Origin of the sequence: Actinomadura montaniterrae (assembly GCF_008923365.1) — a bacterium.
GTDB classification, from domain to species: Bacteria; Actinomycetota; Actinomycetes; order Streptosporangiales; family Streptosporangiaceae; genus Spirillospora; species Spirillospora montaniterrae.
In genome coordinates this window covers 55,904-111,803 of the sequence record NZ_WBMR01000003.1, presented here as the reverse complement: position 1 = coordinate 111,803, position 55,900 = coordinate 55,904, and the positions used below count along the sequence as shown (strand labels likewise).

Sequence of the window (55,900 nt, the reverse complement as noted above, 5' to 3'; positions counted from 1 at the left end):
TGCTGTCCACGCTGCTCGGACTCACCTCCCCGCTCGGCCTGGACGCGCCGCGAACCGCCGCCGTGTACACCCTGGTGAGGTTGTTCCCCTGGTGGCGGTAGCCCGGTAGTGGTCGGGACCTCCGGCACGTTCGAACGCCTGCTCGGCACTTTCTGAAGGGGAACGGAGATTGGATCACAACTGGGCCGAATCGGAGCGGACAGTCGAACTCGCACCGATTTCGTCGTCTCCTCGGCTGATGGCGCCGGATGGTCTCGCTCTGAAGAACGTGCACGGCGAATCACTGCTGCGGCGGCTCGGACGGGGGGTTGCCAAGCCGTTCCTGGCGGTCGGGGACGCGCAACGGCTTGCCGAGCACGTGAGCTACGTCCAGCAACCGGTCATCGCGGGGCTGCGGATCGCGGTAACCGGGATCCACGGCGGAGCCGGCAAGAGCACCATCGCCGCTCTCCTCGCGGTGGCGTTCGCCCGCTACCGGCAGGACCGCGTGCTCGCCCTGGATCTCGATCCGGAGTTCGGATCGCTGCCGTTCAGGCTGGGTGTCTCCGGCGGCCGGTCCCTCAGGGACCTGGCGCGGGCGGGCCTCGGAACGGCGCCGTTCGAGGAGCTTGAGCCCTATTTGGCGCGGCTGGGCGAGCGGCTGTGGACGCTAACCGGTTCGCCGGGCTGGAGGCGGGGATCGGACGGCGACGCCGCCGTCGTCTACGGTTCCGCGGGACTGCCGCTCAGCCGGTTCTTCGGCGTCACTGTCATCGACTGCGGCGGGGGCCTGCGGTCGGACCTCCACCGCGCCATCCTCGCGAGCGCTCACGCCCAGGTGTTCGTCACTCCCGCCACGGCGCTGGGGGCGGCCAGCGCGAGCCGCGCCCTCACCTGGCTGCAGGCGGCCGGTTTCAGTGACCTGGTGGGGCGCACCCTCGTGGTCTTCACCGAGCGGACGCCGCACGGTGGTTCCCCAGTGAACATCGCCCATGTGCGCGCGAGCCTGAGCAAGGTCGGGTCTGACGCGTTCCTGTTCGGTTTCGACCGTCATCTCGCCGTCGAAACGATCGTGGATTCCCGGCACCTCGGCCACTCGGCCCGTGTCACCACCACAGCGATCGCTGCGGCCTCCATCGACCGTGCACTGCTCACGCCACCGTCTCCGCCGGAGGAGAGCCTGCACAGGCCCGCCGGAAAACACGGCAGCCCTCAAGCGTGAAGGCGACACTGCGGCGACACCGCCGACGCATCGGTCCACACGGACCGTTCACAAGCTGCCCGAGCGGCCGGTCCGGCCGATCGAGGCGCCGCCCGCGTTCCCGGGAGTGGGCGGGCCAGGAACCTGCTGTTTGCTGGTGTCGCGGCGCGGGCAGACGTCGCGGAAGTGGCGGGGACAGCGCGAGCGGTACCTGGAGAGGCTGCAGGAGATGTTCGCGGCCGGGACGAGGCCAGAGTGCTAGCGTGGCCCGCCATGCGCCGCCACGCGACACTGCTGACGCCGAACGGCACGGCAGGCCTGATCCTGCGCAATGGACGCGCCCCCGCAGGACGGCACATGCTCGATCCCGACCAGCAGACAAGTCTTCCCCTTGATCGTGGACACCTTCAGACGTGGATCATGAGTGGTCCAGGGGAAGGGAGTCGTGGTTGGGGACCTACAGGTATCCGGCGGAGTTTCGGGCTGACGCGGTGGCGTTGGCCCGGTCGTCGGGCCGGCCGATCGCGCAGGTGGCCAAGGAGTTGGGCGTCGATCACGAGACGCTGCGGACCTGGGTGCGCAAGGCCGAGGAGGCCGAGCGGCCCGGCGCGGCCGTCGAGACGGCCAAGGACGCCGAGCAGGCGCGGCTGCGCAAGGAGGTCGCTGAGCTGAAGCTGGAACGGGAGATCCTGCGCAAGGCGGCTGCCTATTTCGCCAAAGAGACGAGCTGGTGAGCCGCTTCGGCTTCGCCCGTGGATCATCGCGGCGCGTTCGGCGTCCAGCGGCTGTGCCGGGTGCTGGGCCTGTCACGTTCGGGCTATGACCGCTGGCGCGGCTCGGCTCTGGCGCGGGCTGCGCGGGTCGCCGGCGATGCGCGGCTGGCCGGACGGATCCGCGGCGTGCTTGCCGCTTGGGGCGGCGTCTACGGGGCGCCGCGGGTGCATGCCGAACTGCGGGAGGCGGGCACGATGGTCAACCGCAAACGGGTGGAGCGGGTGATGCGCGAACACGGCATCGTCGGCCGTCACCAACGACGCCGCTACCGCACTACGGTGCCCGCTCCGGCTGCAGCGGCGGTGCCGGACCTGCTGCGCCGCGACTTCAGCATCGGCCGGGCCGATGAGCGCTGGTGCGGGGATGTGACCTATCTTCCGGTCGCCGGTCGGTGGATGTTCCGGGCCACTGTGATCGACATCGGCACCCGCCGGGTGGTGGGCTATTCGATGGCCGAGCACATGCGCGCCGAACTGGTCGTCGATGCTTTGAACGCGGCGCTGCGGACCCGCGGCGGCGAGGTCCCGGGCGTGATCTCCAACTCCGATCACGGCGGGCAGTACGCATCAGCCGCGTTCGCCGGCGCGCGCGGCGGCCGGGATACGCCAGTCGATGGGCACGGTCGGTTCCAGCGCCGACAACGCCCTGGCCGAGGCGTTCTTCGCCAGCCTCAAACGCGAGATCCTGCCCGCCGGCGGCTGGTCCACCATCACCCAGGCCCGTCTGGCGGTCTTTGGCTGGCTGGCCTTGTCCTGCGAGCGGTCCTCATGACCGCAGCCGAGGAAGACGGTAGGTAGGCGCGGCCCTGTCACGGATCGACGCGCGAGCCTCAACAGTCGAAACGGAACTGTCCGGAGGGTGCTCCCGCGCGAACGGTGCTCAGCCCCGTGACAGACAGATTCGCGCGGGAGTGCCCTTCGGCTCCAGGAGGGTCTGGGGAACCACGGGCTCCCCAGTAGCGCACCCGCAACCGATCTTCCGGCAACCTCCCATGCGGATTTAAATGGCGTTCGACCACGGTCACGCTCTGCTACTCGTTATCTGAGCCTAGAGGTTCCGGCGTCGACTCGTCAGGGCGGCGGCGTGCCCCTGCGGTGAGCGGTCGGGGCGGGCCGGCGGACGTGGCGCGGTGCGCGGCCCGGTGCGGCCGCCCGATGACCGGCGCCCACGCCGCACGCGCCGGGCGGTCTGGCGCGGGGCCGCGCAGCAGCCCGAGCGCCGCCGCCCCTCGATCTCAAACGGGCGGAATTCGGCAATAGTCGCTGGTTGCTTCTGTCCTGTCCCGGGAGATGCTTGACACCTCTGTCCCATCACATGCTTGACGGGTGCCTGTTCGGCTTGGCTGTCGCGTGTTCGTTTGCGGGCGCCGCGTGTCAGGGAGGCCGGGATTGGCCCTGGCGGAGTTGTCGGTTGTCGAGCAGCGGTATCGGGCGGTGTGTCTGGCGTTCGCTGCGGCGTTGCGCGAGTTCGGGGTGCCGGGTGAGGTGCTGACCGACAATGGCAAGCAGTTCACCGACCGGTTCGGGCATGGCGGTGAGGTGTTGTTCGATCGGATCTGCCGCGACAACGGGATCGTGCATCGGTTGACGCAGCCTCGGTCGCCGACCACGACGGGCAAGGTCGAGCGGTTCCATCAGAGTCTGCGGCGGGAGCTGCTGGATGATGCGGTGCCGTTCGATGACCTGGACGCGGCCCGGGCGGCGGTGGCGGGCTGGGGGGTCGAATACAACACCCGCCGCCCTCACCAGTCGCTGGGCATGGCGTGTCCGGTCGACCGGTTCGACACCCGCACCGCCCAGGACGAGCAGGAGTTGTTTGCCGTTGCGGCTGCCCGCCGCGGTCCGTCTGGCCGCCGTCCCACCCGCCCGCGAGCCCGAATTGGCCGAGCCACCCTCGCCGGACCAAGCCGCAGCGATCACGGAAGGCGTCACAGAGGGCAGGGTGCGGCATGGCGGGGCGGTGGAGTTCGAGCGGACCGTGCCGGCCAGCGGGAACATGTTCGTGGCCGGTCGCCAGTTCTGGCTCGGCCCCGCTCAAGCGGGTGTGACGGTGACGTTCTGGGCTGACACCGACGTCATTCACCTGCTGAAGGCCGGGGCGCGGATCAAGTCGGTGCGATCGCACCTGCCGACCGCGGACCTGACCGCGCTGGCCGCCCGCGGCGCCCGCAAGGCCGGACCGCCGCCGCTGCCGCCCGCCGAGGACGGCGACGCCGTTGAGGTCGACCGGACCGTCAACAAGGGACGGCAACGTCGGCCTGGGCGGCCGGATGGTCCTGGCCGCGGAGATCCTGCGAGGCCGCCGGATCGGCATCCGCATCGAACCCGCCACGCTGATGTTCCTCGACTTGCAGACCCGTGAGCCGCTGCGCACCCGACCCAACACGTTCACACCCGAGCAGGTCCGGGCACTGCGCGGTCCGCGCTGGGCCGGGCCGCCGCCACGCCCCCGAACCGAACCGGTCACTGTGCAACGCCGGGCCAGCAACACCGGCGTCGTCATGGTCGCCGGACCGAAGATCTCCCTCGGCCGCCTGCACGCTGGCCAGGTCATCACCACCCACGTCGCCGACACCACGCTGTCGATCGAGCTGGGCGGCGATGACGTGCGGGACGGTCCGGCGGACCAGCACCCAGCCCGTCCGCAGTATCAAAGCCCACCGGCCCCGCAAGGCCACCCCGTGAAACCTAGGACATCCGTCAAGCATGTCCTGGGACTAGAACGTCAAGCATCTCGTGGGACTAGACATCGCTTGCTGCTTCTGCTGGCGGGCGTCCAGGGCGCGAGGGCGAGCTTGGGAGCGTCGTCGCGGCGGATCACGGGGCCCGAGTCCGAGTTGGGTGAGGAAGTGGTTTAGGGCGGTGAGGTGGGCGTTGACGGTGCTCGAGGCCCGGGCGCAAGACGGTCTTCAAGTGGGTCTTGTAGTCGCGGACGGCGAAGTCGCGGTCGTGGGCGTCGTCCAGAGCGCTGGTCTCCAGCCAGGCTAGGAAGGTCCGCACCCGGGGAGTCGTAGGCGCGGCGAGTGTCGCCGTCCAGCGGCGCTCGCTTCAGCGCCGCGGCGTAGTCGGCGATCCGATCGTGACTTTCTGGCAGGTCCGTACCGCGTCGGACTGTTCGCCTGGCGGGTGGTCAGGTGCCCCAGAAGGGGCCGGTGAGTCCGACGGAGCGCAGATAGTCGGCGGCGGCGGCGGGTTCACGGCGGATGTAGCCGTGGTCGAGGCGGCCCTCGTACCAGCGTGAGGCGAGCCGCCACAGGGTGGGGAGGTCAAGGACGTAGCCGGGTGGGTTGCCTGTTCGTTTCAGCCAGGCGTCGACGCAGGATTGCGAGCAGAAGATGCGCTGGTGTCCGCAGGTGTGGACGACGTCGTCCCACATGTGGGCGGCGGGGACCAGGAAGTGTGCCACCTGGTCTCCGGGCGGAGGTGCTTGCCGGGTGACATTCCAGACGTGCGGGGTGTCGCAGGCCGGGCAGCGTGTGGCTACCAGTGCGGGGTTGGCGTCGTCGAGCAGGTGGGGGAGGGCGAAGGAGTCCCATGCGCAGCCGCCCCACCACAGAGTGGTCGCTCCCATGACGGAGAATCCGAGGGGCACCGCTGAGAACGGGTGGGCCATGGTGATCGAGCCGTGTGCGTCCAGAGCCAGATGGCGGGCGGCGGCCAACGCGCAGGCCCTCATCCACCTGTGACCGCGGCGCATCCAGCTCTCGGATGAGGTCCTCGGTGCTCGGCGCACGCCCCGTACCCGCGAAGATCCGGTACACCGTGACCCGGAGCCGTTCGACGTCCATACCGGCCAGCTTGTCACACGGGAGGTGAGGGAATCTCGACAGGAAGTTGGGGCCGCTCTCTCGTCCTGACGGGCTTTTGTGGGGACTGTTGTCGCCGATGATCTGTTGATGCGGCATCTGGTGATGTGACTAAGAACTCGCGCAGATTGGCTATCGGGTCGGGAGTGGAAGTAACGCAGGCACGGAGCCGCGTGATCACCAAGTTGCCTACGCTTCGTGATCAAGGAAGAGGTCATCCGCGCCTGTCCTCCGATCCTGGCTCGGCGAACCGCTGTGGGTCGAGCTCGAGGTCCTGCTGCCCAAGCGTGCGATCTATGATCCCGCCCACCGCTGGGCTGTCACCGGCGGCGGATCAACGACCGGGTCGTGTTCGACAGGCTGATTCAGGTGCTGCGGTTCGGCTGCTCGTATGAGGCCACCGCCGATGACACCTGCTCGGCCACACCATCCGCAACCGCCGCGACGAGTGGATCACCCTGGGCATATTCGCCCAGCTCAAGCAGATCGCCCTGGCCGCTTACGACCGGGTCATCGGGCTCGTTTGGATCAGATCGCCGTTGACGGAACCATCACCAAGGCACCCGGCGGAGGCGAAGCCGCCGACCGGTCCCCGGCCGACCGTGGCAAGCTGGGTGTGAAGCGTTCTAACATGACCGACGTGTACGGCGTTCCGCTTGGACGGGTCCTGGCAGGAGCCAACCGCCACGATTCTCCTTTGCTGGAACCCACCCTCGACCTGCTTGACGACCTCGGTCCGCTCCCCGAGGAGGTCACTGTGCACCTGGACGCCGGCTATGACTCCGGCAAGACCCGCACCACGCTCGGTGAGCGTGGCCTGCGCGGGCAGATAGCCTGCAAAGGCGACAAAGTCCCCATCCAACCCGGCCGGAGGTGGCACGTCGAGCGCACCTACGCCTGGCAGCGCCTTCACCCGCCTGCCCCCGCTGCTACGAACGCCACGCGATCGTCATCGACACGTTCTTCGACCTCGCTGACACGATCATCACCGTTCGTAGCCTGATTGGACGGGCATGGACCCACTACCGCTGGGACACCCGCCCCGAACGCCGCCGGTAACGGCCCCCAGCTGCGTGACTCCAAAGGCTGCATGACGCTGCTACGGCATCTGGAGTCCGAACCCCTCGCACATCGGCTGGCCCAGCCTGGCAGTGATCTCGGCCGACTCGAGATGTGTGAGGACCACAGCGCCGATGAGCACGAGCACGGCCAACCCGCCCAACATCGCGAATCCGCTGGCCAGTCGGCCCTGCCACGTGGCGTCTTGATCCCAGCCGCGTGCCCGCGCATACCACCACAGGGCAATCCACAGCACCACGGCCCCCAGCGCCGCCAAGAGCCCGCCATAGCTGGTGGCCCAAATGGTCCACGGCAGCGGCATCCAATGGCATGCCTGCGATTCGTGGTGGGTGTAGCTATTCGACAGCGAAATGATCGCACCGAACAGTGCACATGCGAGCACCGCAAGTGGCGGAACCGCCAACGCGGTACGCCGCCAGCAGCGCGAGGGGGCTGTTCGGGCGCGATGGTGCAACCGGTCAGTTGCCGTATCCGTATCTTCCATGTCCTTCGGGTGAATGCCCATCGGTAGCGGGGCCGGCTCGTCGATATGCGGCCGCATCGTGCACGCTACCAATCAGGGTGCGTACACATTTCACGTAGGTTCTACCGGTACCCGAACGATTACAGAGCGTCACATTTTCGTGATCGACAGGCCTAAGCCCGTGCTGTATCCGGGGTACGGCTATGCACGCCTATTTGCGCTGGTTCTAATGAGCCGGCGCTGATCGAGCCGTGGCTGCCGAGGGCAAGCAGAGCACGGGTCGCCCTTAGGCTCTCTTCTGCGGGCGGGCGTGCCAGCAGGCGCCTACCGTCGGCGCTCCACCACGTAGCCGGACGCCGATGATGGGGTGGGCAGTTCGGTGATGTCCAGGCGGCGGTCGGTGCGGAGCTGGATCTCCCCGTAGGCGGTCATGTTGGTGTGGAACAGCGGGTGAGGGCGTGCCGGTCGACGTCGGTGAGGACGTCCTCCACTCCGGCAGGACGAGGGTGTCTTGGATCATCAGGGTGTTGATGAAGCCGAGGCAGGACTGGAGGATGTGCAGGCACAGCATCCTGAGCTCCTCGCGCCGGTTGGAGGCGAGCCCGCCGCGCTCGCCGAACTTGATGCAGTCGTCGACGCCGTTGTAGTTCTCCGCCACGTTCAGCCCGGACTCGGTCTCCCGCTGGAGATCGCGGTGTCGGAGCCGAGCGAGCCAGGAAGATCGTGCGTTGGGCGCGGCCGACCTCCATCATCGCCGCGTAGGCCGGTTGGGTGGGCCCGGAGGTGAACCGGCGCAGCAGGGCCTCGGTGGACGATTCGGTAGCCTGGAAGTGTTCGAGCTAGTCGACATGCCCGATCCGGAACCGGGCGCTGGAGAGGCCCCGATCGGTGTCGAGGTGATCGACACGCTGTGGCGGGAGACGATGGTGCGTGGTCGACGCCGAGGCGGTCGTGACGGTGCCCGACAGCATCCTGTGCGTGAGCGGAGCCCGGAAAGGGTGGTCGTGATGTCATAGTGCGGGCCAGGGCTCCTCTTCATCCGAGGGGGTCGTGTCGGCAGCGGTAGCGGCCGGATGGCTCGTCGCGTGCTCGCGGATCATTGCCTCCAGAGCCTGTCTGCCCCTGGCGATGTCGTCACGGTCAACACGTTTCCACCATGGGGTGAGCCGTATCTCGACGGAACGAGCCGTGCCTGCGATGACGGCTGCGCGACCGAAGGGCATGGTCCGAAGCTCCTCGGGTTCCAGCGCACGCTTTCCATTGTGCCTGCCCATGAGGTCGGAAAGTTCGGCGAGATCCTTGGCGGTTCCGGTACCTCCCGAAATGACACGGACTGTGGCGTTGTCCCACAAGCGCGCCGCCCCGTCCGAGCCCCATTTGGCACGGGCGTCCGCCAAGGACGCCAGGTAGCCGTGCACGGTGATGCCATAACCACCCGATTCGCCCATGTACGTGGGCAGGCTGTCCAACGGGCAGATGTTGGTCACGTGGTTCAACTCGAAGGTGAGGGGCGGGTCGAGGCGTCCAGTCGGTTGCTTCATCGCGCTTCCACGCGCGGACCGGAAGAACTGCTCGATCATCGTGGTGACGATCGGCGCGATCCCGCCATGCTCCTTCTGCTGCCTACCGACGATGTACAGGGTATTGCGGCCCTTGAGGAACTCCTGAAAATTGAAGCCCGTGCCGGGCGGCGGTGAAAGATCGGACAGTACCCGCTCGTTCGAGAAACAGCTCATGACCTGCATCACACCGGACCAGAGCCGCTCATTTCGCGCGTTGAACTCTAGTTGCGACGAATATCCAGGGGCGGCCCTGCCTTCGCGTTCCCCCCATCGCAAGATACCCACCGGCTCGTCACCGCTCGCCTCGTAGACCCAGCCCATCACGTCGCGAATGGTGAGCCCGCCGATCGCGCCCGCGTGCAGCAGGCAGCGGATGATGGTCGTAACGCCGGCGAGCGCATTGGCGCCCTCCATTCCCATCTGCAGACCGCTCGCAGCGACGAGCGTGCCGGATCTGACCGCGCATACATTCGGGTCCTCGCATCCCCCCAGGAAGGACCAGCGCAGACGATTCGGCCATCCGGTGAGGTCGCTCGGGTCGAAGACATGCACTTCGCCGTACTGCGCCCGCACCATGGCGGTGTTGAGGAACGTGTCTCGCCGGGTGGAGGTGACGATGCAGGGACCTGGCGCGTCAATTGTGAGAGGCGTGACGAAGTGCAAGTCCTTTCCCTGCCGCGGCGCCGCGACGACGATCATCACGTCTTCCAAGGACATATACAGTTTCCGCCGGGATCTGATGTCCCTGCCGATGTAGAAGCCGACTTCCTCCGGTCTCACCGTATTCGCCGGTCGGTTCGCGGTGGACGGCCGGACCTTTGCGGCCTTGCCCAGGACGGTCCGGGTGCTCAGCAGCCTGCGGACCTCCCAGCCGGACGCGAAGCCCAGCCGCAGCCGCCGGACCGGCCGGTGGCGCCGCAGGTTCAGCAGCAGCCGCATCGAGAAGTAAACCCCGATCACCATCGACGCCAGAAACGCGAGCAGCAGGGCGTAGAAGGCCGGGGCGGGCCCCAACTCTGCCGCGGCGGCCAGGAGGAGCTCGGATCGCCGGGATGCCGGACGAAATGGAAGGCGATTTCCAGGCAGTCCTTCGGGCTGGAGTCGGGCCAGCCGCCGCCTGTGAGCAAGGCGGACATCTGCCCCGACAACCAGATCAGAAAACTGCACAGCGCGCCGAAGAGGACGATCACCAGGCTAACGCCAAAGAAGAGTACGTACACTTCATCGTTCTCGTCGCTCATGAACCTCCTCTATTTGGGCGGCACCGGATGCTCGGCCGCTTGAATCTGCCCATAATTGGCTTTCGGTTGACGGCGCTTCAAGTCTTGGATGCTGCAGGGTATGCGAGACCGAGCATCGCTAACATTATGTGCCCCGCCGTACATCTGCTTCGGCACTTCCGGGAGGTGTTCATCGTCTGGAAAGGAAGGCGTCACCTATTGATCAATTGAACGACCGCGCCACTTCGGGACCGCCGTTCAGGACCGCGGTGGACGAGGAACCACCGGAAGCGGCGGCCGAGAGGGAGTGCTCGCATCATGGCAGCGAGAGATCCGGCATCGAGGTGCTGGCCACGCCGTACTCGGACGTTCACCAAGGCCTACAAGGCCCGGATCTTGGCCGCCTACGATTCGCTGCCTGAGGGCGTCTACCTGTGCGCACGGGCCACGTTGGGCTACGAGCGGCTGTGGTGGCGACCGGCAGCCGCGTGGTGCGTCCGCGGTTGCCCGGAGCCCGGTGGTTGCATGACGCCGACACCCTGGGGGGCGCCGACGCGCTCGACGAGCACCTGAACCGGCTCCCCGTCGAACCCGGCGGCGGACGGCAGCAGCTCCAGGCGACCAGCGATGTGCACAGGAGACCAGCGTTGGTTGAGCATCTCCTCGACCAGGGCGCGCAGGGCGCGCGCTAGCCAGCTTCGCCTTCTTGGGACGGTGGCTGCGCAGCAGTGCGGCCACATCGGCTTCATGCGCGCGATAGGCCTCACGGCCACCATTGCGCTGAATCTCCCGAGACGCCGCCGAAGCGGGCCGGCGCGGCTGTCCAGCGATCGCCCGAGCGGACAGGCCTGAGGCGATCCCACGGGAGATCTCCTCACGCTCCCCGGAGGTGAGGTGGTGCGGCGAGCGCCGCGGCGGTGACCCCCTCAGGCCACCGGTCTGGCCAAGAAAACGCCGCACGTGCTGGAGCTCGCCATCCAGACTCCGCGCGATAAATCCGAGCGACGCGCCCTCGCTCTCCTTCCATAGCCGCCACAGTTCATCCTGCTGCACAGCCGAGAACCCGTGGTCCCGCACCACCTCCCACAATGACCGAGATCATTATTGGAGATGCGCTGATCCCTTGAGCCCAAGTTCTAATCCCGACGCCCATCCCACAAGACTCAGAGCGCGATCAAGACCTACTTCGGGTTGGGACGCGGCGGGTGCGCAGTGCCAAGATGAGGCGTAACGACTGCGCGGCCGTGAGACTGAGGCCTGGTCCGGCCTTGCCTAGAATGCTGCAACGTGACCGACTTCGCGCAGGTTCTCGAGCGGTGGAGCGAAGCCGCTGACGTCGCAGTCGCGGACGAGCCGACGGCTCGGCGAATCGCGGAGGTCTTTATCGAGCGGGGCTACACCCAGGTCTTGCTCACCCCTTGCACCTACCGCGGCCGCTGGGGTGATGAACCAGGCTGGCGTGTCCTGGCGTGGGACGACGGGCCATATCCCGACGACGACATCGAGTGGTGGACAGCCGAGGAGCACCGGTTCGTTGCGCGGCTGAAGGACGCCTACGGTGTCCGCCATCCGAGTCCGCCGGAACTCGGCTCCCTCGACGGGCTGCTCGTCGACCGGACGATAGAGGACGTGAGGGAGTTCCGCATGGCGTCCTTCGTTCACACCCCGCCCCGGGCCCAGAGCGCCGTGGTTGTGCGGCTGCTGGACCAAGGACCCTCATCGCTGTCAGGCGAGGGAGAACCGATCACGCTCACCGGACTGGACGACGTCGACTGGTCCTCCCTTGACCACGCATACGGCTCTGCAGGCGACACGCCCGACATCCTTCGAGCGCTGGCTGCCAACGATGAGGGCTGGTCAGGCGCCGTGCATGAGTACTTCAGCGCCATCGTGCACCAGGGCGACGTGTATTCGGCAACGGAGCGCACCATTCCGTTCCTCGTGCAGATCGCACTCTCGTCGAGCCTCCTCCCCGAACGCCGTCTCGAACTCCTTCGGCACCTGCTCTACATCGCCTCCCAGAACGCCTGGGCACTCTCCGAGGCCGATTCCGACAGCCCGGGGGCCCTGACGACCCGGGCCGTTGCCGATGCTGTCCCCGGCCTGCTGGCCCTGTGGCAGTTATCGCCGCAAGCCCACAAAGCCCAGCTACTCCTTCTGGCCACGCTCAACCCGTCGGCAGCCACGACGCACCTCAAGCAGTTCACCGATTTCCGAGCCACCTTGGACGGGCCGAGCCCCACTCTGGACCTCGCCCTAGCGCTCATCACCCAGGACGAGCCCCGCGCTCAAGACATCGCCCTCCAGACCACCGCCTGGGATGTCCGAACCCCGGACTACCTCGCCGAGAATCTCCCCCTCAACGCCCGCCTGATCAACGTCCTACTCCACCTCGCCGGAGACGAACTGGGCTGAGCGGAACCACTTCAAGATCAATTTCTACTTTAAGGGTCGCTGAACTGGCGCGCCGGATCGAACTACCCATGTCTTCCGCCGACGGGCGGCAGGTGCCGACTGCCTCCCCGGCCGACCACCTCACCGCAGAGGCCGGCCGAGCCAGCATCGCGGAGAACTACGCGGCATACGTGGCCGAATACGCCGAGCCCGCGTAGTCATGGGGTCTCATTCCTCGTCGTCGTCGGGTGCGTCGGGGTCGCCCAGGTCGCGGACGGCGCCGGGGCCAGATCCGGTAGGAGGAAGTTGTACGCGCCGTGCACGCCGAGGTGTTTGCGCACGAACGAGCTGAGCCGGGTCATGTCTTGGGCAGGCTGAACCCGAGTTTTATGTGCTCGCCGCGACGGCGGTCAAGCAGCGCGCGGTCCTCGTCATCGAGGAAGAACACCCGCTCCAGGTCTGCCTGCTTTCGATTTCCGAAGTCGTGTGCACGGTTGTGCTGGGGTTTCGGGATCTATGTAGAGGTCTGTGAAGCAGCGGGGTGTCCGTACTGCTGTGCGCTACCGTCCGCCTGGTTCCGTACTGGTGTGCACGGCGGCGAGGTCGCGGCATGGACGGCGAGCGGGCACGGTTGTCGAACGGGGTGTGCTGACCGCTTCGGACGAGGTCTGGGCTGTGGCGGTTCGGCGGGCCCAGGTGATCGGCCGTTGGCCGCCGGGGTGCCGGCGGGGGGGCGGCGGCCGCGGACGTGGCGGCGGCCGAGCTGGGGATCTCGCGGCGGCAGGCGTGCGCCCTGCTGCGGCGGTTGCGGCAGGGCGCGGGGGTCGCCTTGGACTTGCTGCCTGGCCCTTCGAGTGGTGGTCGGGGCGGGCGTCGGTTGTCGGACGAGGTCGAGGCGGTGCTGGCCGAGGTGCGGGACGCGGTATCGGCCCGTGGGGAGGATCGGAACGGTGGTTAGCGGCAGAGTCGCTGACCTGTGCTGAGGTGGACGGCGGACCAGGCAGAATCGGTGCACTGCCGCTCTGGGAGGTGGCGTGGGCGCAGGTCGGCGGCCCTGCCGCTAATTCCTGTACCGATTCCTCCTCGCGGGCCTACCGCTAGGGCACGACGACTTGGGTGAGAAGTGCTGTCATAGTTTCAACGGACCGGTCGGGGGCCGCCGCTAAGCTGCGGCGCGACCGCGCTCGGTCCGGGCAGGGTCCGTTCTGGCTCCGAGAGGTTCTGTGACGGCATCGATCCCCATCCCGGCGCGCTTGAGTACAAGCCGATCAAGTTGGGCCGCAGGGGGGCCGGCACAAGCTCGGTTGCGGGAAGATCAGGTACCGCGCCAGGGCCCACCACTCCCGGTAGATCCCCGGTGGCCGTCTCGTAGATCCCCGGTAGGGCATCGGTGGAGGTTGCTGAAGGGCGAGGGCCTGGACGACGCCGTCAAGGCGGGCGGTTGCCGCTCAACCCAAACTCGGACTGTCTCTACCGACACACTCGTCGCACCGAAAGAGGATGCTTGGCGTGAAACAGGTAAAACTCATCCGCGGACTCGCCGCAACCGGTGTCGCGGCCGCAGCCATGGCCACCTTCGTCATCGCGCCCTCGGCGGAGGCCTCCACCATCCGAGCGCACCTCCAGTGCTCCACACCAAAGAGCAATCGGGTCAACTACTCGTGGGGGAGTGGCTATCATGATTCCGTCACGGTTTATTTCAACAACCACTGCTCGGGGAAGGTTGCAGGCGCGATTTGGATTAAGTCAAAGAATAGCCAGATAGTTGTAAAATGCATGGTCACTAATGGCGGTACGAAAGGAAAGCACCGCTTCTGGCTTAGTGATCAAAAGGGCGCTGCATATAAGGTCACCCGAGGTTGCTGAACACTCGGGCGGTGGTGACGGTCAAGTACGTCCGGCCTGTGGGCTTGGCCCGCCGTCGGGCTGCCCCAGCTCGTTGGCGGAAGATCAGCTAGCGCGCCGGGCTCACCGCAACCGGTAGATCCCTGGTGGCCGTCTCATAGATTCCTCGCAGGTCATGCGTGTGCGACCGACGGTGATCGTTTACGCCTGGGCCTGGGTCCTCTGCTTGAGGTGTTCGTAGAGGGGTCTCGCCACCGAGGGTGCCATGGGGCCGATCGTAGTTGTAGTAGTCCTCCCACTCGCGGAGTTTGTCGTTGAAGACCGCGGCGGTGTCGATGACGACACCGTCGAGCATTCGGGAGAACTACTCGGCGTCAATGTGGTGTGAGCGCTCGATTTTGCCGTTCAGCCGCGGTGTTCGCGGTTTGATGTATGTGTGGGTGATGCCCTTGTCGAGCGCGTGCCAGTGGAGCGCCGACTGGAACTCCGCCCCGTGCTGATGAGCAGGTGGGCTGTCTATGGGGGGTGTTTGTCGAGGCGCCGTCGCTTCGGATCGAATTTTGAACGCCGGGCGTCCTTCCGGTGATTTCGACCCGTCTCGGGTCGGAACCTCCGCGAACAGGGGAGACGTCTAAGATCTTCGCTGGCTTCGACCTGATTTATCCCAAAGCTCACCACGGAGACTGGATCACGGATGACCGACGACAGCGAGCCGCATACCCGCCCGTCCTCCACCACGCCGCGGGTGGAGACCGTCATGTCGTGGACGGCCGATGAACCGGCGGTCCGGCGGAGGGGACGTTGGTGGCGGCTGCGGGTGGTCGTGGCGGCATTGATTGCTGTCGTCCTGGCGTCCTGGGGTGTGCCTCGCCTCTGGGCGGTGTTCGATGACGGTATGCGGGGGCCGTACGGGCGGTTCCCCCAGCCGGTGGGGACGCAGCCACCCGTGCACTCGGCGCAACGGGTGGCCACCGTCCATGTTCCCCTCTCCGAGCGCACGGTGATCTACGGCGGGCTCGCGATCATGCCCGCTGGTGATGATGTGCGGGCCGTCAACATCGTCACGGGCAGGGTCTACTGGCGCTACACCAAGAGCATGTGGTGGCCGACGGGCATCGATCGTTCGACAGGCGATGTCTTCCTTGAATCGACGAGCGGTGAACTGGTGAAGATCAACGTTCGTTCGGGCAAGATCCAATGGTCTCGGAAGGTATCTGACGACATCGGCAATAAAAACTCCGTCGTGCCGGACGCCGACGCGACGACGCTGGTATTGCTCGGCAGCCATGGAATGGCCGGGATCTCCCGTGCGACCGGCAAGGTCCGCTGGACGAAGAAGTGGCCCCGCTCCTGTCCGGACCAGGGCGGCCCCCCTGTAGCTGTCGTGCCGGGTACCCTCGCCGTCGCTTGTGAGGACTATGACGCGCCGGACAAGGCAGTGTTCGGGTTCGACCCGGCGACCGGAGCCATGCGATGGACCCTAACCCTCTCACCGGTGTCGCAACCCGGCGACGTGGTCGATGCCTTGGGGGTTGTCGGCGGCCGGCTGGCCGTGGCGGAGGGTGACACGACCGACCTCCTGGACCCGGCGACCGGCCGTATCGTCGCCAAGCAGCGGTGGAAGGACCAGTACGCGCTCGCTATGGGCGGGGGGCTCCAGGTCAGCTCCTGCGAGGATAAGAAGGACAACGCCATCTGTGGCTTCGATCCGGCCACCGGCGCGGAGCTGTGGCGCAGGCCGATCCCCGAATCCGGCCACCTCCCCCAGCTCGCCGACAGCCTCGCCGTGGCCGACGGCCGGATCTATATCATGTCCGCTAACGACACCGGCGTCTTCCATCTCGTTGTCTTCGACGGCCGGACCGGCAAGATCCTCGGCCGCATCCCTATCTTCTCTAGCGATCCGGCGTTCATCTATGGGCCTGTCACCGACGGCATCATCGCCATCGGCGACACCAGCTCCACCGACCTGTACGCCGAGCGCCCCGATATCCGGAGCACACGCAGACTCCCGTCATAACAGCCCCGGGCACTGGGGTCACACCGGCGATCGGTCTCGGTACGGGACTCCGAGGGGCATGGCTGAAAGCCAACCGGATGCGAACTTCTATGCCAAGACGGTTGCACGGCCTTCAAAGGCGGTCTCAGGGGGTCGTTGCATCGACCTTGGCGCAAGGGTCAGCGTAAACCGCGCTCGGCGCACGATAACCGTGGATTCTGCGGGGACGGTCGTTGAGCTCGGCGGCAATCCGGTCCAGGTCGTTCTGGTCAAGGAGCCTGAGATCGGCGCTCTTGCCCAGGTACCGGCGCAGCGATCCGTTGGTGTTTTCGTTGGTGCCGCGCTGCCAAGGGCTGCGTCTGCGGCAGAAGTAGACCGGCATGCTCGTCTGGGCGGTGAGCTGGGCATGCTCGGCCATTTCCCGGCCCCGGTCCCAGGTGAGCGATCCTCGCATTGTGGGCGGCATCTGCTCGATGGCCTGGACCAGATGGGGGCGTACCTGGTGGGCCTTGATGCCGTGGGGCAACGCGACCAGCCGGACGAGGCGACTGGTCCGCTCCACCAGCATGGCGACCGCGGAGGGACGCTTCGCCCTGGACCACGCATGCCGCGATCAAGGCACATAATGGTTCCAATTTAGTGGACGATATCTCCTAAAATGGAATCATGTGCAACCCTGAACCGGTCCTTCACCCCGCCCCAGACCAGCACCGCGGCCCCTGCACCGTGGGCGCTCCGAACCCGCAGGCGGGGGCGGCGCCTGGGCTGTCCCGGCTGGCGGTCTTCCTCGGTGCCCGGGACGGCTCCGATCCCGTCCACGCCAAGACGGCGTACGCGGCCGGGCGGGAGCTCGCCGACCGCGGTATCGAGCTGGTGTACGGCGGCGGGGGCTCGGGCCTGATGGGACAAGTGTCGCAGGGTGTCATCGATGGCGGCGGCCGCGTCTTCGGCGTCATCCCGCGGTTCATGGTGGAGCGGGAATGGGGCCGGGTCGACGGCGAGCCCGGCGTGGAGACCGTCATGGTGGACACCATGCACGAGCGCAAGGCGCTGATGGCGGAACGGGCGCAGGCGTTCCTCGCGCTTCCCGGCGGGCTCGGCACGCTTGAGGAGCTGTTCGAGGTGTGGACGTGGCAGACGCTGGCGCTGCACGGCAAGCCGCTCGGCCTGCTCGACATCGGCGGGTTCTGGGACCCGCTCGTCGCACTGATCCGCCGTGCCGCGGACGCGGGTTTCATGGACCACGCCACGGCCGACGACCTGGTCGTGGGCGACCGGCTCGACGACGTCCTGCAGCGGCTTGCGGACGCCACCGGAGCCGCGGCGAGCCGCTGAAGTTCACGGCGCTGCCCCACGCTGCCGGATCATGGTGTGTGCGACGGGTGCGGAACCGAGCGTCCGGCGCTCATCGCCGGAAGATCCGGTAGGCAACCGGGGCTGCAGTGCGCCAGCCTGAAGGAGCTCAGGACGCCGCAGAGCCCCATGGACCAGGAGAGCGAGCGGTCGGGGGTGTCGGTGGCGGTGAAGAATCCGGGGTGGGCCTGCGGTCCGGAGCTCAGGAGCAGGAGGCAGTGGCCCAGGTCGGACGCCGCGTCCTGGTAGCGCTCGGATCGCTTCGCGATGGTGATGTTCAGCAGGTAATCGCCGACGCCGGCGGCGCCGCAGTATTGACCGAGCGAGTTCGGCCACGTGCGGGCGACGCATGTGTCGCCCACTTCACGGGCGAGGCCGCCCATGGACGCGGGTGCGGTGCGGCCGCGCCGGAGCACGAAGGACCCGTACCGGTAGTAGACCGGGCCTGCGCCGAAACCCTCCGATCGCTGAGGACTCGCGGCCCCGGTGGCCGCGCAGTTCCGCGGCGAGCCGCAGCCCGAGGTCACGGACACGCCGCTCCGGATGGACGGTGACCGCCTTCCCGACAATCGCCGGGGACGTATGGCCGTCGTTCAGCTCGTGCAGAACTCGTCGCGAACGTGCCAGCTTGAAGGCACAGCCTTCGGCTGCCAGGAGCGGCATCAGCCATACCAGTAGCTCGGCAAAGTCCGCCGCGCTGGAAGATACGTGCTTCTTCCAGCCGTGCTTCGGCAGCACGGCTCCGTCCGGCCGGACGGCCAGCCAGACGGGGCCCGCTATCACCGAATGACCCGTGCCAACATGCTGCCTGACGATGCGTTCCAACCAATCCGGGGAACCCGTATTGTCCATTTCTGCCATCCCGAGTGGAGCCCGTCGCCCGTCCGCACCGCGCCGACCGGATGACTCAGCAGGTCAGCGAGTAGCCCAGATAGGTGGTGAGCGGGCACTGGGCGTTGTCGGCCGAGTCCCGCTCCCACCGGTTCTCGAACTCGACGGCCGGTTCGACCTCGTCGGTCCCGGCGACTCGCGGGGTCATCTCCAGAAGCGTGGACATGCGCGGTCCTTTCCTCCGGGCGCAGGCTGCGGAGCCCCGCGAGGGAGGGGCCGCAGGCCGTGCACAGGTCGTGGAATGTTGCGGCATGAGTGCCGCTGGCTACGGCTTTCGTCTGGTCGTGCAAAGCGGTTTCTCGAAGGCTGCCCCCTATTCAAAAGGTCGATTCGCCGGTCGGCTAGGCCACTCGGTCACGGAAGAGCTGCCAATTGCGGTGCAGCAGCCCGCCCTTGCCGTCCGACTTGATTTCTTCGACGGAGATGTCTACGTAGGTTCCTTCCGGGAGGTTGCCGGAGGCCCATCCGGAGCAGTAGCCCGCCTCGTGGCCACGCGTGTCCACCTGCCGGTATCCGGTGGCATCGCCCCAGGTCATGACGACGGAAATGGCCCAACCGTCGGAAGAGGTGTCGCATGCCTTGATGGAATCGCCTGGCCGGCCGCTCTCGGGGTCGGCCTGCCACAGACCGTACCCACCTGAGATCCACAGGTATTCTTCGGCCGACGCCGGTGCCTGCAATCCTGCGATGAGCGCGGTCGCGGCGATGCCGACGGACAAGCCCAGCTTCACGAAGCCCATGAATCGCCCCTTTCGAGTTAATATTGATAGCGAGTATTCGCGATGGCGGGGGACGAGTCCTTGATGCCGAGTCCACACCTTCTTGATGATCCCGTTCACGCGGTCGGTGCCCCCACCCCGCCGCGATCTGGTGGACGGGCATCAGGCGATGGCAGGGGCGCCGAGGTCGCGGTGGGCCCGTTCGAGGCGTTGCCGCCGGATTCAGGCAGCGAGACTCGTGCCGTGCCGGCGGAACAGGCGGTGCAGGTAACTGACCCAGATAAGGTGCGCGGCGGCAATGGAACGCGGCGACAGCCGCGGGTCGCGCAAGTGGCGCGGGGCTTACTCTTGGATGCTTCAAGCTTGGCGAGGGAGGCCGCGGGCGCGATCGGGCGTGTGGGTCCTCTGGCGGCTCTTCAGCCGAGGACGTCGGTCCGGCGGTCGCGGTCGAAAGCCGGCGGCGCGAGAAGGCGGCCATGAGCCGGCCCGCGACCGGGGCCAGCTTGAAACCGTTCCCGGTCGTGCCGCACGCGAGGTGGAACCCGGGCAGCCGGCTGCGATCGAAGATCGCCTTCCAGTCGGGGGGTGAGGTCGTGAAGCGTTCATACTCGGGCAGGCTTGGCGACATCCCCAGCCGAGGCGGTCCCGCTCGGAGGCCCGGCGCTTTCCGGGTCCCGCCTGGGACCGCTCATCTCCCCGGAGCAGCGTGAGAAGGTCCGTGAGTACGTTCGGCTGGGGCTGTCGGAGAAGCCGCTCCGTCTGCTCACCGGTGGCCTGAAACAGCCGGCCGGGCTCCCCTCGGATACTAGGTCCGGCCGGCCGTGTTCGACCGCGTCCCGAACGAGATGACCATTGCCAGGAAGAAATATTCGGACCCGTTCTCGACCCGCCGACCCGGACCGCGCCGTCGCCGTCGCCGTCGCGCGGCGGTTCGACAGCGGCGAGGTCTATGTGAACGGCGGACGGTTCAACATCGACGCGCCGTTCGGCGGCGTGAAGGAATCGGGCTACGGCCGCGAGCTGGGCCCGCTCGGCATTCTGGAGTTCAAGCAGACGAAGGCCCCTCCTCACCTGACAGAACCCGCGTCCCTGTGACCGCTGAGCACGCCGCTACTGCACGGAGGTCCGGACGGCCAGGGCAGCGATGAGCAGCCCGGCGACCACGGCCGTCGCGAGCCGGCCGCGGTATCCGGTGAGCAGGCGGCCCAGGGCCGACCCCGTCACCACCACCGCTATCTGCCACAGCGCGGACGCCGCGAAGGCGGCGGCGGCGAAGGCGGACCTGTCGACGGCGTCGAAGGCGTCGAAGCGGCTGCCGATGACGATCGCGGAGAAGTACACGACGGTGCCGGGGTTCAGCACCGTGACCCCGACGAGCCGCAGGTAGGCGCGTCCGGGCGACGTCGCTCCGGCGGGGCCGCCGAGCGCGCTCTCCGGGGCGTCCCGCTCCCGGACGGCACCGGTCACGATGCGCACGGCGATCCACAGCAGCACGGCGGCGGCCGTCCAGCGGAGGGGGTCGGCGACCGGTTCGACCATCCGGCTCGCAGCGCTGCCCGCCGCGACCGCGAGAGCGCTGTACAGTCCGTCCACGGTCGCGACCCCGAGGGCTGCGGCGGCGCCGACCCGGAGCGGCGCCGTCGAGCTGAGCAGGAGCAGGTAGACGGCGACGGCGCCGACCTGCATAGCGATGCCGAGGCCCGCGACGGCTCCGGTGGCGAGGGCCGTCGTCATGGGGTGAGCCCGAGTCTCATGATCGTCAGGTCCAGCCGGCGGCCGAACTTGGTGCCGATCTCGCGGAGCGTCCCCGCGGTCTCGAAGCCGAGGCCGGCGTGGAGCGCGATCGAGGCGCTGTTCTCCGCCTCGATGTCGGCCAGCATCACATGAGCGCCGGACTCCCGCGCGGCCGCGATCAGCGCCCGCATCAGCCGGCCGCCGATGCCCTTGCCCTGGTGCCCGGGGAGGACGTAGACCGAGTTCTCCACCGTGAACCGGTAGCCGTCCTTCGGACGCCACTGCGACCAGGACGCATACCCGAGCACCTCGCCGGCGGCGTCGGCCACGAACGCCGCACGCCGTCCGAGGAGGTCGGCCCACCACGCCGCCGCCTCCTCAGGCGTCTGCTTCACCGTGGTCCAGATCGACGTCGTGTGCTCGATCGCGCCGTTGCGGATGGTCCGGACGCTCTCGGCGTCCTCGGCCCGTCCGAGTCTGACCGTGATCGAATCATATAGTGGAAACATGTCCACTATCATAGAAAACAGTGATCGTTGACCGCACCGTATTTTGGGGCGGGTGAGACGGGAGTCCGGATGGTGCTGCGCTTCGAACTCGACGGCCTGACCCCGGTACGAGGTGCATCGGCTGCTGGAGGAGCATCTGGCCGACATGCACGCCACCTCGCCGCCGGAGTCGGTGCACGCGCTGGATCTCGGGGAGCTGCGCGACCCGGCCGTCAAGTTCTGGTCGGCCTGGGAGGGACCGGAGCTGCTGGGCTGCGGTGCACTCAAGGACCTTGGCGGCGGAGATGTCGAGCTGAAGTTCGTGCGGACCGCGCAGGCCGCGCGCGGAAAGGGCGTCGGGACCGTCATGCTCCGGCATCTGCTGCGGGTCGCCGCCGAGCGCGGGCACCGGCGGGTGCTGTTGGAGACCGGGGAGTCAGGACTTCTTCGCCCCGGCCCGGCGGCTCTACGCGCGGCACGGGTTCACCGTCCGGGAGCCGTTCGCCGGCTACGTCCCTGATCCCAACAGCGTCTTCATGGAGTTTCGCCTCGACCGCGACCTCGAATCCTAGGGTGAAGCCATGTCCACTTTGATGGAGGGCTCGAACGCCCTCGGACGGCGGGTCAAGGCGGAGCGGGCCCGGCGCGGCTGGTCGCTGGCCCGGTTTGCGGACGCCTCCGGCGTGTCCCGCGCGATGATCAGCAAGATCGAGCGCGGCGAGAGCAACCCGACCGCCGTCGTCCTCGGCAAGCTCTCCGCCGCGCTGGAGCTGAGCATGACCGCGCTGCTGTCGCCCGCGGACGGCGCCGCCGCCGGCCGGGTACGGCGCGCCGCCGACACCCCGCGCTGGACCGATCCCGACACCGGCTACCTCCGGCGCCAGATATCGACGCCGGGCTTCCCCGTCGACGTCACCGAGATCGTGCTGCCGGCGGGCGCCCGGGTGCCGATGCCGGCGGGCAGCTACGCGTTCATCGCCCAGCTCATCTGGGTCCTGGACGGCGAGCTGACTTTGGTCGACGGGGCGGCCGCCCATCGTCTCTCCTCCGGGGACACGTTCGAGCTCGGGGAACCCCAGGCCCGCGAGTTCGTCAACGACACCGCCGAGAAATGCCGTTACGTCGTGGTCGTAACCCGCAAGGCGACCGCATGAGCTCATGGTTCCTCATCGACGCCTTCACCGAGCGTCCCTTCGCCGGCAACCCGGCGAACATCGTCATCCTCGACGGCCCCGCGGACCGGACCTGGATGCAGGCGATCGCCGCCGAGTTGCACCAGCCCACCAGCGCGTTCGTGTGGCGGCGGCCGGACGCCTGGAGCATCCGCTGGTTCACGCCCTCGTCCGAGCTGCCGCTGTGCGGCCACGCCACCCTGGCCGCCGCGCACGCGCTCGGCCATGACGAGATCGTCTTCCGCCATGGCCACGGAACCCTGACGGCGCGCCGCCGCGAGACGCGCATCTGGCTCGACTTTCCGGCCGTGCCTGTGACCGAGGGAGAGGCTCCCAATGACGTGCTCGACGCACTCGGGCTTCCCGCCGCCGGCGGATTCGCGCGCAACGACACCGAGTACGTCGTCATGCTCGACACACCCGCGCAGGTGGAGGCTGTCCGGCCGGACATCCCGCGGATCCTGCGGCTGCCGGTCAGCCGCGTGATCGTGACCGCGCCGGGCGGCGCGGACGCCGACTTCACCTCCCGGGTGTTCGTCCCCGCCCATGGGCTGGACGAGGATCATGTGACCGGTTCGGCACACGCCGTCCTCGGCCCGTTCTGGGCGGCCCGGCTCGGACGGGCCCGGCTGGAGGCCGTCCAGGCGTCCGCCCGGCGCGGGCGGCTCGCGCTCGCCGTGGAGGACGACCGCGTCCAGGTCGGCGGGCACGCCGTCACCGTCGGCCAGGGCGAACTGTTGCCGTCCCCGTAGTCCGGGGAGCGCCCGCGTCGACGTCACATGGCGGCCTTCTGCAGGCGGCAGCGCGGTAGGTCAGGGACACGAGCAGACCGGTGCCTCCCGAGGAGCCCACGGAGAAACGATGATGCGAACGGTCTTCTGCAGCGACGAACACGCGCCGGAGCGGCGGCTGACCGAATTCAACGCCTTCCAGGTCTCCAGTTCGTATCCGATGCGGGTGACGAGCGACGATCCCGGGCGCTTCCACCTGGTGGCGCGAATGCTGGATCTGGCGGGGGTGAGCCTGCTGCGGGTGAGGAGTTCGTCGGTCGATGTGCTGCGAACACCGCAGCTGATCCGCGCACATGACCCCGAGGTGCTCTCAGTCGTGCTCGCCATGCGCGGCCGGATCGTGCTGAGCCAGGCCGGACGCCAAACCGTGCTGGGCGTGCGGAGTCTCGGGTTATACGACAGCGGGCAGCCGTTCGATCTGCGCATCGTCGCCGACGGCGAGGCCGCGACGCTCGTGTTCGCCCATGTGAGGCGTGCCCTGCTGGCGCCGCTTCCTCACACCGAGCGGCTTTTGGCGGCGCCGCTGACCGGAAAGGCGGGTGTCGGTGCGCTGCTCGCCCAGTTCCTTGTCTCGTCGACCACGGACGGCGGATACGGGGAGACCGATGTGCCCTGGCTTCGTGAGATCGCGGCGAATCTGGTGAACGGCGTGGTCGCCCACCATCTCGACACCAACCCCCGGCGGTCCACCCGGCTTTCGGCCATCGAGACGTACGTGCGGCGCTATCTGGACGATCCGGGGCTGTCGCCGCGCTCCATCGCCGCCGCGCACCATATCTCGGTCAGCACCCTGCACCGGCTGTTCCAGCCGAACGGCATCACACTCGCGGTGTGGATCCGCCGGCAGCGCCTCGAACGGGCCCGCCTCGACCTCGGCGACGCGGCCCTGGACCTGATGCCCATCCACCGCGTCGCGGCACGATGGGGATTCAAGGACCACGCCACTTTCACCCGCGCCTTCCGCGCCGCCTACGGCCTGTCTCCCAGCGAGTACCGCCGCCGCGTCCTCGGACGGCCGAACCGGTCGGGATCCGCTCGGAACCCGTGCGGCTGAGCCGGGTGCGGGCCGTCGGCGATGGGCGAGGCCGGTGGACTACACGGTCAGGAGGTCGTCATCGCGGATTATGCGGAGGGCGTCGCGGGCCGCTTCCAGAGTGCGGTCGACGTCCTGCTCGGTGTGGGCGGAAGAGATGTGGTTGCGCTTTCTGAACAAGCGGGAGCATCAGGAAGCCGCGGTCGGTCATGCGGCGGGGCCCCGCGAGGCCGGCGAGCGGGTTGCCGTTGCCCATCGCCTCGCCGAACGTGGTCAGGTCGGGCAGGACGCCGCAGACCTGCTTGTAGCCGCCGAGCGCGTGCCGGAACCCGGTGATCACCTCGTCGAAGATGAGCAGCGAGCCGTCCTCGGTGGTCAGCGCGCGGAGCCCGGCCACGAACTCCCAGGTGGAGGCGAGGGCGCCGACGTTGTGCGGGATCGGCTCCATGATCACGGCGGCGATCCGGTCCGGGTGCGCCTCGTACAGGGCGCGGACAGAGTCCAGGTCGTTCGGCCCGGTGACCGCGCGGGACCATGGAAGCAGCCAGAGGCACAGGAGCCGCCGGGACGCGGCGCGCGGCCCGCCGCGGCAACGTGGGCGACGACCGCCCGGCGGCCAACTACCACGCCGACGCGCTGGCCTGGGGGCCTGGCGCTGCTGGAACGCCTCGCCGCGCGAGGCGGCCCGCTCACCCTGAATGACCGGGTGCACGATCTCTGCGCTTGTGGTGAGTTCAATCAAGTATGTGCGCTTTCCCGTCCAGGAACCTCGGCCTTGTGTGTCGACGGTGGGCCGGAGGCCGGTGCCCCAAATTTGTTCATATCCCGCGTGATAGGCCTGTTGTTTCTTCGGTGCAACGCGGCGACGCAAGCCAGTCCTATCACCACCGCAGAGAGATGGCCAACTGTGGTGAAGTCGGGTATCGGGCCATACCATGTCGCCAAATACAAAAGATAGGAGATCCCTCCAAGGAGCCATACCGGACGAGCCAGTGATGGAAGAAGGGGGATTGTCAATGCCATTATGGCGACGGTCCCGTAACTGGGGCCGAAATCATATTCGCGCAGCACCGGGGCGTTGTAAAAGTGGGCCGAAATGCCCACGATCTTGACGCCAGTGGTGATCAATGTCGCCCCAACGTGTCCGGCGACGAACGCTGCAACGCAGATGCTCGTTCCGTGGCGGCGTTCAATCGCACCCATGCACCAGGCGATTCCAACGACGAGTGTCATGAAACTCGATATGCTCCACAGTGGAGGGGTTAATACCAACATGCTGCCGATCAATGCAATCAGTGGCCGGCTCTGCATGGCCGGAACCGTTGTACTGATCGAAATAAGAAAGCGACGCCCCATGTCGACGGGGACTACTTTATATACGATATAATAGCCAACGCACAGGAGGGTCAGGTAGGAGAACGTGATCGGCGTGCGTCGGGGTGTTGGGATGGCCCGGGTGATCCAGGCCGATACGGATTGAAGATTTTTCGGTTTCTGCAAGGATGGTGATCCTGACTCGCTGGACGGTGTCATGGCTTCAGGTGCGTGATCCAGTGAGGCCTTTCGTCGTCGAGCGTTAGCGGACTGCGTCGGCGGGCTCCGCGCGTTCCTCGTGCGCGCGCCCCACGCCTTTGGGCGCCGAGGGCTGTCGATCAATGGTCAAGACTGCGCCGAGCGACTAATACGGCGGGCACATTTTGCTTTCCCCTCGGGACATCGGATGATGACAGTCCCGGAATGCACTCGAGCCGCAACCGTCTCCAACACCTTGAGCCCAACCGCCGGTGGAAAGCACCTGGCCGTACCCGACGGCCCGGGGTTGGCCAGCGGAGCCATGTCTGGCCGCCTCCTGGCGGCTTATGTGAGATGCCGGATGATGGCGCTCAGCTGGTTCCATGGCGTTGCGGAGGTGATGTCGGCCAGTGGATACCAGACTCCTGGTTCGAGCGGATCCCCGATCAGTCGCCCCTCCACCGGCGCCGACACCACGCGCTCTCTGCCCGCCTCGGCGACGCCGACCGGGCCCAGAGCCATGGCGAGGGGACGGGGCAACCCCAGGAGCCGGGCCGGATAGGTGAGGTCAGCGCGTCCCGGCATCCAGTGGGCCGTAAGCGTGCTGAGCTCGGCGCTTCCTGCCCACCGGTCCGCCAGCGACTCCAAGGCATCCAGGGTGTCCTGAGGCGACCAGGTGTCGTCGAGCAGGGACACCACGAGCGTGATCTCTTCCTTGACACCCGTATCGACCCGTGACACTTGCACTGTGCCGCCAAAGGGCGGACCCGGCTCCCCATGGCCGCCCGTGAACACCAGCCAGGTCGGACGTGGTGCGCGGCGGCGGCACAGGGCGGTCAGAGCAGCCCGGTCCCAGCACGCCACGGCCGGTTCGGCGGCGCCCCATCCGGCCGGGGCGGCGCCGGCGAGGACCAACGCCAGCTCCTCGACCGCCGAGCCCAATACCAGCTCTTCCGTGGCGTCGTGGACGACACGCAGGTCGACGGTGACGTGATGCCCCAGTTTCGCGTCTTCGGGGCCGCGCAGGAAGGTGGGGGAGGGGCCGTCCGTCCTTGCACGCTCGGCCGGGACGAACTCGGTGCCGTCCCAGTCCACAGGGAGCCCGGAGTACCCCTCGTAGTGGCCGTCCTCCGCGTGCACGATCCAGCGTGCCTGAGGGCCGCGCAATGCCAGCCGCAGTGGCAGCGTGATCCGGCTTTCGTGCGGGGTGAGCACCTGGAGCACCAGGTCTTCGGCCGCGCATCGCGCCATGACGTCGGTGATCCATGACGAGATCGGCACGATCTCCTGGTCCCGCGTGATGACGACACTCGTCTCGGTGGCCAGGTCGACGGCCGGATGATCCCTCACGCCCGCTCCGGTGGTTCCGGGGGCGCCGGCGGCCACACCGCGCCGCCCAGCCGGGAGGTCAGCTCTGCGGCGAAACGGTGCGCCACGGCGGGTCCGTCCGGAGCGCTGTCCGGCACCCATGCCTCCATCCACCAGTACGGGATCGCCAGTCCAGCGGTGACACGGTTTCCGAGCAGTCGCTCCACCTCGCCCTCGACCTCGACCCGCTGTGCCTCCTCGATGCTCACCAGTACCCGGTCCGACTCGTCACATAGGTGGACCAGCCTGTCGTCACCGGTGGCGCGGACCCACAGCGAGTCGTCCGCGACCACCATCGAGTCGACGAGGTCCAGGGCGTTGGGCTCACGTTGGGTCAGCACGACCAAGGCATAGGCCATCACGCCTCCCGGAGGGAGGACGGCCGCGGTGCGGGGACGCCGGGCGGCTCGTCCAGTAGCGCCGTCTGGATGAGTCGTGGGCCGTCTCTGCGGGTGAGCCAGAGTCCGCGTCCCGGTGGCTGCGGGCCGGCGTACACGCGGGGGAACAGTTGCCCTTCCGAGCGGTCGCCGGACATCAGTAGTGCGCCGGTGCCGATCTCCCGCATCGCCTGGACGAGCGGGTCGTACATGCCGCGGGACGCGCCGGCGACGCGGCGGGTGACGACGAAGTGGACACCGATGTCGCGGCCGCCGGCGACGAACGGCAGGAACGGCGCGAGCGGCTGCTGTCCGGCCGTGGTGAGCAGGTCGTAATCGTCCGCCAGGATGACGATGCGCGGCGCCGGGACGGTGCCGTCGCCGTCCGCGGCGACGTCGTCGGGCATTCGTTCCTGCAGTTCTTGCGCCACGTTCGCGGCCAGCCCGGCGCACACGCGCGGAGTGGTGGCGTATCCGCCGAGGTAGGGCGCCGGGATGACGTCGCGCAGCGTCCGGCGCGGGTCCATGACCGCGAACACCACGTCGCCGGGCGTGTGCCGGGCCATCAGGCCTTCGACGATGAGCCGCAACAGGTTCGTCTTGCCACATCCGCCGTCACCGAGGACGAGCAGGTTCTGGTCGCCGCCGAACAGGTCCAAGGACACCGGGGCGAGGTGCCGCTCGTCCACACCGATCGGCACCAGCCTCGGCTCGTCCGCAGGGCCGGGCAGGTCATGTGCGGGTAGCCGGTGCGGCAGGACGCGGACCTGCGCCGCCACCGGTCCGGCGGTGGCGACCCGGATCCTGCCGACCGCCGACTCCATTGCCTCGCCGAGCACGGACGGGTCGGGCGCGCCGCCGATCGCGGGCACAGCGACCTGCGCGAACAGCTTGGCCTCGGTCAGGACGCGGCCGGGCAGGTCCGCGCTGATCGTCTGGGCCAGCTTGCGGTCCACGGTCGAGTCGGACGGGTCGTTCAGCCGCAGCTCGACCCGCTGCCCGAAGGTGGACTGGGCCGCGATCCGCACGTCGTTCCAGCGCAGCATTCCGGCGACCACGTGCACGCCGTATCCGCCGCCGCGCTGCAGCAGGTCGGCGACCATGTCGTCGATCTCTTCGACGTCGGTGCGGATGGCTCCGAAGCCGTCCACGAGGAGCACGACGTCCGCGCACGGCAGTTCGGGCACCAGCCCGTCGGCGTGCATCCGGCGCAGCCGCGCGACCCCATCGATGCCGCGGTTCCGGAAGACCTCCTGGCGGTGCTCCAGCATCCCGTGGACCTCCTCGACCGTTCGCCGGATCCGCTCGTAGTCGGTGCGGCCCGCGATTCCGCCGACGTTGGGCAGACCCTCCAGGGCCTGGAGCCCGCCGCCGACGAGGTCCAGCCCGTACACCGACACCTCGGAGGGTGAGCGGGTGAGCGCCAGCGAGAGCGTGAGGGTGCGCAGCAGCGTCGTCTTCCCGGTCTGCGGGCCGCCGATGATCGCGACGTGCCCGCCGGCCGCCGTCAGATCGAGCCGCCAGACGTCCTGCCACTGCCGGCGGGCGTCGTCCAGCAGGCCGACCGGCACCTCAAGCCCCTTGCCGCGGGCGTCCGGCAGGTGCATCCCGGCGGCGGTGACCTGGACGGGGCCGCAGATGTTCTCAAGCGTGACCAAGGACGGCAGCGGCGGCAGCCAGATCGTCTGGACCCGGCGGCCGTGCCGGGACAGCGACTCGACCGTCACGTCTAGCAGCGTCGGCCCGGTGGTCCGTTCCGGCAGGCTCGGCTCGTCGGTGCCGTCCCCCTCCGTCTCCGTGCGGCGCCTGGCCGTCTCGCTCCTGTTGAGCACCGGGTAGAGGTGGACCGGCGGTGCTTGCCCGACGGGCTCCTCGTCGGCCGCCGCCTGGTTGCGGTAGGCCCCGGATACATAACCGCCCTTGAACTTCGTGTAGACGCTGGTGTCGACCTTGAGGTACCCGAAGCCGGGTAGGGCCGGCAGGTGGAAGGCGTCCGTCGTGCCGAGGACGGTGCGGCTCTCCTCCTCGGAGAACGTGCGCAGCCCGATCCGGTACGACAGATAGGTCTCCAGGCCGCGCAGCTTGCCGCTCTCGACCCGCTGGCTGGACAGCAGCAGGTGGACGCCGATGCTGCGGCCGATCCGCCCGATCGAGAGGAAGAGCTCGACGAAATCGGGCCGCGCGGTGAGCAGCTCGCCGAACTCGTCGATGATGACCAGCAGGTGCGGCAGCGGGGGCAGCTCGGGCCGTTCCGCGCGCAGGTGGTTGTAGTCGCCGACGCTGGCGATGTTGCCGGCATCCCGCAACACCTGCTGGCGGCGCTGCACCTCGCCGGCCAGGCTGGCGTAGGCACGCTCGATGAGTCCCGCGTCGTCCTCCAGGTTGGTAATGACCCCGGCGACGTGCGGAAGCGATCCGAAGGGCGCGAAAGTCGCGCCGCCCTTGTAGTCGACCAGCACCATGCTGACCTGCTCGGGGGAGTGCGTGCAGGCGAGGGCAAGGACGAGCGTGCGCAGCAGTTCGCTCTTGCCGGACCCGGTGGCGCCCACGCACAGCCCGTGCGGGCCCATCCCGAGGCTCGACGCCTCCTTCAGGTCGAGGATCACCGGCCGGCCCCCCTCGTCCAGCCCGATCGGCACCCGCAGGAAGGCGCGCTCGGATCGCGGCGCCCACGACCGGGCAACATCCACATGGGCCGGGTTCTCTAGGCCGACCAACGAGGCGAAGTCGACCTCGCCGCCCTGCGCCGCGGATTCCTCGGCAGACTCGCGGGACAACCGCAGCGGCGCCAGCATGCGGGCCAGACCCTCCAGCATCCCCGGCGGGACGTGGTCCACGGTTCCCGACATCGTCACCGCGACCTCACCGCGCAGGTCGGTGACCTCGACCCGGTCACCGTCAACCAGGATCCGGATGTTCACCTCGCCGGGCTCGTGCTCCCGCCGCTCCACCAGATGCACGACCGTCGCGGCCAGGTCGGCGACCGGAACGCCGGGGTCCGGCCGGGCGAGCTCGGAGGCCGGCTCCCCGTGCGTATCGTGGATCAGCACCAGGCGCCGCTGGAAGCCCAGCGCCTCGCGCGTCCCGAGCCCGCGCGCCACCTCGGCCGCGAGATCGGCGCGTGCCCGCAGATCGTCGGCCAGCAGTGCGGCGATCCGCTGCGGGCTGGTCGCGACGAGCCGGAGCGGCGCGCCGCAGTCCCGGCGTCGCTGATCATGCGCGTGCGGCAGCCACTTCAGCCAGTCCCAGTCGGGGACGCGCCGACCGCCGTAAGCGATGGCCACGTCCTCGGGTGCGTGGAACGCGGCGAGCTGCCCGATCATCGCGCGCAGCAGCCGCAGCGCGTCCTCGCGCGGGCCCACCACGCTGACGTCGCCAGCCATATCGAGCGGCAGGACCAGCGGCATGTCGGGGGCCGTTCCGAACCGTGCGGCCAGGGCGCGCGCCTCCGCCATCATGAATGGGTCCGCCGGGGTCATCGCCGACGCCTGCACGCCTACTTCCAGCGGCTGCCCGGGTACCAGGCCGATCCCTATGCGGACACGCAGGAAGTCCGCGTCCCGCCGCCGCCTTTCCCACAGTCGCGCCGGGTCGCGCAGCACGTCGTAGAGAGCCTCGGGCGGCGGGTTCAGCACCCGCGCCGCAGCACGCCTTTCCCGTTCCCCGGCGGCGAGCGTCTCCCGCAGCTCTTCCAGATGGTCCAGGTACCGCTCGCGGCGCCCCCGGCGCTGCCGCGCAGCCTGCCCCCGCCGCGAGATCAGCAGCATGCCGCCCGCGAGCACCGCCACCACCAGCATCACAGCACCGAGCGCCATGAACGCGCGGTTTCGCAACACGGTCATGACCGTGAGCGAGGACATCATGCCGGCCATCGGCAGCAGCGTCATCAGCTGACCGCCCGGAGTGCCGGACTCCGGCAGCGCGGGCGGCGCCTCGATCTGCTGGACGGCCCGCTCCGGCGGGGCATGGACGGTACGCGCGGGCCGATGCACCACCCGGGTCGTCACGGCTCCTCCTCAATGCTCGATGGTGCCGCTCAACGATCGTGCTGGACTGCGGCGGTTCTTCAGAAGGTCCATCAGGGTCGGCCGGAGCCGGTCAGGGACGGAGCGCCGCCCGCAACGCGGCGGCGGCGAGATCGATGGCGGAGACCCTGGTCGAATAGCCCAGACGGTCGGGATCGATGGTCGTGCCGACGGCCAGATGGTCGTCGTAACCCAGCTGGACCGTCTCCACCCCGGTATCGCGGAGGGCCGCGCGGGCGCCCGCCAGGTCGAACGCTCGCGAGCCGGGCCGGCTGTGGACGGTGAACACAACGATCGTGCGCCGCACGAGGTCATGCATGGGGCCTCTGTGCAGCCAGTCGAGGGCACTGTGGGCGCTTGCCGTGCCTTCCTGCGTGGCGGGAGCGACCAGTACCTGGGCATGCGTGCCGGACAGGACCGCTTGGTGCAGGTCCGTGCGGATGCCGGCCCCGCAGTCGGCGATCGTCACGCCGAAGAACCGGCTGAGCGGCAGTCCCTTGGCGCTGTAGGCGGCGGCGTCGAGCCGGCCGCGTCCCAGGGCATCCCGGGGGCCCAGCAGCGCCCATAGCCGTTCGCCCATCCGCTCCAGCTGCGGCTCGATCTTCTCGAACGAGGCCGTCCCCACGTCCAGCCTGGTCAGGCCGGTCGTCGAGCTGCTGGGCCGGACGCCCAGCCGTAGGGGCAGCGACCCGAACTCGGGGTCGAGGTCCAGGGCGAGTACGCGATCCTGCCGGTAGCGGGCGAACGCCGTGGCGATGAGCGTGGTGACGGTGCTCTTCCCGGCCCCACCGCGAATACCGGTCACCGCGATCCGCCGACCGGTCGTGACAGGGTGCTGGATCCAGCGGCCGTTCTCGGTGAGGGCCTGCACGTCTTCCGCCGCCCGGAACGGTCCGGCCGCCGCATGGCGCAGGCGCCGCAGCATCGAGTCGCCGTGCACCTCGCCGAGGACGAGGTCGTCCGGTCCGATGGACGGTCGGCGCGGGGGAGGATCGAGCACCGTGCGCTCGGGAAGCTCCGCCGACCTGGTCCGGTCACGATCAGCCACTCGAACCCCCTCAGAACGTGCCGAGCAGGCGTTCGAAGGTGCCGAACGCGCCGATCGCCACCGGTACGATCGCCACCGCCGCCAGGGCTTCAATCCGGTTCATCGCCAGGCGCAGCCTGGCCCGCACATGCTCGGGCCGGTCGCCCGCCAGCACGGCGGCCGGCACTGCCAGTGCCACCGCCAGCGCCGCCAGGGCGGGCCAGGCCCCCCAGGCGCACTCGGCCGCACCGCGGACGCACAGGCCGGCCACGATCGTGACGGCCGCGGCCAGCAGTGCGGCCTTCTCCACCACGAGCGGGAACACCCGCGCGCGGCCCGCCAGGATCAGTGCCAGTAGCCCCGCCAGCGCGGCGGTGTAGCCGTCGAGCCGGGTGAGCGCGCCGAGGCCAGCGGCGCCCGCCGCCAGCGAGACTGCGATGGTGGCGATGGCCAGGCTGCGGTGCGCGCCGTCCAGCGCCCGCAGGACGTCCCCGCGCAGCACCGCGTCGCCCGCGTCGCGCCGGTCGTCCAGCGCCGTCAGCCCGGACAGCGAGACCGCCAGCCGTACGATCGAGCCGAGCAGGATCACGCATCCGAGTGCCACGACCGCCGCGGTGCGCGCTGCGTCCAGCCCGAGCGCGGCGCAGACACCGGCCGACGCGGCCAGCAGCGCCGCCGTCCCGCCGCCGAGCAGGCCGCCACGGCCGAGCGGCGAGGCGACCCCCAGCAGCGCGAGGACGACGGCGGTCACCACCGCCAACCCGGCCCAGCGCCCGGCCCCCGGCCAGTGGCCATCGGTGGCGGCCCACAGCGCGAGAGCGCCCACCGCCCCTCCGCTGATGGTGATCGCGCTTCCGAGGGGCTCGCGCCAGAGCCGGCCCACCGCCGCGCCGGCCGCCAGCAGCACGGCCGCGACCCCGGCCAGAACTCTGGGAGCCGCGTCCGCGGGCAGCACGGCCGATGCCGTCAGCCCCGCGGCGAACGTCAGCCCGGCGAAGGCTGCGGTGGACGTCCAGCGCGCCGCCTCCGGACCCCACGACGCCGGAAGGTCGTCCATCCTGTCGCCCACGACCTCGGGCACCTCGTGCACCACCGGTGTGGGCAGCGGCTCGTCGGCGTGCACGAGGCGCAGGACCGCGCCGTCCGGAATCCGCCGGTCGGCCAGGCTCACAGCGGGATCCAGCACCTCGCCCGTGGACGTCACCAGATGCCGCAGCCGCGGAGGGCTCAGCACCCGGTCATTCAGCAGTTCCAGGACATCGGGCATCAGCGCGCCGACCGGCGTTCGCGCGGGCAGCACCATGTCCAGCCGGCGTGTCTCGCCGACCAGGGTCACCCTGCTCCACATGGACATGAGGCCTCCGTACAGGTCACTTGGGCACGACCGTGCCGGTGACGCGTTCCAGGTATCCGGTCTGCAACAACCACCGGACGGTGGGCAGCACGGGCGGCTGTGGGAACAGTCCGGCGTCGACCGTGAAACGCACGCCGCCGCCTCGGCCGCCGTTGGCGAGCGCCGCGACCGATGCGGTCACCGAGAACGGCTGGGCGACGCGATAGCGGTGATAGTCGGGGGCCAGGTGAACCCGGGCGGGCAGTCCGCGCGGCGCGAAGGGCGTCCCGAACGGGAACAGCAGCGATCCGCTCTCCTGCCCGAACGCGTCCACCAGGGCGCCCTGCGCCAGCGGGTAGGCGATGGACGCACGGCCACTCTGCGCGATCTTGTTCCGTGCGTCCGCCGCCAGGCTCGCAGCGTCCTGGATGGCCGCCCGCTCGGCGCGGGCGTCGAGCGGGTGCGCGGGACGCTCTCGCACGACCAACTGCCCGTACAGCCACCGGCACGCTTCGTCCTCGGTAGTGAACTGGCCGCCGATCCGGCCCCTCTGGAACTCGACGACACCGCCGGAGAAGCGGTCGGTCTCCTTGACGATGACGTAGTAGCTCGAAACCGCCCCTGCTCTTGGACGTGGCTGGCCGGGAAGCACGTACAGGTCGCGCGGAACCTTCGCCTCATCGAGCGCCGTCCGCAGCATGGCGAACGTCACCTTGGCGCCCACCCAGCTCGCGGGAACCTCCGTCCCGCCGGCGAGGGGGAGGCTCTGCGACTGCTGTTCCTGCTGGCGCTGCTGCTCGTCCAACGTGGACCGCAGGAAGGAAACGCCGACCAGCCCCGCGCAGAGCACCGCAGCCACGCACAGGCCGACGGCGACCTTCATGGTGCTCTCGCCGAATTCCCGGCGATTGCGCTGCGAGCCTAATATCAGCGCGTCACGGAGCCGCCGACGACGTACGACTACCGACTCCAGTAGCTGAGCGTCATAGTCACGCGCCACCGGTTCCGCCTTTCATCAGATTCGGCGCAGTCGATCAGACTCAAAGATCGTTGACGATCGCGCGAGCCTTCCCCAGTGTCATGTGAGCGATACTGTCATTTTCTTCGAGCAATTTTTTAACCAAAGTGATGAAGTCTCGGGTTTCGTCGGCCGCAGCCAGCCACTTGCCCTCCTTGCCATGGTATTCGCCCGATACTCCCGTGGCCTCCCAGTTGGCCAGTAGGGCCTGCACGTTCTGGCTGCGCAAGCCGATCAAATCTTCGAGTCGGTTTATGATCGCTCGAAGATTGTCCTGCACCTCACGCGAGGCGCTGATATCAAAACTGCGTTTGTCGATTCTGTTCGTCATGGTCAAACGTCCTTCCTGGAAGGGTAATGCTCAGCGTGGGCGGAACTTTGTTCTGTCGAAGACAGCTCCGGACATCTTGCGGGTCGCCCGGTCGGCCATCTCTTGATCGCCGCCGGCAAAGGTGGCCTCAAGACCGGACTGTGCGGTGTTCACCCGGTTGAGGTGGCCTTTCAGATCTGCGGTGAGCCGATCCGCATGCTCCTTGAACCGGTCGAATGGGGCTCTGCCCGCACCATGGAACTTGGGGAACAGTGGCTCGGCCGCAAAAATCAGCAACTTTATGAGCGCGGCGAGCTCAACGCCGCGGTCCTCGGTTTGCCGGGCCATGTCGACCAGTGCCTCCGTGCCCTGATCCCAACCATTCACTGAGCCCGGACCCCACCGTGGCGTCATCGTGATTCACCCATTCCTTCGTATCGTCTGCGCACCCCGGCGACCGCGCGGAAAAGCCGTCCCGGAGACAGTCCGGTCGATCGCCCAACCCGCCACCGGCCTCCGTGCCGCAAGCCGGTGATCCGGTCTGGGGCTTGACGAACGGTGGTGTCTTCGGACGGTCCGGTATGCGAGGTGTCGGCGGCAGCCGGTGCAGCTGCGAGTCGTTGTCACGGGGCACGAGAGGGGTGCTGATGACGGGCTGGGGGACCATCGACGGGTGGGACATCGATCCGATCGGTGTCCAAACGGTGCTGGAAAAGGTCATCACCCATTACGCCGGTGAAGACGGCAAGGGGAACGGTGGCCTTGTGAAGCAGGCCGGCCAGTTCGCGCAGTATGTGGATGATGCCGTGGCCGCCGCGTTGAGCGAGCCGATAGGTATCGCCCTGGGGGAATATGCCAAGGCCGTCAAGCCCGAACTGAAGGCCACATTTCACAAGGTGCACAGCTGTGTGAAGGGTGCCACAGACGCGACGAAGGCGTATATCGATGGCGACATCAAGATGGCGGAGAAGGCCCAGAAGCGCGCGGTAGACGCCCCCAGCCCGCAGGCGGGTGGCAAATGGTAACGGGGGCTGGGCCGTCGATTGCTGTGCCGGTCATGCTGCTGGCTGTGCGCCGGGGGTAGCCATGGCTGATTCGCTCGGCCCGGACGATGTGATCGTCCGGGACCCATCGGTTACTCCGTATGGTCCGTTCGTTCCAGAAAAGCCTCCTCCGAAGCTTGACCCAGATGATCCGGTCGATCCGTCGAGGATTCCGGTTCCGGATGTTCACCTGGCCGATCTGGAAGCCGCGGGCCGTGCGTTGAAACGGGTCGGGGGGCGGTTCGCCAAGACCAGTGGTGATCTTGATTCGGCGTGGCGTGGCCTGTCGGCGTTCTACCGGGCGCCTGAGGCCTCGGATCTGATCGCCGCGACGCGGGACGTCCCGGTGACGGGAGAGCAGTTCGGGCATGAGGCGAAGGCCGTCGGTGAGGCACTGCTGGCGTTCGTCGACGAGGTCCGCCCGATCGTCACCAAGTTGCACGGGCTGCGGGCGGAGGCCACCGATTTCCGTGCGAAGGTCGACGGGAACTGGGACGGGGATTTCGGTAACTGGCAGAAGAACGGGGTGTGGGTCAAGGAGAACAACCGGCTGAACGATGCCGCCAGGACGGCACTGGTGCAGTATCAGGAGGCCGAGCGGGCCTGTGCGAACAAGATCACCGCTCTTTTCGGTGGTACGCATTTCGCGCCCGACACCGCACTGAAACGCCGCGGTGACTACATTTACGGGTTGGCGGAGGCACCGAAGGGCGTACTCACACCGTGGGGGGCTCCGCAGACGCGAGACAAGCCGTGGTATCAGCAACTCGGGGATCTTGGCCACGATTTCGCCTACGGGCTCGTCAGCTACGCGGGCGCTGCGGTCGGCGCGAACGTCTACGGCGAAGAAGACAGCTGGGGGCCGGCCGGTACCCCTGGTCAGTGGCTGGGGCGGCTGAAGGATAACTGGTCGGGGATGCTGGATGACTTCGGCACCCTGATAAACCGGATGGATGGGCGGATCGACGAGAACGGTGTCTACCACGGTGATCTGACGTTCGGGCAGTGGTGGCACAACATGAAGTACCAATGGCCGAAGCTGGGAAGTGCCATAATCCACAGAGACGATTGGCATGACCGGCCCGTTTATGCAGTCGGCGGTGCGGTATTGAACATCGGAATGCTGATTCTTGGAGGCGGGAAAGGGCTGACGAAGCTCGACGCGGGTTTGCGGGATCTAGGGAGCCTGCTCCCAAAGAAGGCCGAGCCGGGGCTGGTGCCACCACCGCCAGGGCCGGTCCCGCCGCCTCGTTTCGGCTTCACCGAGATCGATGTCCCCGAGATCGTCAAGCCCCGTTCCTTGAACCCCGTGGAAGGGCGAGTCTTCGACAGTGCGACCAATGTGCCTGGCGAAAGTCTCGGCGCCGGCGAGCTCATGCCCGACAAGGGAATGAAGTTCAACCGGCCGCCGGTGATGAACGATCCGGCCCGGCTCAACAACGCCGCCGGCGCCGCCGACAGGTTCGCGCGGGTCAACGTCCGCGACCTGGCCGACTCACTCAAAGCAACGCCCGCTGCCGTCTCAGCCTCGGCCGCCGCTGCCGCACCTGCCGCGGCAGGAGGACCACTGGGAGCGGCAGGACCACTCCAACCCACCGCCCCCGGGCCCTCAGTCGACATCCCGCCCGCCGCGGGCGATATTCCCCGCACCTTCATCCATCAACCTCCCGTCCGCTACGATGCCCAACCCGTCACCCTCGGCCACGCCGGCCCACCCAAGGCCGTGGACGCGCACCTGCCCCCTGAATCGGCGCCGCCCCCGATCAGCGCTCCATCGGACGCTCCAAGAGCCGCGTCCGGACGCCCGATGGAGAGTGGCCCCGGCACCAGTCAGCCACCCGCACGCATGACCGCCGGACCGCGCGAAACCCCCGGACCCGGCCCGTCGACGCACAACCCTTCCGCGAACGGCCCTTCCCAGGCTGCACACGAGCGCGGCGCCCCGCCGGCGCCGGAGAGCGCGGCCAACGTCAGTGGCCGTGACCCCGGCGTCCCGCACGCGATGGAGCGGCCCCCCAGAACCACGGCAAGCCGCCCAGCAGGCGAAAACCCCAAACCCGGCCACCCTGGCAGCGAACAACCAACAAAGGCGTCTGAAGCAACGACCCCGGCCACAGGCCGGACGCCGGAACAACTCGCTCAGTATCCGCATACATCCGCTGACGCCCAGGCGCCCCACACCGACTCCGCTACGGCAGGCACGGGAGACGTTCGCGGTGTTGGTGGTGCAAGGGAGGACGGGGCTCTCCCGTCGCCGCATGAGTTGTCATCGCGGGGACGCGAGATCTTCGGTCCGCTCGGTGCGGATGCCCCAGTGGTCGACTTCGCGACAGAGCCAATTCACCCGCGCGCGCAACATGATATCAATGAGCGGATTCTAAAACCCTTGGTCACCGAATACCCAGGTGTTGCCAAGCGGCTGGAGTTCATCGGCACACGTGAGTTTCCGCCAGGTGACGAGCGGCTGGCCGCTGCCTTTCCAGGGGAACGGGGGCGTATCTATTTTAATCCCAATGTCCTGAAGGCGCCGATCGCAGAACAGTCGTTCAAAAACTTCCATGTCCTGCCCACTGTCGATGTAGTTGGAATTGGGACTCATGAGCTCGGTCACATTATATTCGGGCTGGCTCGTGAACAGCCGCAAATAGTCGCCGAACTGGAAAGTGCGATAGGTGAGGCGCTGGGGTCGCAAACTTCCTTTCAACTTCTGGAATGGTCGAGTGGCCCGCTCCAAAACTATCGATCATTGGTTGCAACGCGTCTTTTTCATCCTCTCGCTAAGGGTAGCTTCGGGCCACTAAAGAGTATGATGATTAAAAGAAGCTTGAGCGAAATCGGGGCCTCGAACGCGCATGAACTGATAGCCGAGGCATTTTGTGAGTATCGGTTGGCTGAGAGTCCGCGTCCGCTCGCGTTGGCCGTCGGCCAGGTAATCGACCGTCACTTCAACGTCGACACTCGATTCCCGGGATCGTCTCCGTCGGTTTCAAACGGGGAGCCTCGCCCATCGGCCTCCGGGGCCGCGGCTCGCGATATTGCTCCGGTGGTTCCTTCGGCCACCGAGCCCGTTCCGCCCACCTCAGCAGCGGAGGCGTCCGTTGAACCGGCCGCTCCGGCCCCAAACCCGGTTCCACTGGACGGGCCGCTCGGCCGATCCGCCGGCGCGGAACCCGGCCAACCACCCGGCATGCACGAGACTGGCAACCCAAGCTCAGCCATGTCTTCCCAAGATGCACCGGCCGTTCATTCACCGCCGGATATCGTCGGAGGACCTGGCGCGGCCGAGCGCCCGGTGGCCGCAACCGCGCCAGCTCTGGCCTCCTCACCATCACACGCTGTTGCGAGCGTTCCTCATGGTGGTGAGCCACCGCGCTCAGGGACCGCCAAGCCACCTGAGGCAGAACGTCCTGCATCCGATCCTTCGCCTGAGACGCGCATGCGGGAGCAGCATGGCGAGTCGCTGAACGAGACCATCTCCGATGCGGTCCGCCCCGAACGTGTAGACGCGCGCTTGCGCTACGCCTGGTATGAAGACGACCGTCCCGCGGCAGGAACCAGGGACGGGACCTCGTCCGGCGCTTCGGGATCTATGCCGAACCACCCCGCCCTTTTCGAACCACGTCCTGGCTCGGCCGAGGGTCCGGCGACCGTAACGCCGCCGGTGTCGGGCTACGAGCGATCACACGCGGTCGCCGGGGGTCCTCATCGTGGGGAAGCACCACGCGCGCCAGGGCCCGCTCGGCCACCCGAGCGTCTGTCATCCACGGATGACCCAGGCCGCGCCGTATCCCAACCGGAGGCTCCGGCAACCGGAACCGATACGGAGGGCCCTCCGCGTCCAGACCCGCACGAACACGACGGTCTGCCCCATGGCCACGACAACCAACCAGATGAACCCACCGACCCCGCTCCCGACCCTGAGGGCACCTCTGACCACCGCGCCGTCGACGTAGACCGCGACATCGATAACAACGACTCCGAGCCGGTCACCGAGCTTCCGCCGCCCAAGACGGGCGGGCCGCGTTATCCGACAATCCCGCTGGTAGCGAGGTGGATTGGAGAGGACATACCCGGCAACAAGATCTTTCCAGGGAAAGCGGTCGAATATCTCAACGCTGTGCAGCGCGAAAGATATCGGATCTGGGTAGATGATCAGGGACTTATCCGCGATATCAACCGTCATCTCCTTGATACGACCAAGACCCCCCTGGGTGCGGCCATTTCGGTTATGGACGAGTTCGGAAATATGTATGCCTCTAATTTCTATGAATCGGGCCGTTTTCAACACTCCAGCTTCCTTGCCGGTCAGCCTGTCGCCGCAGCTGTCGAGATCCGCGTGATCAAGGGTAGACTCGAGGTGATCACAGACGGCAGTGGGCACTATAAACCACCATTCGAGTGTCTGCAGCAATACATGAATGTGCTGCAAGAAGAGGGTGTTTACGTGGATGATGTGTTTATCCAAAGCTTCAAAAAGCCGAGAGGGTAAGGGTTCGGTTATGACGCAAAGGAGCCATAAATGCACTTGTTGCGCAATGAGCGCGGAAATTTCGGACGGTGATCGGGATTTTGGGTTTCTTGTCAGTGTAACGCAGATCAACCGGCATTTATTCTGAGGTGATCTCACCGAATTTACGTGAGGTGGCCGTGTTTCGGAGTGGACGAGCACGAGGCGGCTTTGGCGATGTTGCCGATTTTTCTGCGGCTGGCGGTGATGTGCTGCAGCGTGCGCCATCGCTGGGTGAGCAGTGCGAAGCCACGTTCGCCGAGGCAGCGCAAGGCACGCAGCAGCATGTTGTAGGAGCGAGTGTCGATGTCGAGGGCTTGGCCGTCAGCGGGTTGTTTAGCTGGGGTGTATATACGCCCTGGCCTGCATCTTTGTGGCCAGGGTCGGCAGGTCGTTCTGAGCGGTAGCGGCGTACAGGCGCCTAGCACGTGCTCGCGGGCCGCGGTCAAGTCGTGCACCGAGCCGGGTTCGACGTGGGAGAGCCACAGCGGGAATCCGTTGGGGGCGAACAACGCTTGAATGTTGCCGCCGTGCTCGTGGGGATTTGCCGGAGTACCACAGGTCGACGGTCTCACTTTTGACGCTCATCGTCTTTTCTCGGCACCGGTCGCTTTCGATTAGTTTTCCGTCCGTGATCAGGTGCGGCAGCTTGTCCCGCTTGGCTCGTTGGAGTGCTTGGTGCAGGCCGGGGCCTGGGTGGCGAGCACCGCGAGCACCTCGTCGATGTAGCGGTAGGCGGTTGCCCGCGACACCTGATGGTCGCGTCTCAGCGCGGTCGGATCGTTACGGTCACGGAACCAGCGCAGCACCAGCACGGCCTGCCAGAAGCAGGTCAGCGCCCTGCTCCCAAACGGGGTGCCGCGCCGCTGGCGTTCGGCCCATAGCAGTCGTGCGACGAATTGCGCGAGTTCCTGCGAGGCGTCGAGCGTGGCACGATGGACGATCACGTAGAGCTCTTCTGGCCGAAGAAGATCTTGTCGCGAGACCTCTTCTGCCGGGGGCGGCTAAGAGTCAATGTCCTGGCTTATACCACCGCGGATTCTATATTTTTGAATCCTGATTCGCGGTGGGGTGGCCCGGCGAAGATGGCGGAACTCGCCTCAGCCAAGGACAGTGGCCTGGTAGCGCCGCCCGTCGAAGGGCTCATCAATCACGAAGCCGGCCACTTACTGGCCGATGAAATATTGGTGAATCCGGAGGCGTTGAACGAACTCAACAGAGCGATATCCGGCGAACTGGACATCCCAATCGAGATCACTCTAGTTAAACTCCAGGACACCGCGTGATCCCTTCCGAGAAAGACGCCCCGAAAGCCTCCAGATGATCACTTGCTACACATATGCAATAGGATTGATCGCCACGCCGCTGGGAGTGCGGACGCCGTCCATGTCGCGGGTCAACTCGCGGCGTAGATCGGAAGAAGCCGTAGCGCCACGCTTTGTCGGTGCCGGGGAGCTGAACTGGGCGGCTGCCTTCTTGCATCGGTTCTTCGTAGTTGGCGATGTGGAGGGCCGCCTGCTGGAAGGGAGGGGGGAGGGGCGGAGGTGTATCCGCAACTGGTCGTCCCAGGTCGTTGCAGGTGTGCGGGCAGCGCTGCGCCGACGTACTCCCAGCCGGCGCTGTCGCCTCCTGGCGCTGCTGCTGCGATGACACTTGCAGAGGGGCAGGCTGTGGGGACGACGCCCGCGCGGGCGCGGGGGTCGTTACGGGGGTGCGATTGTTGCAGAACTTGTCGAGGCTGTAGCCCTGCACCAGGACTGCGGACTTCGGCGGTCCCGCCGGCGACCGCCAGGTAGGCCGTGCCGTTGTCGATGGTGGTGAACGTAGGTGCGGGCGTGGTCGCGTGCGGGCAGGTGCAGCCGCCGATGGCTTTGATCCCCGCCGACCGGGCAGTCGAGGTCACCGAGACCGGCGCCTGATCGTTTCGCACCTCACCTTTGATCTCTCGGGGCGGCGACATCCGCTGGGTGTAGAGGTTCCACGGCCTCGACAGCGAGGGCCTCTTCGCGTTGCCGATCAGTGATTCAGCGGGTCAGGGCGCCGCCCTCGACGGGGAGCAGCACCCCGTGGATGTAGGACGCCTGGTCGCCAGCGAGGAAGCCCACGGCGGCGGCGACTTCGGCCGCGGTGCCGGGGCGGCGGGCGGGGTAGCTGCTCGCGGTGACCTGTTCCCACATCGGCATCTGCGCCGTGTTCAGCTCTGTGGCGGTCGGCCCGGGCGCGACGGCGTTGACCCGTATGCCGTTGGGGCCGAGTTCTGCGGCCCACGACTTGGTCAGCGAGTGCAGCGCGGCCTTGCTCGCGCCGTAGAGCGCGGTGCCTTCCTTGCCGTGGACGCCGCTGACCGAGCCGATGTTGACCACTGCCCCGGCGCCGCGTTCGATCATGCCTGGCACCAGGGCGGCGGTGAGCAGGAACGGAGCTTTGATGGTGAGCCCGAGGGCCGCGTCGATCTGTTCCTCGGTCGCCTGCAGGAACGACAGTCCCGGCGGGATGTCGGCGGCGTTGTTGACCAGGATGTCGATGCGGCCGTCCGCTGCGGCCAGCGCGTCGTCGGCCAAGCTCCGGATGCCCTCGCCGGTGGCGAGGTCGGCCTCGACGAATTCGGCGCTTGCGCCTTGTGCACGGATGCGGCCGACGACCTCGGCGCCGCGGACGGCGTCCCGGCCCGTCACGACGGTGAGCGCGCCCTCGTGCGCCAGCGCCTCGGCGATCGCTCGTCCGATCCCGCCGGTCCCGCCCGTGACAAGAGCGTGGCGTCCCTGCAGACCCGTCATGTGGATCTCCGGATTCGCGTGTTAATGGATGTCGATGTCCGAACTCCTCTGCACGTTTGTCCTGGGGTTATGGACTGGTTTGCAGAGGAGTTCGGATCTTCCTGCTGTCCGTAGTCGTGTGCACTACGGTCACTCTTCGTCCGTACTCGTGTGCGCAACGGTGAGGTCGTGGCTTGGACGAGGGGCTGACGGAGGTGGTTGAACGGGGGGTGCTGACGGCCTCGGGAGAGGCATGGGCGGTCGCGGTGCGGCGGGCGGAGGTGATCGGCCTGTTGGCGCTGCGGGCGCGGGTCGGTGTGGACGCGGCGGATGACGCCGCCGCTCAGCTGGGCATTTCCCGGCGGCAGGTGTATGCGCTGTTGAGCCGGTGGCGCCGGGGCGAAGGCGTGGCTACGGATCTGCTGCCGGGGACCTCAAGTGGTGGGCGGGGGCGGGGCCGGTTGTCGGCGGAGGTGGAGGCGCTGCTGGTCGAGGTTGTCGGGTCGCGGTATCTGAGCAGGCAGCGACGGTCGGTGGCGGTGGTCTACCACGAGGTGGTGCGGCAGTGCCGGATTCGGGGGCTGCCGGTCCCGGCGAGGAACACGCTGGTGCGGTGGATCGAGGGGCTGGACCCGGTGGCGGTCGCCACGGTGCGGGAGAGCGCGGATCGGGTTCGTGTGCTGCGGTCGGCGGGCGGGCGGCCGCCGGTGGTCGAGGGCCTGCTGGAGCAGGTGCAGATGGATCACACGGTGGTCGATGTGGAGGTGGTGGATGATCGGTACCGCCTGCCGATCGGGCGGCCGTACATCACGGTTGCGATCGATGTGGCGTCGCGGTGCGTGGTCGGGCTGGTCGTCATGCTGGAGCCGCCCTCGGCGTTGTCGGTGGGGCTGTGCTTGGCGCACACGGTGACCGACAAGCGGACCTGGTTGGAACGGCTCGGGGTGCAGGCGGTCTGGCCGATGAGCGGCAAGCCGCGCATGATCTACGTGGACAACGCGGCGGAGTTCAAGAGCGAGGCGCTGCGGCGGGGCTGTGACCAGCACGGGATCGCGCTGGAGTACCGGCCACCGGGGTTGCCGCACTTTGGCGGGATCGTCGAGCGGCTGATCGGCACGATGATGGAGATGGTGCACGAGCTGCCCGGCACCACCTTCTCCAACCCGGCCGAGCGCGGCGATTACGACAGCCAGGCCAGGGCGGTGCTGACCGTCGCCGAGCTGAACAAGTGGCTGGCCCTGGCGGTGGCGTCCTACCACGGGCAGGTGCACGGCACGTTGAAGCAGAACCCGGCAGGGCGGTGGGAGCAGGGCGTGGCCGAGGGCGGCCGTCCGGCCATGGTGGCCGGCGAGACGGCGTTCCTGGTCGACTTCCTGCCGGTGATCCGCCGCACGTTGACACGGACCGGGTTCACCATCGACCACGTCCAGTACTTCAGCGACGCGCTCAAGCCGTGGATCGCCCGCCGCGACCGGCTGGAGAAGTTCGTGTTGCGCCGCGACCCGCGCGACATCTCCCGGATCTGGGCGCTGGACCCGGACGGCGGCGCCTATGTGCAGGTGCCGTACCGGACGCTGTCGCGGCCGCCGATCAGCGTGTGGGAGTAGCGCGCCGCGATCGCCCGGCTGCGTGAGAGCGGCCGCGACCAGGTCGACGAGCACACGCCGCTCGCGATGGTGGAGCAGATGCGGCAGATCACCGACACCGCGGTCGCCACTACCCGCAAGGCGCGGCGCCAAGCCCAGCGCCGCTCGGCCAGACCAGCCCGGCCGGCACCCGCGCCGGTACCGCCACCACCCGGTGGGGCTAGTCGGGCGGCAGGAGCCCCCGCCCGGCCGTTCGAGGTGATCGAGCAGTGGTGACCGCAGAGCTGGAGATCGGCGACCCGGAGGACCTATCCCACCTGCACGAGGCGGCCCGGCGCGTGGCGCGGCCGCCCGCGGCCGAGCGGTTGGCCTACGTGCGGGCGGACCGGTGGATCGGCTACACCCGCGCCACCCAGGCCGTCGCCCGGCTGGAGGAGCTCTTGGCCCGGCCGGCCAAGCAGCGGATGCCGAACCTGCTGCTGATCGGCTCGACCAACAACGGCAAGTCGATGATCGTGGAGAAGTTCCGCCGCACCCATCCGCCGGTCCCGCATCCTGATCGGGAGGAGATCCCGGTCCTGGTCGTGCAGATGCCCTCGGACCCGAAGGTGGCGCGTTTCTACACCGCGCTGCTGAGCGCGCTCGGGGCGCCGCTGCGGCCGCGGCAGGTGCTGCCGGTGCTGGAGCAGTTGACGCTGCGGCTGCTCCGCGAGAGCGGCGTGCGGGTACTGGTGATCGACGAGCTGCACAACGCGCTGGCCGGACGCGGCGACGCGCGCCGCGAGTTCCTCAACCTGCTGCGGTTCCTGGGCAACGAGCTGCGCATCCCGCTGGTGGGTGTCGGCACCCGCGACGCCTACCTGGCCGTCCGCTCCGACGACCAGTTGGAGAACCGGTTCGCTCCCTTCGTGCTGCCGCGCTGGGAGCCCGACGCCGAGGCCGGCGCGCTGCTGGCCAGCTTCGCCGCGGCGTTCCCATTGCGCCGCCGCTCCCACCTGGCCACCCCGGAGATGGTCGAGTATCTGCTGGCCCGCAGCGAGGGCACCATCGGTGAGCTGGCCGCGCTGCTCACCGACGCCGGCGTCGCGGCGATCGAGTCCGGCGAAGAGGCGATCAACCAGCGCACTCTGCTCATGGCCGACTACGCCGGGCCGACGGAGCGACGGCGCCTGTTCGAACGCGAACTGGCATGAGATCCGGCGGGACCCGGCGGTGGCCGCTGCACCCGCCGCCCGCCCCGGGGGAGGCCCTGTCATCCTGGCTCGCCCGGCTCGCCGCGCCCTACGACCTATCGGTCCGGCAACTGCTGGACCACAACCTCGGCCCCGCCTCGGCACTGGCTGCGACGGTGGCCGAGGACGCTGTGGACTGGGACCCGCCGCCGCAAGTCTTGGACGCCTTGGCCGAGCGGACGGACACCCAGACGGCCGAGCTGCGGCTGATGACCATCGCCGGGTGGGTGCCCTGGCTGGCCGACACGCTCGACCCCGACCAAGGCCCCGGGGCCTTCGACACCTACACCCGCCAGGACTCGGTCCTGCTGCACCGCGGGGAGACCGGCACCAACACCGTCGGGCGGTGGCTGCCCTGGCTGCCGGTGGATCAAGAACCCCACCAGGCACCTCCCCGCGTATGCCGGAGTGCGCGACCGATCCCGACCAGGGCGTCGCACTCACGGCCGGGCTGCTGCTCATGCTCAGCTGCCCCGACCACGGCTGCCTTCTGGAACCCGAGGGCACCGTCCGCATCGGGCACCTCCTAGGCGCGCCGACCCCCGCCCGGCCGGCCCCCGAGCCCGTGGCCGCCGTCGACCGGCTCACCTGGGAGGCGCTGACCATCGGCGCCGTCACCCTGCCCGCCCGGCCGGTCCACCTCGGGGTCTGGCTGCGCCTCCTGCGCACCCTCATCGACGAGGTGAGCATCTCCACCTCCCGCCTCCGTGTCACCTCCGCGCGCATGCTGGACCAGATCTGGGAGGCCAGCGGCTACCCACCGCGCGGCGGCATCACGGTATGGCGACCGTAGGAACAACTGCACGATCACCAACAAGACGCGATGCTCACCGCCGCCGCCACCGCGCTGCACCTGGCCAAGACCGGCGCGATCACCCCGCGCGGCACCCTCGGCCCGCTACTGACGGCCCAACCGCACCAGCCCGTCTACAACGGAGAGCCACCTGCTACCACCGATGACCCGTGGGTGCAGTTCCGCCGCGACGCCGAGGCGGTCTTCGAAGCCGCCCGCACCGATTCGGCCACCGCCCGCCGGCTACTCACCCTGTTCACCCACCGCTGCCGGACTCTTCCCGACTTCGACCGGGAACGGCGGTTCCTGATCGACTGGTGCATCCCGAAGGAGCTCCTGCCTGACACTCGCGAACTTGGCTGCGCGGACGTGCTCTGACCGGCTGTTCCACTTCCTGGAAGTGGAACAGCTCCGGCGGCGTGTCACCGATCTTCCAAAGATCGGACACTGCCGGACACCGCTCGTTCCGAAATTCATTCCACAAGTAGCGTTCCGAAACCGGAGTACGGAGATGATTTCCGGTACGATCTCGGGATGGGAACCGGCAACGATCACCCCACCGGTGGACTGGAGCTCGGCTACGCGCGCGTCTCCACCACCAAGCAGTCCCTCACCCGCCAACTCGACGCCCTGGCCGCCGTCGGCATCGGCGATGAACGGATCTACGTCGACAAGAAGACCGGGGCCACCATCGACCGTGACGGCCTGAACCAACTGTTGGCCTACGCCCGATCCGGCGACACCATCGTCGTGCACACCCTCGACCGGATCGGCCGCAACCTACGCGAGGTCCTCAACCTCGTGCACGAGCTGGCCGAGAAAGAGATCGGTGTGCGGTCCCTGGCCGACCCGCTGCCGATCAACACCGCCGACGAGGGCATGGGCCGGATCGCGTTCCTGCTGTTGGCGCTGTTCGCCGAGATGGAACGCACCTTCACCGCCGAACGCGCCGCCCACGCCCGAGCCGTCGCCCAAGCCGCCGGCCGCCAGATCGGTCGACCCGTGGCCCACCCGGAAGACAAGATCGAGTACGCGCGACTACTGAAGGCCCAGGGCGACTCTCTCGGCGTCATCGCCGCCAAGACCGGCATCCCCAAAACTTCCCTGCACCGCTACCTCGCGAGACCGGGCGGGCCGGCATAAGGCGCCGCAAGGCGGACTGCGATCCGCAGCGCTGCGGCTTTACCCCAGAGCACAGCTCCCCGCCTGGCACTCCTCTCGCTACGTACCGCCTCCTACTCATCGGTTGCCCCTGGGCTACTGGATCTGGGACACCAAGGCACGCCGATGGTGGGGAGAGCTCAACGAACTGTGTCCAGATGACCTGCTCACCGAACTGAATGGCGGCGCCGACCACGAGAAGATCACCGCTCTGCTCAAGAAGTACCGGGCCCCCAAACGCTGATCCGAACGTGTGCGCGGTTGCAGACGATGTCGATTCCCGTAGTCGTGTTCACAGTCAGGGACTACACCATCGCCGAGTTGTTGGAGGTCTTCTGCGTCGGCCGCGCCACCGTCTACCGCGCTCTCGAACGCGCAACCGGACAGCAGCCCCTGCCACCGTGCCAGCCACCACCACCTATCGTTCGTGATCTTGGGCGGACCATCGGGGGTTCCGGCCGAGGAGTGCGACGATGTTGTCCATCACCGAGTTGGTCGGGTCCTCGGCGAAGGGCTGACGATAGGCACCACCGGGTCCGTTCAGGGGACTACCGGGGGCGGTGTTGGCTCGGGCGAGCGGCAACGCGGCTTCTGCCAGCCTGGCCGGTACGACCAGTGGGGTCTGAAGAGCGCTGGCCAGGTCCCAGCGATGTACCAACATGTCGACGACGTGGACGCCGAGCACCCATTCAGTCGATGTCGGCCCTCGCCACGGGATCTCCACGGTCTGGCCGGTCTTTTCGAGGGCAGCCATCCAGCGCGCTGCGATGCGGGCGAAGTCATCGCGCGGGTCGTCACTTTCCTTAACGGAGGCAAGCACGGTCTGGGCCACAGCGTCGTGGCGTTCGTTCATGTGGCGGAGCAGATCCGCAACCGTCCAGCCCTCGCACGGCGTCGGGTTCGCCAACGCGGAATCCGGGATCAGTGCCACGTCGTGGCCGATCAGGGCGAGTGCGGTCGCGTCCAAGCGCAGGAGGTCAGTCAGGTCCACGGTCCTACTCCCATCAAAGGCACCCAACATATAGCGAACGGTCGTACGCCAACAATAGCGTACGGTCGTTCGCTATGCTCAGCTGTATGTCTCCCCGTCGCTCAGTGGTCGAAGCGGAGCGGACTCGTGCGCGGATCGTGCGGGCCGCGGTCGACGAGGCATCTCGTGTGGGCCTGGAAGGCTTGACGGTCGGATCCCTCGCGCAGCACCTCGGCATGAGCAAAGCCGGGCTGATCGGCCCCTTCGGCTCCCGCGAGCGGCTGCTCCAAGCCGCGCTCGAACAGGCCAGCACGGTCTTCCGCGCGGTAGTCGTCGAACCGTTGGCCGACATGCCGCCCGGCCGGCGCCGCCTCGAACGGTTGATCACGGCGTGGGTGAACTACCTGGCCGACTGCCCGTTCCCCGGCGGCTGCTTCGTCACCGCCGCCTCCTCCGAACTCGATGGCCGCCCCGGCCCCCTGCGCGACCGGCTGCAAAGCATCCTCACCTCCTGGCGTGAACAGCTGACCACCGAGGTCGCCGCCGCCCAGGCCGAAATGCCCGGCCCGCACCGCCCGCCGAAGGAAGTCGCCACCACGCTGAGCGGCCTTTCCATGGCCGCCAACCAAGAGATCCAGTTGCTCGAAGACCCATCGGCCGCGACCCGCGCCCGGAAGGCGATGCGTTACGCAGCCGGTCTCGACCGATAGCCCTGAGGCCGTCTGCCGTCTGCCGTCTGCCGTCTGCCGTTTCAGTGAAGAGGACTTTGGACATCCGTGCAGAGGACTTCGGAAATCGACAATGGAAGCCCCGGACCCTTGCTATCGGGCCCCTTGTTATCGCCTGACCAGGGCACGGGCCGCCTGGGCGATGTGGGTGCGGGAGATGCCGGCGGCTTCGATGAGTTCGCTGGTGGTGCCGGAGCCGGGCAGGCCGGTGACGGCGAGGTGGGCGAAGGCGGGGTGGGCGCCGGCGGTGCTGAGCGCCGACAGGACGGCCTCTGCGATCCCGCCTTCGGGGTGGTGGTCTTCTGCGACGACCAGAGCACCGGTTTCCCGGGCGGCGGCGGTGAGGGCGGCGGTGTCGATCGGCTTGATGGAGTACAGGTCGACGACGCGCGCCTGGATGCCGTCGGCGGCGAGGTGTTCGGCGGCGGCGAGGCACTCATGCAGGGTGACGCCGGCGCCGATGAGGGTGACCTGGTCGTGCTCGCTGTGGCGGAGGGTCTTGGAGCCGCCCACGGGGAAGGTCTCGTCGCTGCGGTAGAGCACGGGGTAGGCGCCGCGGGTGGTGCGCAGGTAGGAGACGCCGTCGAGGTCGGCGAGGGCGGCGGTCAGGGCGGCCGCGGACGTGGCGTCGCTCGGATAAAGGACGGTGGAGCCGCGGATGGCGCGCATCATCGCGAGGTCTTCGACGCCCATCTGGGAGGGGCCGTCGGCGCCGATCTCGACGCCGCTGTGGGTGCCGCACAGTGCCATGGTGATCTGGGAGACGGCCGCCATGCGGATGAAGTCGTGGGCGCGGGTGAGGAAGGCGGCGAAGGTGGTGGCGTAGGGGCGGTAGCCGCGGACGGCCATGCCGACGGCGGTGGCGATCATCTGCTGTTCGGCGATGTAGGTCTGGAAGTACCGCTCGGGGTGGGCCTTTTCGAAGTCTTCGGCATGGGTGGAGTTGCCGACCTCGGCGTCCAGTGCGACGACGTCGGGGCGGGCGCCCAGGGCGGCCAGCGCAGCTCCGAAGGCGGCGCGGGTGGCGACCTTCTCGCCGATGTCGAAGCGAGGCAGGATGACGGGCTGGACGTCCGGGGCGGGGACGGGCGCGGGTTCGGGCGGCTGGGGGCCGCGGACGCGCAGGTGGCGGAGTCCGCCCAGTTCGGCGACGGCGCGGTCGGCCATGTCCTCGGGGAGGGGTTTGCCGTGCCAGCCCTCCTTGTCGGCGACCTCGGCCACACCGCGGCCCTTGACGGTCTTGGCGACGATGACGGTCGGGGCCTGGCCGTCGGCGGCGGTGGCCAGGGCCTGGTCGATCGCGTGCAGGTCGTGCCCGTCGATCACGATCGCGCGGCAGCCGAACGCCTCGACGCGGCGGGCGTAGGCGCCGGTGTCCCACTCCAGCTCGGTGGGGCCCCGCTGCCCGAGGCGGTTGACGTCGATGAGGGCGGTGAAGTTGGCCAGCCGGTGGTGGCCTGCTGCGTCGAGGGCCTCCCACACCGAACCTTCGGACATCTCGCTGTCTCCGCACAGCACCCACACCCGGTAGGGCCGGTCTTCCAGTTCGCGGCCGGCCAGCGCGATGCCGACTCCGTAGGCGATGCCCTGCCCCAGGGAACCGGTGGCCACGTCCACCCAGGGCAGTACGGGGGTGGGTGCCCCTGCAGGCGGTGGCCGAAGCGGCGGTAAGTCTTGGTCAGCTCGTCGTCGCTGACGACGCCGGCCGCTTTGAACATCGCGTACAGAAGGGGAGAGGCGTGCCCCTTGGAGAAGATGAGGTGGTCGCTCTCGGGGTTGTCCGGCGATTCCCAGTCGTAGCGCAGATGGCGGGTCATCAGGACCGCCATCAGATCGGCCGCGGACAGGCTCGAGGTGGGATGCCCGGAGCCGGCCGCGGTGCTGGCGCGTACCGAGTCCACGCGCAGTTGCTGCGCGAGTTCCATGACCTGGGACAGATCGCTTCCGGGGTCGAGCGTGGTCGTCCGGGCCGTGGTCATGGTGAAAGCCTTTCGTGGGCGGGCGGCGAGGGTTCGCCGCCGCTCGAAGGAGCGGTGACGGCTCTGACGGAAGCGTCGGAGGGGCCGGACCCGGGGTCGGCGGCGACCGGTCGGGCCGGGCCGGGAGGTCGCTGGTCCGCCAGTTCACCGAGTAGCGACAGCGCCTCGTTGATCGTCGCCAGCTGCTCGGGCCCGAATCGCCGGTCCATCTCCTCGGCGAGCCACGAGCGCCGTTCCCGGCGGTCACGGGCGACCCGGTCACGGCCCTGGGCGCTCAGGGTGATGATCTGCCGGCGGCCGTCGCCGGGGTCGGGCCGGCGCTCGATCAGCCCGAGCGCGTCCAGGGACTTGAGCGTCGCCGTCATCGACTGCGACCGGACGCCCTCGGCGATGGCCAGGAACGTCGTGGAGGACGCGCCGTCCTTCTCCAGCCGCAGCAGCACCGACCGCTGCGCCGGCGTCAGCCCGCCGGTCGGCGCGGAACCCAGCCGGCGGATCAGGCGGCGGACCACCATCGCCAGTTCCTCGGCCGCCGCCTGCGCGGCATCCGACGCCCGCTGCGTCGATTCACCCGTCATCACGACGTCCTTTTCCAACGACCGGCGGTTTACGCGGCTGCCACCGCGACCCATTGGACGGCCTAACTGATAAGGTAGGCTACGTAGCCTGCCTACATAGTTTCCGAGTGCTGGCAGGTCCGGAAGCCGGGAGCAAGCCGTGCGGAGGGCCCCCGGCGAGCCGGCCGGTGTTTCAGACCCCGGCCGCGCGCGCCCGCTCGTAGACCTCTGCGGCGACGTCCTTCAACTCGTGGGCGTCGCGGACGCTCTGCTGGAAGTCGACGATGATCTCCTCGAAGCCGTTGGCCGCGTAGGCGGCGAGGTCCTCGGCAATTTGCTCGGCGTCCCCCTGGAACGGAGCGCGATCGTCGCCCTCGTACGGCTCGGGCGTGTACTGCGGGTTGCTCCGCAGCGCGATCCGGATCGGCTCGGTGCGGCCGCGTTCGGCCGCGAGTGCCCGCAGGGCGTGCCGCTGGGCGGTGACCTCCTCGATGCCGGTGGCCAGGGGCAGCCAGCCGTCGGCATGGTCGACGAGGCGCAGCGCCCGCTTGCCGCCCGCGGCCAGGAAGATCAGGATCGGGCGGGCGGGCTTGGGTCCGACCACCGCCGGTGCGATCCGGGTCGTCTCACCGTCGTAGGTCACCGGGTCCGGACCCCACACCGCCCGGCACACCGCGATCACCTCGTCCAGCGCCCTGCCGCGCTCCTCGAAGGGACGGGTGCCCGCGGCCGCGTACTCGTCCACGGACCAGCCCGTGCCGAAACCGGCGAGTACCCGGCCGCCGCTCGCCGCGTCCAGGGTCGCCAGCGCCTTGGCCAGTTGGAACGGCCCGTGCAGCGGTGCCACGAGCACGCTGGTGCCCAACCGGACCCGTTCGGTGGCCGCCGCCGCGAGGGCCAGCGTCACCAGCGGCTCGGCCACGCCACGGTAGGAATCGGGCCAGGGCACCCCCGGCATGCCGTACAGGCCCTGGGTCGCGGGCTCGGGGAACAGAGCCCGCTCATAGGCCCACAGGCTTTCGTATCCGATCCGCTCGGCGGCGCGCGCCACGTCGGTCACGTCCCTGCCGAGGTCGTACTGGTGGTTCTGCGGAAGGCCGAGTCCGAGTGCGGTCGCCATGATCCGCTCCTTAAAGTAGTTGACTCTTCAACCATATGTCCGCGCCACTCGATCATCGATTTATCTGTGCAGATAAATATTTCGGCCTGTCCGTGCCTGCACGGCCGGTCGTGGCGGTGATGGGCGGGGCGGTAGTGTCGATGTATGGCGACCGCGCGGTTGAGCGAGCTCGAGGACGAAGCCTGGCGCGGCTTCCTGTACGCGCACGACCGGATCTGGCGCGAGATCGAAGCCGGCCTTGCTCCTCTGGGCGTGAGCATGGCCGAGTACAGCGTCCTGGCCCTGCTCGGAGAGGCCGGCCGCGACGGCATGCGCATGACCGAGCTCGCCAAGCGCCGGCTGATGTCCACGGGCGGCTTCACCCGGCTCGCCGACCGGCTGGAGCGCCAGGGCCTGATCGAGCGGCGCCGGTCGGCCGACGACGGCCGCGGCTTCGAGGTGGTCCTGACCGCGGACGGGCGGGCGCTCCTGCGCAAGGCGTGGAGGCAGCAGCACAGCGACCTGCGCAGGCTCTTCTTCGATCGGCTCGAGGAGGACGACCTGCGCAACCTCGCCGCCGTCTGGGTGCGGCTCGCCCCCGAGGACGGCGACGGCACGTCCTGACCGGATGCCGGCGGCGTGAGCCCGCTGGTGCGCGGCCCCGCTCCCTTATTTCGACAGCGCCGGCGGCATCGGCAGGCTCGTGTTACGGGGACACACACCTCGCCAGGAGGTCCTCATCCTTTCGAGCTCATCAAGCCGTGTCGCCGTCACCAACGTCCATGGTCACTAAGGCTAATGATCGCCATGAGACGATCGTCTTGGAGCGGGCTGTGGGCTCGAGGCCCATGGACGCCAAGGAGTTGTGTTCGTGGACCGGGCTGTGACCGGGTGCAATGCCCGCATCCGTCACGCTCATCTCGGGTCGGTTCGCGCCTGCTGCACCGGTGTCTGCCTCCGGCTGGGCACGGTTGGGATCTGAGCGCGTACTCGGTGTCGGTAGTGCAGGGGTGAGGCTCCCAGTTCCCGTTTGAACGCGGTGCTGAAGGCGCTCTCGGAGGCGTAGCCGAGATCTGAGGCCAGCGATCCGATGCGCACGTCTTCGTCGCGCAGAGCCCGCTGCGCCAGGAGCATTCGCCACCGGTGGAGATAGGTGAGCGGGGGTTGGCCCGCTACGGTCCGGAAGCGTTCGGCGAAGGACGTCCGTGACATCGCTGCTGCGTGGGCCAGTTCGTGCAGGCGCCAGGGCTTTCCGGGTTCGGTGTGCATGAGGCGCAGCGCCGGGCTCAGTCGTTCGTCGGTCAGGAGCCGCAGCCATCCCGGAGGTGGTTCGGCCTGGTCGAGGTAGGCGCGCAGCACCTCCAGCAGCAGAAGTTGGCCGTGCTGCCGGATCGCGAACGCCGCGCCGATCCGGTTTCCGGTCACCTCGTCGAAGAGCCGGTCGAGGCTGCCGCGCAGGTCGGCCGCCGCGGTGGGGGAGGCGCAGGCGCGGACGTGGCCCAGGGCCGGCAGCGCCTGCTGCAGCAGCGCCTGGCCGGCCGGGTTGAGGTCGACGGCGATGCCGATGACGACGTCGTCGGTGCCCGTTCGGCGCCGGAGAGCCGGGTGAAGTTCTCCTCCGGCCGGATCTGCTGTGGCGGCCCGTCGCCGGTGCCGGCCCTTCTGCTCGAGCCATGCCCGATTGTTCAGGATCGCGACGTCTCCCGGCTCGAGCTCGATCGGCCCGGCGCCGTCGGTGGTCAGGCGAGCGCAGCCGTCCACCATCGCGATGAACTTCAGCGGGTCCTCGATGGGAGCGCGCGCCACCCAAGGGCCCCGTGCCGCGAAACCGCGATGAGGTCCTCACCGGTATCGACCTGTCCGGCAAGAACGTCGTCGTCACCGGCGGCCACGTCGGGCTCGGTCTGGAGGCCACCCGCGCGCTGGCCAAGGCCGGCGCCTCCGTCACCGTCGCCTCACGCGACACCGGACGCGCGGCGCTAGCGCTGGCTGGGATGGAAGGTGTCGAGCTCGACC

Annotated in this window: 56 protein-coding genes and 8 pseudogenes (2 of these 64 cut by a window edge); 29 read left to right on the top strand and 35 right to left on the bottom strand. The window is 68.3% G+C overall.

What is annotated here, in order from left to right:
• The 6 genes and pseudogenes from F9B16_RS02640 to F9B16_RS02615 form a co-directional block, all read left to right on the top strand.
• Positions 1-101 carry the 3' portion of a hypothetical protein gene (locus F9B16_RS02640; protein ID WP_151538177.1) on the top strand. Its footprint begins 157 nt before the window's first position, so only the last 101 of its 258 coding nucleotides appear in the window; its start codon lies off the left edge, out of view; its stop codon occupies positions 99-101.
• Between the two features lie 68 nt (positions 102-169).
• Positions 170-1,201 carry a nucleotide-binding protein gene (locus tag F9B16_RS02635; protein ID WP_151538176.1) on the top strand — a complete coding sequence of 344 codons (1,032 nt, stop codon included), beginning with the start codon at positions 170-172 and terminating at the stop codon, positions 1,199-1,201.
• A 428-nt stretch (positions 1,202-1,629) separates the two neighbouring features.
• Complete coding sequence (locus tag F9B16_RS02630) at positions 1,630-1,914, top strand: transposase (protein ID WP_192808584.1); 285 nt, start codon at positions 1,630-1,632, stop codon at positions 1,912-1,914.
• An 18-nt stretch (positions 1,915-1,932) separates the two neighbouring features.
• Positions 1,933-2,751, top strand: coding sequence for an IS3 family transposase (locus F9B16_RS02625; RefSeq protein WP_151538174.1), 819 nt, complete (start codon positions 1,933-1,935; stop codon positions 2,749-2,751).
• A gap of 630 nt (positions 2,752-3,381) precedes the next feature.
• Positions 3,382-3,790: pseudogene (locus F9B16_RS54350) on the top strand (integrase core domain-containing protein); the annotation flags it as partial.
• Between the two features lie 433 nt (positions 3,791-4,223).
• Positions 4,224-4,811, top strand: a complete 588-nt coding sequence (locus tag F9B16_RS02615; protein WP_151538172.1) for a hypothetical protein — start codon at positions 4,224-4,226, stop codon at positions 4,809-4,811.
• A gap of 272 nt (positions 4,812-5,083) precedes the next feature.
• Here the strand turns inward: F9B16_RS02615 and merB are convergent, their stop codons facing one another.
• On the bottom strand, positions 5,084-5,566 hold the full coding sequence (merB, locus tag F9B16_RS02610) for an organomercurial lyase (protein WP_225991291.1): 483 nt from the start codon (positions 5,564-5,566) through the stop codon (positions 5,084-5,086).
• Positions 5,567-6,012: 446 nt separating this feature from the next.
• Between merB and F9B16_RS02605 the strand changes: the two are divergent.
• Positions 6,013-6,818, top strand: a pseudogene (locus tag F9B16_RS02605) (IS5 family transposase).
• Between the two features lie 40 nt (positions 6,819-6,858).
• Here the strand turns inward: F9B16_RS02605 and F9B16_RS02600 are convergent.
• The 5 genes and pseudogenes from F9B16_RS02600 to F9B16_RS54345 form a co-directional block, all read right to left on the bottom strand.
• Positions 6,859-7,380 carry a hypothetical protein gene (locus tag F9B16_RS02600; RefSeq protein WP_151538170.1) on the bottom strand — a complete coding sequence of 174 codons (522 nt, stop codon included), beginning with the start codon at positions 7,378-7,380 and terminating at the stop codon, positions 6,859-6,861.
• Between the two features lie 466 nt (positions 7,381-7,846).
• A pseudogene (locus tag F9B16_RS53505) lies at positions 7,847-7,960 on the bottom strand (hypothetical protein); the annotation flags it as partial.
• Between the two features lie 352 nt (positions 7,961-8,312).
• On the bottom strand, positions 8,313-9,803 hold the full coding sequence (locus F9B16_RS02590; protein WP_192808582.1) for a type IV secretory system conjugative DNA transfer family protein: 1,491 nt from the start codon (positions 9,801-9,803) through the stop codon (positions 8,313-8,315).
• A gap of 17 nt (positions 9,804-9,820) precedes the next feature.
• Positions 9,821-10,105: a hypothetical protein gene (locus F9B16_RS02585; RefSeq protein WP_151538168.1), complete on the bottom strand. Its 285-nt coding sequence runs from the start codon at positions 10,103-10,105 to the stop codon at positions 9,821-9,823.
• 584 nt (positions 10,106-10,689) lie between these two features.
• Positions 10,690-11,161 (bottom strand): annotated as a pseudogene (locus F9B16_RS54345) (helix-turn-helix domain-containing protein); the annotation flags it as partial.
• Positions 11,162-11,371: 210 nt separating this feature from the next.
• Here F9B16_RS54345 and F9B16_RS02570 point away from each other — a divergent pair.
• Positions 11,372-12,499 (top strand): hypothetical protein, encoded by a 1,128-nt coding sequence (locus F9B16_RS02570; protein ID WP_151538166.1) that lies wholly within the window; start codon positions 11,372-11,374, stop codon positions 12,497-12,499.
• Between the two features lie 337 nt (positions 12,500-12,836).
• Here F9B16_RS02570 and F9B16_RS54015 read toward each other — a convergent pair whose 3' ends face one another.
• Positions 12,837-12,992: a DUF4158 domain-containing protein gene (locus tag F9B16_RS54015; protein WP_151538223.1), complete on the bottom strand. Its 156-nt coding sequence runs from the start codon at positions 12,990-12,992 to the stop codon at positions 12,837-12,839.
• A 995-nt stretch (positions 12,993-13,987) separates the two neighbouring features.
• Between F9B16_RS54015 and F9B16_RS02555 the strand changes: the two genes are divergently transcribed.
• Positions 13,988-14,344 (top strand): hypothetical protein, encoded by a 357-nt coding sequence (locus tag F9B16_RS02555; protein ID WP_151538164.1) that lies wholly within the window; start codon positions 13,988-13,990, stop codon positions 14,342-14,344.
• A gap of 88 nt (positions 14,345-14,432) precedes the next feature.
• Here the strand turns inward: F9B16_RS02555 and F9B16_RS54010 are convergent, their stop codons facing one another.
• Positions 14,433-14,678, bottom strand: a complete 246-nt coding sequence (locus F9B16_RS54010) for an integrase core domain-containing protein (protein ID WP_225991285.1) — start codon at positions 14,676-14,678, stop codon at positions 14,433-14,435.
• Between the two features lie 17 nt (positions 14,679-14,695).
• Positions 14,696-14,819, bottom strand: a pseudogene (locus F9B16_RS54005) (IS481 family transposase); the annotation flags it as partial.
• A 198-nt stretch (positions 14,820-15,017) separates the two neighbouring features.
• On the opposite strand from F9B16_RS54005, the gene F9B16_RS02545 reads away from it, so the two are divergent.
• Complete coding sequence (locus F9B16_RS02545; protein ID WP_151538163.1) at positions 15,018-16,343, top strand: outer membrane protein assembly factor BamB family protein; 1,326 nt, start codon at positions 15,018-15,020, stop codon at positions 16,341-16,343.
• A gap of 124 nt (positions 16,344-16,467) precedes the next feature.
• Here the strand turns inward: F9B16_RS02545 and F9B16_RS02540 are convergent.
• Positions 16,468-16,908, bottom strand: a pseudogene (locus F9B16_RS02540) (IS30 family transposase); the annotation flags it as partial.
• 80 nt (positions 16,909-16,988) lie between these two features.
• Here F9B16_RS02540 and F9B16_RS02535 point away from each other — a divergent pair.
• Positions 16,989-17,657, top strand: coding sequence for an LOG family protein (locus F9B16_RS02535; RefSeq protein WP_151538161.1), 669 nt, complete (start codon positions 16,989-16,991; stop codon positions 17,655-17,657).
• Positions 17,658-17,686: 29 nt separating this feature from the next.
• Here F9B16_RS02535 and F9B16_RS02530 read toward each other — a convergent pair whose 3' ends face one another.
• The 4 genes from F9B16_RS02530 to F9B16_RS02525 all read right to left on the bottom strand — a co-directional run bounded on the left by F9B16_RS02530 (position 17,687) and on the right by F9B16_RS02525 (position 19,306).
• On the bottom strand, positions 17,687-18,091 hold the full coding sequence (locus F9B16_RS02530) for a glycoside hydrolase family protein (protein ID WP_151538160.1): 405 nt from the start codon (positions 18,089-18,091) through the stop codon (positions 17,687-17,689).
• Positions 18,039-18,527: a class III lanthionine synthetase LanKC N-terminal domain-containing protein gene (locus F9B16_RS54340; protein ID WP_449698043.1), complete on the bottom strand. Its 489-nt coding sequence runs from the start codon at positions 18,525-18,527 to the stop codon at positions 18,039-18,041. The genes F9B16_RS02530 and F9B16_RS54340 overlap by 53 nt, the downstream gene beginning before the upstream one ends.
• A gap of 55 nt (positions 18,528-18,582) precedes the next feature.
• Positions 18,583-18,732: a hypothetical protein gene (locus F9B16_RS50625; RefSeq protein ID WP_192808580.1), complete on the bottom strand. Its 150-nt coding sequence runs from the start codon at positions 18,730-18,732 to the stop codon at positions 18,583-18,585.
• A 175-nt stretch (positions 18,733-18,907) separates the two neighbouring features.
• Positions 18,908-19,306, bottom strand: a complete 399-nt coding sequence (locus F9B16_RS02525) for a hypothetical protein (RefSeq protein WP_192808579.1) — start codon at positions 19,304-19,306, stop codon at positions 18,908-18,910.
• Positions 19,307-20,137: 831 nt separating this feature from the next.
• On the opposite strand from F9B16_RS02525, the gene F9B16_RS02520 reads away from it, so the two are divergent.
• Positions 20,138-20,380, top strand: coding sequence for an aldehyde dehydrogenase family protein (locus F9B16_RS02520; RefSeq protein WP_225991284.1), 243 nt, complete (start codon positions 20,138-20,140; stop codon positions 20,378-20,380).
• Positions 20,381-20,395: 15 nt separating this feature from the next.
• Here F9B16_RS02520 and F9B16_RS02515 read toward each other — a convergent pair whose 3' ends face one another.
• Both F9B16_RS02515 and F9B16_RS02510 read right to left on the bottom strand, forming a co-directional pair.
• Positions 20,396-21,019 carry a LysE family transporter gene (locus tag F9B16_RS02515; RefSeq protein ID WP_151538159.1) on the bottom strand — a complete coding sequence of 208 codons (624 nt, stop codon included), beginning with the start codon at positions 21,017-21,019 and terminating at the stop codon, positions 20,396-20,398.
• Positions 21,016-21,528 carry a GNAT family N-acetyltransferase gene (locus F9B16_RS02510; protein ID WP_151538158.1) on the bottom strand — a complete coding sequence of 171 codons (513 nt, stop codon included), beginning with the start codon at positions 21,526-21,528 and terminating at the stop codon, positions 21,016-21,018. The genes F9B16_RS02515 and F9B16_RS02510 overlap by 4 nt, the downstream gene beginning before the upstream one ends.
• Positions 21,529-21,640: 112 nt before the next feature.
• Between F9B16_RS02510 and F9B16_RS02505 the strand changes: the two genes are divergently transcribed.
• From F9B16_RS02505 to F9B16_RS02490, 4 genes are all read left to right on the top strand, one after another.
• Positions 21,641-22,027 carry a GNAT family N-acetyltransferase gene (locus tag F9B16_RS02505; protein ID WP_225991283.1) on the top strand — a complete coding sequence of 129 codons (387 nt, stop codon included), beginning with the start codon at positions 21,641-21,643 and terminating at the stop codon, positions 22,025-22,027.
• 61 nt (positions 22,028-22,088) lie between these two features.
• Positions 22,089-22,661, top strand: coding sequence for a helix-turn-helix domain-containing protein (locus F9B16_RS02500; RefSeq protein ID WP_151538157.1), 573 nt, complete (start codon positions 22,089-22,091; stop codon positions 22,659-22,661).
• Complete coding sequence (locus F9B16_RS02495) at positions 22,658-23,431, top strand: PhzF family phenazine biosynthesis protein (RefSeq protein WP_151538156.1); 774 nt, start codon at positions 22,658-22,660, stop codon at positions 23,429-23,431. Before F9B16_RS02500 ends, F9B16_RS02495 begins: the two co-directional genes overlap by 4 nt.
• Before the next feature lie 109 nt (positions 23,432-23,540).
• Entirely contained in the window at positions 23,541-24,524 is a 984-nt protein-coding gene (locus F9B16_RS02490; protein WP_151538155.1) for an AraC-like ligand-binding domain-containing protein, read from the top strand.
• A 58-nt stretch (positions 24,525-24,582) separates the two neighbouring features.
• Here F9B16_RS02490 and F9B16_RS02485 read toward each other — a convergent pair whose 3' ends face one another.
• From F9B16_RS02485 to F9B16_RS02445, 10 genes are all read right to left on the bottom strand, one after another.
• Positions 24,583-25,215 (bottom strand): aminotransferase class III-fold pyridoxal phosphate-dependent enzyme, encoded by a 633-nt coding sequence (locus F9B16_RS02485; RefSeq protein WP_225991290.1) that lies wholly within the window; start codon positions 25,213-25,215, stop codon positions 24,583-24,585.
• 26 nt (positions 25,216-25,241) lie between these two features.
• Complete coding sequence (locus tag F9B16_RS52340) at positions 25,242-26,003, bottom strand: rhomboid-like protein (RefSeq protein WP_225991282.1); 762 nt, start codon at positions 26,001-26,003, stop codon at positions 25,242-25,244.
• A gap of 357 nt (positions 26,004-26,360) precedes the next feature.
• Positions 26,361-27,365 carry a DUF6177 family protein gene (locus F9B16_RS02480; protein ID WP_151538153.1) on the bottom strand — a complete coding sequence of 335 codons (1,005 nt, stop codon included), beginning with the start codon at positions 27,363-27,365 and terminating at the stop codon, positions 26,361-26,363.
• Entirely contained in the window at positions 27,362-27,742 is a 381-nt protein-coding gene (locus F9B16_RS02475; protein WP_151538152.1) for a hypothetical protein, read from the bottom strand. The genes F9B16_RS02480 and F9B16_RS02475 overlap by 4 nt, the downstream gene beginning before the upstream one ends.
• A complete protein-coding gene (gene eccCa, locus F9B16_RS02470; RefSeq protein WP_151538151.1) occupies positions 27,742-31,767 on the bottom strand; it encodes a type VII secretion protein EccCa in 4,026 nt (1,341 codons plus the stop codon). Before eccCa ends, F9B16_RS02475 begins: the two co-directional genes overlap by 1 nt.
• A gap of 91 nt (positions 31,768-31,858) precedes the next feature.
• Positions 31,859-32,833 carry a nucleotide-binding protein gene (locus F9B16_RS02465; RefSeq protein ID WP_151538150.1) on the bottom strand — a complete coding sequence of 325 codons (975 nt, stop codon included), beginning with the start codon at positions 32,831-32,833 and terminating at the stop codon, positions 31,859-31,861.
• Positions 32,834-32,843: 10 nt separating this feature from the next.
• The gene (gene eccD, locus F9B16_RS02460) at positions 32,844-34,166 is read right to left on the bottom strand and encodes a type VII secretion integral membrane protein EccD (RefSeq protein WP_151538149.1); all 1,323 of its coding nucleotides are present in this window, start codon (positions 34,164-34,166) and stop codon (positions 32,844-32,846) included.
• Between the two features lie 16 nt (positions 34,167-34,182).
• On the bottom strand, positions 34,183-35,145 hold the full coding sequence (locus F9B16_RS02455) for a TNT domain-containing protein (protein WP_151538148.1): 963 nt from the start codon (positions 35,143-35,145) through the stop codon (positions 34,183-34,185).
• 40 nt (positions 35,146-35,185) lie between these two features.
• On the bottom strand, positions 35,186-35,494 hold the full coding sequence (locus F9B16_RS02450; RefSeq protein WP_151538147.1) for a pore-forming ESAT-6 family protein: 309 nt from the start codon (positions 35,492-35,494) through the stop codon (positions 35,186-35,188).
• 30 nt (positions 35,495-35,524) lie between these two features.
• The gene (locus tag F9B16_RS02445; protein ID WP_225991281.1) at positions 35,525-35,887 is read right to left on the bottom strand and encodes a hypothetical protein; all 363 of its coding nucleotides are present in this window, start codon (positions 35,885-35,887) and stop codon (positions 35,525-35,527) included.
• 233 nt (positions 35,888-36,120) lie between these two features.
• Here F9B16_RS02445 and F9B16_RS02440 point away from each other — a divergent pair, with 233 nt between their 5' ends.
• Both F9B16_RS02440 and F9B16_RS02435 read left to right on the top strand, forming a co-directional pair.
• Entirely contained in the window at positions 36,121-36,498 is a 378-nt protein-coding gene (locus F9B16_RS02440) for a DUF6507 family protein (protein ID WP_151538146.1), read from the top strand.
• 61 nt (positions 36,499-36,559) lie between these two features.
• Positions 36,560-41,005 (top strand): hypothetical protein, encoded by a 4,446-nt coding sequence (locus F9B16_RS02435; RefSeq protein WP_151538145.1) that lies wholly within the window; start codon positions 36,560-36,562, stop codon positions 41,003-41,005.
• A 143-nt stretch (positions 41,006-41,148) separates the two neighbouring features.
• Here the strand turns inward: F9B16_RS02435 and F9B16_RS52335 are convergent, their stop codons facing one another.
• Together F9B16_RS52335 and F9B16_RS52330 are read right to left on the bottom strand one after the other, a co-directional pair.
• Positions 41,149-41,598: a transposase family protein gene (locus F9B16_RS52335; RefSeq protein ID WP_225991280.1), complete on the bottom strand. Its 450-nt coding sequence runs from the start codon at positions 41,596-41,598 to the stop codon at positions 41,149-41,151.
• A gap of 60 nt (positions 41,599-41,658) precedes the next feature.
• Positions 41,659-41,970, bottom strand: coding sequence for a hypothetical protein (locus F9B16_RS52330; RefSeq protein ID WP_225991279.1), 312 nt, complete (start codon positions 41,968-41,970; stop codon positions 41,659-41,661).
• Here F9B16_RS52330 and F9B16_RS02425 point away from each other — a divergent pair.
• Entirely contained in the window at positions 41,959-42,309 is a 351-nt protein-coding gene (locus F9B16_RS02425) for a hypothetical protein (protein ID WP_151538144.1), read from the top strand. The genes F9B16_RS52330 and F9B16_RS02425 overlap by 12 nt on opposite strands.
• A gap of 738 nt (positions 42,310-43,047) precedes the next feature.
• Here F9B16_RS02425 and F9B16_RS02420 read toward each other — a convergent pair.
• Positions 43,048-43,800 (bottom strand): SDR family NAD(P)-dependent oxidoreductase, encoded by a 753-nt coding sequence (locus F9B16_RS02420; protein ID WP_151538143.1) that lies wholly within the window; start codon positions 43,798-43,800, stop codon positions 43,048-43,050.
• Positions 43,801-43,973: 173 nt separating this feature from the next.
• On the opposite strand from F9B16_RS02420, the gene F9B16_RS02415 reads away from it, so the two are divergent.
• The 7 genes and pseudogenes from F9B16_RS02415 (at position 43,974) to F9B16_RS50620 (ending at position 48,795) form a co-directional block, all read left to right on the top strand.
• Positions 43,974-45,386 (top strand): Mu transposase C-terminal domain-containing protein, encoded by a 1,413-nt coding sequence (locus F9B16_RS02415; protein WP_225991278.1) that lies wholly within the window; start codon positions 43,974-43,976, stop codon positions 45,384-45,386.
• Positions 45,387-45,637: 251 nt separating this feature from the next.
• Entirely contained in the window at positions 45,638-46,558 is a 921-nt protein-coding gene (locus F9B16_RS02410) for a TniB family NTP-binding protein (RefSeq protein WP_225991277.1), read from the top strand.
• Positions 46,555-46,956, top strand: a pseudogene (locus tag F9B16_RS54000) (TniQ family protein); the annotation flags it as partial. The gene F9B16_RS02410 and the pseudogene F9B16_RS54000, both read left to right, overlap by 4 nt.
• Before the next feature lie 41 nt (positions 46,957-46,997).
• Positions 46,998-47,390: a hypothetical protein gene (locus F9B16_RS52325; RefSeq protein ID WP_225991295.1), complete on the top strand. Its 393-nt coding sequence runs from the start codon at positions 46,998-47,000 to the stop codon at positions 47,388-47,390.
• A gap of 30 nt (positions 47,391-47,420) precedes the next feature.
• Positions 47,421-47,768 (top strand): hypothetical protein, encoded by a 348-nt coding sequence (locus F9B16_RS02395; RefSeq protein WP_151538140.1) that lies wholly within the window; start codon positions 47,421-47,423, stop codon positions 47,766-47,768.
• A gap of 156 nt (positions 47,769-47,924) precedes the next feature.
• The gene (locus tag F9B16_RS02390; RefSeq protein ID WP_151538139.1) at positions 47,925-48,533 is read left to right on the top strand and encodes a recombinase family protein; all 609 of its coding nucleotides are present in this window, start codon (positions 47,925-47,927) and stop codon (positions 48,531-48,533) included.
• 103 nt (positions 48,534-48,636) lie between these two features.
• On the top strand, positions 48,637-48,795 hold the full coding sequence (locus tag F9B16_RS50620; protein ID WP_192808577.1) for a hypothetical protein: 159 nt from the start codon (positions 48,637-48,639) through the stop codon (positions 48,793-48,795).
• A gap of 174 nt (positions 48,796-48,969) precedes the next feature.
• On the opposite strand, the gene F9B16_RS02385 is transcribed toward F9B16_RS50620, so the two are convergent.
• A complete protein-coding gene (locus F9B16_RS02385) occupies positions 48,970-49,542 on the bottom strand; it encodes a TIGR03086 family metal-binding protein (RefSeq protein ID WP_225991276.1) in 573 nt (190 codons plus the stop codon).
• A 104-nt stretch (positions 49,543-49,646) separates the two neighbouring features.
• Here F9B16_RS02385 and F9B16_RS02380 point away from each other — a divergent pair, with 104 nt between their 5' ends.
• Positions 49,647-50,231, top strand: a complete 585-nt coding sequence (locus F9B16_RS02380; RefSeq protein ID WP_225991275.1) for a TetR/AcrR family transcriptional regulator — start codon at positions 49,647-49,649, stop codon at positions 50,229-50,231.
• Between the two features lie 126 nt (positions 50,232-50,357).
• Here the strand turns inward: F9B16_RS02380 and F9B16_RS02375 are convergent, their stop codons facing one another.
• The 4 genes and pseudogenes from F9B16_RS02375 to F9B16_RS02365 form a co-directional block, all read right to left on the bottom strand.
• On the bottom strand, positions 50,358-51,860 hold the full coding sequence (locus F9B16_RS02375) for a transketolase (protein ID WP_264159673.1): 1,503 nt from the start codon (positions 51,858-51,860) through the stop codon (positions 50,358-50,360).
• 83 nt (positions 51,861-51,943) lie between these two features.
• A pseudogene (locus F9B16_RS53500) lies at positions 51,944-52,174 on the bottom strand (transketolase); the annotation flags it as partial.
• A gap of 50 nt (positions 52,175-52,224) precedes the next feature.
• A complete protein-coding gene (locus F9B16_RS02370; protein ID WP_151538137.1) occupies positions 52,225-52,806 on the bottom strand; it encodes a MarR family winged helix-turn-helix transcriptional regulator in 582 nt (193 codons plus the stop codon).
• A gap of 172 nt (positions 52,807-52,978) precedes the next feature.
• Positions 52,979-53,905 (bottom strand): TIGR03619 family F420-dependent LLM class oxidoreductase, encoded by a 927-nt coding sequence (locus tag F9B16_RS02365; protein WP_151538136.1) that lies wholly within the window; start codon positions 53,903-53,905, stop codon positions 52,979-52,981.
• Positions 53,906-54,049: 144 nt separating this feature from the next.
• Here F9B16_RS02365 and F9B16_RS02360 point away from each other — a divergent pair, with 144 nt between their 5' ends.
• Positions 54,050-54,508 (top strand): MarR family winged helix-turn-helix transcriptional regulator, encoded by a 459-nt coding sequence (locus tag F9B16_RS02360; RefSeq protein ID WP_225991274.1) that lies wholly within the window; start codon positions 54,050-54,052, stop codon positions 54,506-54,508.
• Between the two features lie 291 nt (positions 54,509-54,799).
• Here the strand turns inward: F9B16_RS02360 and F9B16_RS02355 are convergent, their stop codons facing one another.
• Positions 54,800-55,690 (bottom strand): helix-turn-helix transcriptional regulator, encoded by an 891-nt coding sequence (locus F9B16_RS02355; RefSeq protein ID WP_225991273.1) that lies wholly within the window; start codon positions 55,688-55,690, stop codon positions 54,800-54,802.
• Positions 55,691-55,701: 11 nt separating this feature from the next.
• Here F9B16_RS02355 and F9B16_RS53845 point away from each other — a divergent pair, with 11 nt between their 5' ends.
• Positions 55,702-55,900, top strand: the 5' end (the start) of a protein-coding gene (locus F9B16_RS53845) for an SDR family NAD(P)-dependent oxidoreductase (protein ID WP_318839212.1). Its footprint extends 299 nt past the window's final position; 199 of the gene's 498 nt are visible here — the first part of the coding sequence; it begins with the start codon at positions 55,702-55,704; its stop codon lies off the right edge, out of view.

Coding starts and splice junctions, on each gene's coding strand:
- F9B16_RS52325 (WP_225991295.1), top strand. CDS start 46,998: ATGCCGGAGTGCGCGACCGATCCCGACCAGGGCGTCGCACTCACGGCC.
- F9B16_RS02615 (WP_151538172.1), top strand. CDS start 4,224: ATGGTCCTGGCCGCGGAGATCCTGCGAGGCCGCCGGATCGGCATCCGC.
- F9B16_RS02475 (WP_151538152.1), bottom strand. CDS start 27,742: ATGGCCTATGCCTTGGTCGTGCTGACCCAACGTGAGCCCAACGCCCTG.
- F9B16_RS02545 (WP_151538163.1), top strand. CDS start 15,018: ATGACCGACGACAGCGAGCCGCATACCCGCCCGTCCTCCACCACGCCG.
- F9B16_RS02365 (WP_151538136.1), bottom strand. CDS start 53,905: ATGGCGACCGCACTCGGACTCGGCCTTCCGCAGAACCACCAGTACGAC.
- F9B16_RS02600 (WP_151538170.1), bottom strand. CDS start 7,380: ATGCGGCCGCATATCGACGAGCCGGCCCCGCTACCGATGGGCATTCAC.
- F9B16_RS02425 (WP_151538144.1), top strand. CDS start 41,959: ATGGACGATCACGTAGAGCTCTTCTGGCCGAAGAAGATCTTGTCGCGA.
- F9B16_RS02360 (WP_225991274.1), top strand. CDS start 54,050: ATGGCGACCGCGCGGTTGAGCGAGCTCGAGGACGAAGCCTGGCGCGGC.
- F9B16_RS50625 (WP_192808580.1), bottom strand. CDS start 18,732: ATGTCCACGCTTCTGGAGATGACCCCGCGAGTCGCCGGGACCGACGAG.
- F9B16_RS02585 (WP_151538168.1), bottom strand. CDS start 10,105: ATGAGCGACGAGAACGATGAAGTGTACGTACTCTTCTTTGGCGTTAGC.
- F9B16_RS02535 (WP_151538161.1), top strand. CDS start 16,989: ATGTGCAACCCTGAACCGGTCCTTCACCCCGCCCCAGACCAGCACCGC.
- F9B16_RS54340 (WP_449698043.1), bottom strand. CDS start 18,527: ATGGACAATACGGGTTCCCCGGATTGGTTGGAACGCATCGTCAGGCAG.
- F9B16_RS54010 (WP_225991285.1), bottom strand. CDS start 14,678: ATGCTCGACGGTGTCGTCATCGACACCGCCGCGGTCTTCAACGACAAA.
- F9B16_RS02420 (WP_151538143.1), bottom strand. CDS start 43,800: ATGACGGGTCTGCAGGGACGCCACGCTCTTGTCACGGGCGGGACCGGC.
- F9B16_RS02500 (WP_151538157.1), top strand. CDS start 22,089: ATGTCCACTTTGATGGAGGGCTCGAACGCCCTCGGACGGCGGGTCAAG.
- F9B16_RS02390 (WP_151538139.1), top strand. CDS start 47,925: ATGGGAACCGGCAACGATCACCCCACCGGTGGACTGGAGCTCGGCTAC.
- F9B16_RS02515 (WP_151538159.1), bottom strand. CDS start 21,019: ATGACGACGGCCCTCGCCACCGGAGCCGTCGCGGGCCTCGGCATCGCT.
- F9B16_RS02590 (WP_192808582.1), bottom strand. CDS start 9,803: ATGCGGCTGCTGCTGAACCTGCGGCGCCACCGGCCGGTCCGGCGGCTG.
- F9B16_RS02440 (WP_151538146.1), top strand. CDS start 36,121: ATGACGGGCTGGGGGACCATCGACGGGTGGGACATCGATCCGATCGGT.
- F9B16_RS02450 (WP_151538147.1), bottom strand. CDS start 35,494: ATGACGAACAGAATCGACAAACGCAGTTTTGATATCAGCGCCTCGCGT.
- F9B16_RS02395 (WP_151538140.1), top strand. CDS start 47,421: ATGCTCACCGCCGCCGCCACCGCGCTGCACCTGGCCAAGACCGGCGCG.
- F9B16_RS02435 (WP_151538145.1), top strand. CDS start 36,560: ATGGCTGATTCGCTCGGCCCGGACGATGTGATCGTCCGGGACCCATCG.
- F9B16_RS02490 (WP_151538155.1), top strand. CDS start 23,541: ATGATGCGAACGGTCTTCTGCAGCGACGAACACGCGCCGGAGCGGCGG.
- F9B16_RS02495 (WP_151538156.1), top strand. CDS start 22,658: ATGAGCTCATGGTTCCTCATCGACGCCTTCACCGAGCGTCCCTTCGCC.
- F9B16_RS02525 (WP_192808579.1), bottom strand. CDS start 19,306: ATGGGCTTCGTGAAGCTGGGCTTGTCCGTCGGCATCGCCGCGACCGCG.
- eccD (WP_151538149.1), bottom strand. CDS start 34,166: ATGTCCATGTGGAGCAGGGTGACCCTGGTCGGCGAGACACGCCGGCTG.
- merB (WP_225991291.1), bottom strand. CDS start 5,566: ATGGCCCACCCGTTCTCAGCGGTGCCCCTCGGATTCTCCGTCATGGGA.
- F9B16_RS02510 (WP_151538158.1), bottom strand. CDS start 21,528: ATGTTTCCACTATATGATTCGATCACGGTCAGACTCGGACGGGCCGAG.
- F9B16_RS02370 (WP_151538137.1), bottom strand. CDS start 52,806: ATGACGGGTGAATCGACGCAGCGGGCGTCGGATGCCGCGCAGGCGGCG.
- F9B16_RS02445 (WP_225991281.1), bottom strand. CDS start 35,887: ATGACGCCACGGTGGGGTCCGGGCTCAGTGAATGGTTGGGATCAGGGC.